The organism is Rhodospirillales bacterium (assembly GCA_016712595.1).
Lineage (GTDB): Bacteria > Pseudomonadota > Alphaproteobacteria > Rhodospirillales > Defluviicoccaceae > Defluviicoccus.
Genome location: JADJQT010000001.1, coordinates 655,172 through 712,842, shown reverse-complemented (window position 1 = coordinate 712,842; position 57,671 = coordinate 655,172). Strand labels below are relative to the sequence as shown.

Annotated in this window: 41 protein-coding genes, 3 tRNA genes, 9 pseudogenes and 1 other annotated feature (2 of these 54 running past the window's edge); of the genes and pseudogenes, 30 read left to right on the top strand and 23 right to left on the bottom strand. The window is 63.0% G+C overall.

The annotated features are described in order from the left end of the window. The 4 genes in view from hisA to IPK66_03150 are tightly spaced (at most 31 nt apart) and all read left to right on the top strand, a layout consistent with a single transcriptional unit that may run on beyond the window. A protein-coding gene (hisA, locus tag IPK66_03165; GenBank protein MBK8174299.1) for a 1-(5-phosphoribosyl)-5-[(5-phosphoribosylamino)methylideneamino]imidazole-4-carboxamide isomerase crosses the window boundary here: on the top strand, window positions 1–251 show its 3' portion. Its footprint begins 505 nt before the window's first position; 251 of the gene's 756 nt are visible here — the last part of the coding sequence; its start codon lies off the left edge, out of view; its stop codon occupies window positions 249–251. Further along, window positions 245–1,027 (top strand): imidazole glycerol phosphate synthase subunit HisF, encoded by a 783-nt coding sequence (gene hisF / locus IPK66_03160; protein ID MBK8174298.1) that lies wholly within the window; start codon window positions 245–247, stop codon window positions 1,025–1,027. The genes hisA and hisF overlap by 7 nt, the downstream gene beginning before the upstream one ends. Then, window positions 1,024–1,365 (top strand): phosphoribosyl-ATP diphosphatase, encoded by a 342-nt coding sequence (locus tag IPK66_03155; protein ID MBK8174297.1) that lies wholly within the window; start codon window positions 1,024–1,026, stop codon window positions 1,363–1,365. The genes hisF and IPK66_03155 overlap by 4 nt, the downstream gene beginning before the upstream one ends. Before the next feature lie 31 nt (window positions 1,366–1,396). Next, window positions 1,397–1,762 (top strand): histidine triad nucleotide-binding protein, encoded by a 366-nt coding sequence (locus IPK66_03150; GenBank protein MBK8174296.1) that lies wholly within the window; start codon window positions 1,397–1,399, stop codon window positions 1,760–1,762. A 97-nt stretch (window positions 1,763–1,859) separates the two neighbouring features. On the opposite strand, the gene IPK66_03145 is transcribed toward IPK66_03150, so the two are convergent. Further along, window positions 1,860–2,270 (bottom strand): hypothetical protein, encoded by a 411-nt coding sequence (locus tag IPK66_03145; GenBank protein MBK8174295.1) that lies wholly within the window; start codon window positions 2,268–2,270, stop codon window positions 1,860–1,862. Window positions 2,271–2,460: 190 nt separating this feature from the next. Here IPK66_03145 and pyrF point away from each other — a divergent pair, with 190 nt between their 5' ends. Continuing rightward, window positions 2,461–3,192 (top strand): orotidine-5'-phosphate decarboxylase, encoded by a 732-nt coding sequence (gene pyrF, locus IPK66_03140; protein MBK8174294.1) that lies wholly within the window; start codon window positions 2,461–2,463, stop codon window positions 3,190–3,192. Here the strand turns inward: pyrF and IPK66_03135 are convergent. The 3 genes and pseudogenes from IPK66_03135 to pgeF all read right to left on the bottom strand — a co-directional run bounded on the left by IPK66_03135 (window position 3,182) and on the right by pgeF (window position 5,363). Beyond that, the gene (locus IPK66_03135) at window positions 3,182–4,117 is read right to left on the bottom strand and encodes a sterol desaturase family protein (protein MBK8174293.1); all 936 of its coding nucleotides are present in this window, start codon (window positions 4,115–4,117) and stop codon (window positions 3,182–3,184) included. The two genes, pyrF and IPK66_03135, sit on opposite strands and share 11 nt — an antisense overlap. A 117-nt stretch (window positions 4,118–4,234) precedes the next feature. Next, window positions 4,235–4,344: pseudogene (locus tag IPK66_03130) on the bottom strand (IS5/IS1182 family transposase). Between the two features lie 242 nt (window positions 4,345–4,586). Next, complete coding sequence (gene pgeF, locus IPK66_03125) at window positions 4,587–5,363, bottom strand: peptidoglycan editing factor PgeF (GenBank protein ID MBK8174292.1); 777 nt, start codon at window positions 5,361–5,363, stop codon at window positions 4,587–4,589. A 174-nt stretch (window positions 5,364–5,537) separates the two neighbouring features. Between pgeF and IPK66_03120 the strand changes: the two genes are divergently transcribed. The 3 genes from IPK66_03120 (at window position 5,538) to IPK66_03110 (ending at window position 7,230) form a co-directional block, all read left to right on the top strand. Further along, window positions 5,538–5,957, top strand: a complete 420-nt coding sequence (locus tag IPK66_03120) for a hemerythrin family protein (GenBank protein MBK8174291.1) — start codon at window positions 5,538–5,540, stop codon at window positions 5,955–5,957. 152 nt (window positions 5,958–6,109) lie between these two features. Continuing rightward, entirely contained in the window at window positions 6,110–6,529 is a 420-nt protein-coding gene (locus tag IPK66_03115; GenBank protein MBK8174290.1) for a hemerythrin family protein, read from the top strand. A 281-nt stretch (window positions 6,530–6,810) separates the two neighbouring features. Then, window positions 6,811–7,230 carry a hemerythrin family protein gene (locus tag IPK66_03110; GenBank protein ID MBK8174289.1) on the top strand — a complete coding sequence of 140 codons (420 nt, stop codon included), beginning with the start codon at window positions 6,811–6,813 and terminating at the stop codon, window positions 7,228–7,230. A 12-nt stretch (window positions 7,231–7,242) separates the two neighbouring features. Here IPK66_03110 and IPK66_03105 read toward each other — a convergent pair whose 3' ends face one another. Beyond that, the gene (locus IPK66_03105; protein MBK8174288.1) at window positions 7,243–7,767 is read right to left on the bottom strand and encodes a gamma carbonic anhydrase family protein; all 525 of its coding nucleotides are present in this window, start codon (window positions 7,765–7,767) and stop codon (window positions 7,243–7,245) included. A gap of 154 nt (window positions 7,768–7,921) precedes the next feature. On the opposite strand from IPK66_03105, the gene IPK66_03100 reads away from it, so the two are divergent. After that, complete coding sequence (locus IPK66_03100) at window positions 7,922–8,323, top strand: Hsp20/alpha crystallin family protein (GenBank protein ID MBK8174287.1); 402 nt, start codon at window positions 7,922–7,924, stop codon at window positions 8,321–8,323. 21 nt (window positions 8,324–8,344) lie between these two features. Continuing rightward, the gene (gene lon / locus IPK66_03095; GenBank protein ID MBK8174286.1) at window positions 8,345–10,834 is read left to right on the top strand and encodes an endopeptidase La; all 2,490 of its coding nucleotides are present in this window, start codon (window positions 8,345–8,347) and stop codon (window positions 10,832–10,834) included. Window positions 10,835–10,875: 41 nt separating this feature from the next. On the opposite strand, the gene IPK66_03090 is transcribed toward lon, so the two are convergent. Further along, entirely contained in the window at window positions 10,876–12,360 is a 1,485-nt protein-coding gene (locus tag IPK66_03090) for an alpha-amylase (GenBank protein MBK8174285.1), read from the bottom strand. Between the two features lie 117 nt (window positions 12,361–12,477). Between IPK66_03090 and IPK66_03085 the strand changes: the two genes are divergently transcribed. Continuing rightward, window positions 12,478–13,179 (top strand): 2-phosphosulfolactate phosphatase, encoded by a 702-nt coding sequence (locus tag IPK66_03085; protein MBK8174284.1) that lies wholly within the window; start codon window positions 12,478–12,480, stop codon window positions 13,177–13,179. 5 nt (window positions 13,180–13,184) lie between these two features. Here the strand turns inward: IPK66_03085 and IPK66_03080 are convergent, their stop codons facing one another. Together IPK66_03080 and IPK66_03075 are read right to left on the bottom strand one after the other, a co-directional pair. Then, complete coding sequence (locus IPK66_03080) at window positions 13,185–14,207, bottom strand: SAM-dependent methyltransferase (GenBank protein MBK8174283.1); 1,023 nt, start codon at window positions 14,205–14,207, stop codon at window positions 13,185–13,187. Between the two features lie 77 nt (window positions 14,208–14,284). After that, entirely contained in the window at window positions 14,285–15,091 is an 807-nt protein-coding gene (locus IPK66_03075) for a prolipoprotein diacylglyceryl transferase (protein MBK8174282.1), read from the bottom strand. Between the two features lie 173 nt (window positions 15,092–15,264). Between IPK66_03075 and IPK66_03070 the strand changes: the two genes are divergently transcribed. The 4 genes from IPK66_03070 to IPK66_03055 all read left to right on the top strand — a co-directional run bounded on the left by IPK66_03070 (window position 15,265) and on the right by IPK66_03055 (window position 20,238). Continuing rightward, window positions 15,265–16,938 carry an MFS transporter gene (locus tag IPK66_03070; GenBank protein MBK8174281.1) on the top strand — a complete coding sequence of 558 codons (1,674 nt, stop codon included), beginning with the start codon at window positions 15,265–15,267 and terminating at the stop codon, window positions 16,936–16,938. 8 nt (window positions 16,939–16,946) lie between these two features. Further along, on the top strand, window positions 16,947–18,161 hold the full coding sequence (locus IPK66_03065; protein ID MBK8174280.1) for a multidrug effflux MFS transporter: 1,215 nt from the start codon (window positions 16,947–16,949) through the stop codon (window positions 18,159–18,161). Window positions 18,162–18,458: 297 nt separating this feature from the next. Further along, window positions 18,459–18,926 (top strand): YjbQ family protein, encoded by a 468-nt coding sequence (locus IPK66_03060; GenBank protein MBK8174279.1) that lies wholly within the window; start codon window positions 18,459–18,461, stop codon window positions 18,924–18,926. Window positions 18,927–19,098: 172 nt separating this feature from the next. Next, window positions 19,099–20,238: an HAD hydrolase family protein gene (locus tag IPK66_03055; GenBank protein MBK8174278.1), complete on the top strand. Its 1,140-nt coding sequence runs from the start codon at window positions 19,099–19,101 to the stop codon at window positions 20,236–20,238. 4 nt (window positions 20,239–20,242) lie between these two features. Here IPK66_03055 and IPK66_03050 read toward each other — a convergent pair whose 3' ends face one another. Both IPK66_03050 and IPK66_03045 read right to left on the bottom strand, forming a co-directional pair. Then, window positions 20,243–20,878, bottom strand: a complete 636-nt coding sequence (locus IPK66_03050) for a hypothetical protein (GenBank protein ID MBK8174277.1) — start codon at window positions 20,876–20,878, stop codon at window positions 20,243–20,245. 156 nt (window positions 20,879–21,034) lie between these two features. After that, window positions 21,035–21,448, bottom strand: coding sequence for a hemerythrin family protein (locus IPK66_03045; GenBank protein ID MBK8174276.1), 414 nt, complete (start codon window positions 21,446–21,448; stop codon window positions 21,035–21,037). A 265-nt stretch (window positions 21,449–21,713) separates the two neighbouring features. On the opposite strand from IPK66_03045, the gene IPK66_03040 reads away from it, so the two are divergent. Then, window positions 21,714–21,788, top strand: a tRNA-Val gene (locus IPK66_03040). A gap of 770 nt (window positions 21,789–22,558) precedes the next feature. Continuing rightward, window positions 22,559–22,634 (top strand) — tRNA-Lys (locus IPK66_03035). Window positions 22,635–22,683: 49 nt separating this feature from the next. Here the strand turns inward: IPK66_03035 and IPK66_03030 are convergent. Beyond that, complete coding sequence (locus tag IPK66_03030) at window positions 22,684–22,998, bottom strand: hypothetical protein (GenBank protein MBK8174275.1); 315 nt, start codon at window positions 22,996–22,998, stop codon at window positions 22,684–22,686. Window positions 22,999–23,482: 484 nt separating this feature from the next. On the opposite strand from IPK66_03030, the gene IPK66_03025 reads away from it, so the two are divergent. Further along, on the top strand, window positions 23,483–24,295 hold the full coding sequence (locus tag IPK66_03025) for a hypothetical protein (GenBank protein ID MBK8174274.1): 813 nt from the start codon (window positions 23,483–23,485) through the stop codon (window positions 24,293–24,295). A 634-nt stretch (window positions 24,296–24,929) separates the two neighbouring features. On the opposite strand, the pseudogene IPK66_03020 reads toward IPK66_03025, so the two are convergent. From IPK66_03020 to IPK66_03010, 3 genes and pseudogenes are all read right to left on the bottom strand, one after another. After that, a pseudogene (locus tag IPK66_03020) lies at window positions 24,930–26,237 on the bottom strand (IS66 family transposase). A 44-nt stretch (window positions 26,238–26,281) separates the two neighbouring features. Beyond that, window positions 26,282–26,628 (bottom strand): annotated as a pseudogene (gene tnpB, locus IPK66_03015) (IS66 family insertion sequence element accessory protein TnpB). After that, the gene (locus tag IPK66_03010) at window positions 26,625–26,783 is read right to left on the bottom strand and encodes a hypothetical protein (protein MBK8174273.1); all 159 of its coding nucleotides are present in this window, start codon (window positions 26,781–26,783) and stop codon (window positions 26,625–26,627) included. Before IPK66_03010 ends, tnpB begins: the two are co-directional and overlap by 4 nt. A 443-nt stretch (window positions 26,784–27,226) precedes the next feature. Between IPK66_03010 and IPK66_03005 the strand changes: the two are divergent. Next, window positions 27,227–27,409: pseudogene (locus IPK66_03005) on the top strand (phage integrase N-terminal SAM-like domain-containing protein). A 326-nt stretch (window positions 27,410–27,735) separates the two neighbouring features. Here IPK66_03005 and IPK66_03000 read toward each other — a convergent pair. Further along, entirely contained in the window at window positions 27,736–29,409 is a 1,674-nt protein-coding gene (locus IPK66_03000; protein MBK8174272.1) for a hypothetical protein, read from the bottom strand. After that, entirely contained in the window at window positions 29,409–33,968 is a 4,560-nt protein-coding gene (locus IPK66_02995; GenBank protein MBK8174271.1) for a hypothetical protein, read from the bottom strand. The genes IPK66_03000 and IPK66_02995 overlap by 1 nt, the downstream gene beginning before the upstream one ends. Before the next feature lie 487 nt (window positions 33,969–34,455). Here IPK66_02995 and IPK66_02990 point away from each other — a divergent pair, with 487 nt between their 5' ends. From IPK66_02990 to IPK66_02970, 5 genes and pseudogenes are all read left to right on the top strand, one after another. Beyond that, window positions 34,456–41,226 carry a tandem-95 repeat protein gene (locus IPK66_02990; protein ID MBK8174270.1) on the top strand — a complete coding sequence of 2,257 codons (6,771 nt, stop codon included), beginning with the start codon at window positions 34,456–34,458 and terminating at the stop codon, window positions 41,224–41,226. Between the two features lie 244 nt (window positions 41,227–41,470). Next, window positions 41,471–41,614, top strand: coding sequence for a hypothetical protein (locus IPK66_02985; GenBank protein MBK8174269.1), 144 nt, complete (start codon window positions 41,471–41,473; stop codon window positions 41,612–41,614). Between the two features lie 274 nt (window positions 41,615–41,888). Then, window positions 41,889–42,419, top strand: coding sequence for an IS630 family transposase (locus IPK66_02980; protein MBK8174268.1), 531 nt, complete (start codon window positions 41,889–41,891; stop codon window positions 42,417–42,419). A 460-nt stretch (window positions 42,420–42,879) separates the two neighbouring features. After that, window positions 42,880–43,869: pseudogene (locus IPK66_02975) on the top strand (IS3 family transposase). A 450-nt stretch (window positions 43,870–44,319) separates the two neighbouring features. Next, a tRNA-Ser gene (locus IPK66_02970) sits at window positions 44,320–44,409 on the top strand. Here the strand turns inward: IPK66_02970 and IPK66_02965 are convergent. From IPK66_02965 to IPK66_02945, 5 genes and pseudogenes are all read right to left on the bottom strand, one after another. Beyond that, a pseudogene (locus IPK66_02965) lies at window positions 44,380–45,534 on the bottom strand (recombinase family protein). The gene IPK66_02970 and the pseudogene IPK66_02965 overlap by 30 nt on opposite strands. Window positions 45,535–45,573: 39 nt before the next feature. Further along, window positions 45,574–46,152, bottom strand: a pseudogene (locus IPK66_02960) (IS3 family transposase). Window positions 46,153–46,418: 266 nt separating this feature from the next. Then, window positions 46,419–47,445: pseudogene (locus IPK66_02955) on the bottom strand (IS110 family transposase). A 56-nt stretch (window positions 47,446–47,501) separates the two neighbouring features. Next, window positions 47,502–47,606 (bottom strand) — a sequence feature (AL1L pseudoknot). Continuing rightward, window positions 47,564–47,890, bottom strand: coding sequence for a transposase (locus tag IPK66_02950; protein ID MBK8174267.1), 327 nt, complete (start codon window positions 47,888–47,890; stop codon window positions 47,564–47,566). It overlaps the preceding feature by 43 nt. Window positions 47,891–47,937: 47 nt before the next feature. Next, a complete protein-coding gene (locus IPK66_02945; GenBank protein MBK8174266.1) occupies window positions 47,938–48,384 on the bottom strand; it encodes a hypothetical protein in 447 nt (148 codons plus the stop codon). Between the two features lie 495 nt (window positions 48,385–48,879). Here IPK66_02945 and IPK66_02940 point away from each other — a divergent pair. The 3 genes and pseudogenes from IPK66_02940 (at window position 48,880) to IPK66_02930 (ending at window position 53,462) form a co-directional block, all read left to right on the top strand. Beyond that, a pseudogene (locus IPK66_02940) lies at window positions 48,880–49,865 on the top strand (IS3 family transposase). 489 nt (window positions 49,866–50,354) lie between these two features. Next, window positions 50,355–52,382, top strand: coding sequence for a multicopper oxidase domain-containing protein (locus IPK66_02935; GenBank protein MBK8174265.1), 2,028 nt, complete (start codon window positions 50,355–50,357; stop codon window positions 52,380–52,382). A gap of 66 nt (window positions 52,383–52,448) precedes the next feature. Then, entirely contained in the window at window positions 52,449–53,462 is a 1,014-nt protein-coding gene (locus IPK66_02930) for an aldo/keto reductase (GenBank protein MBK8174264.1), read from the top strand. A 55-nt stretch (window positions 53,463–53,517) separates the two neighbouring features. On the opposite strand, the gene glk is transcribed toward IPK66_02930, so the two are convergent. Together glk and IPK66_02920 are read right to left on the bottom strand one after the other, a co-directional pair. Then, a complete protein-coding gene (gene glk, locus IPK66_02925; protein ID MBK8174263.1) occupies window positions 53,518–54,471 on the bottom strand; it encodes a glucokinase in 954 nt (317 codons plus the stop codon). A gap of 532 nt (window positions 54,472–55,003) precedes the next feature. After that, window positions 55,004–55,321, bottom strand: a complete 318-nt coding sequence (locus IPK66_02920; protein MBK8174262.1) for a hypothetical protein — start codon at window positions 55,319–55,321, stop codon at window positions 55,004–55,006. 398 nt (window positions 55,322–55,719) lie between these two features. Here IPK66_02920 and IPK66_02915 point away from each other — a divergent pair, with 398 nt between their 5' ends. The 3 genes from IPK66_02915 to IPK66_02905 form a co-directional block, all read left to right on the top strand. Further along, window positions 55,720–56,745 (top strand): gluconolaconase, encoded by a 1,026-nt coding sequence (locus IPK66_02915; protein ID MBK8174261.1) that lies wholly within the window; start codon window positions 55,720–55,722, stop codon window positions 56,743–56,745. 567 nt (window positions 56,746–57,312) lie between these two features. Continuing rightward, window positions 57,313–57,633, top strand: coding sequence for an SPOR domain-containing protein (locus tag IPK66_02910; GenBank protein MBK8174260.1), 321 nt, complete (start codon window positions 57,313–57,315; stop codon window positions 57,631–57,633). Window positions 57,634–57,656: 23 nt separating this feature from the next. Further along, window positions 57,657–57,671 carry the 5' portion of a hypothetical protein gene (locus IPK66_02905; GenBank protein MBK8174259.1) on the top strand. The gene runs 510 nt beyond the window's last position, so 15 of the gene's 525 nt are visible here — the first part of the coding sequence; its start codon is at window positions 57,657–57,659; its stop codon lies off the right edge, out of view.

Below are 57,671 nucleotides of genomic sequence, written 5' to 3'. Positions count from 1 at the left end.
GGCGCGACGGCGTTATGGGAGGGCCCAACATCGAAGCGACGGCTGATCTCGCGCGGGCCATCTCGATTCCGGTTATCCTGTCGGGGGGGATCTCTTCGCTCGATGATCTGCACGCGGTCAAGGCGAACGGGGATGGCATCGTCGCCGGCGTGGTGTGCGGCCGCGCCCTCTACGATGGTCGGATCGATCCCGCCGAAGCCGTTGCCGTGCTTGCGGCAAGCGGGCGCGAAAACCGGGCGAGCCAATGCTGAAAGTGCGCGTCATCCCGTGCCTGGACGTCAACGGCGGACGCGTGGTCAAGGGCGTGCGCTTTGTCGATCTCGTCGACGCCGGTGATCCGGTCGAGCAGGCACGATTTTACGATGCGGCCGGCGCCGACGAATTGTGCTTTCTCGACATCACCGCCAGTCACGAAGACCGCGAGACGATCTACGACGTCGTCGCGCGAACCGCCGAGCAATGCTTCATGCCCCTGACCGTGGGTGGGGGCGTGAGGGCGACGGAGGACATTCGCAAACTCCTTCTTGCCGGAGCCGATAAGGTATCGATCAACACCGCCGCGGTCAGCCGGCCCGAATTTGTACGCGAGGCCGCAGAAAAGTTCGGCAGCCAGTGCGTCGTTGTTGCGATCGATGCTAAATCGGTCGGAGTGGACCAGTTCGAGGTGTTTACCCACGGCGGCCGCCGCCCGACCGGGATCGATGCCGTCGCTTGGGCGCGGCGTATGGCGGAGTACGGCGCGGGAGAGATTCTGCTTACATCGATGGACCGGGATGGAACAAAGAACGGCTTCGATATCCCGCTCACCCGATCGATCGCAGATGCCGTGGGCGTGCCGGTGATCGCCTCAGGCGGTGTTGGCAGCCTTGACCATCTGATCGATGGCGTCATTGTGGGGCACGCGTCGGCGGTGCTCGCAGCCTCAATCTTTCATTTTGGAACCTTTACGATCGCCGAGGCCAAGGAACACATGGCCCGTGCCGGGATACCGGTTCGTGGCGACGCCGATGGGGGAAGCAGCCAATGAGTGCAGAGCGTCTTGATGGCCGATATCTGGATGACCTGTTCGCTGTAATCGAAAGTCGTCGAGGCGCGGACGCCGCTTCGTCCTATACGGCCCGGTTATTTTCCAAAGGGCGGCTGAAGATCGCCAAGAAGACGGGTGAGGAAGCGGTGGAGGTGGTGATCGCCGCCCTTGCCGAAGGTCGCGATGAGGTGGCCGCCGAAAGCGCCGATCTCCTTTACCACCTGCTGGTCCTGTGGGCTTCCGTCGGTATCAAGCCGCGGGACGTGTGGGCGCAGCTCTCGAAGCGCGAAGGCGTGTCGGGCCTCGCCGAAAAGGCTGCCCGACAGGCGAACAACTGATTTCATTCGGAGCGAAACAGGATAATGCGCGATGGTATACGACGACAGCAACGTATTCGCTAGAATCCTGCGCGGAGAAATTCCGTGCAAACCGGTCTACGAAGACGACTACGCGCTGGCGTTCCATGACATCAACCCAGCCGCGCCGATCCATGTCCTGGTCATCCCAAAAGGGCCATACGTATCACTCGACGATATGTCACGAGACGCCCCTGGCGAATTCATCGGCGGCTTTTTCAAAGCGGTCGGTGAGACTGCGCGCCGCCTCGGCGTGGTCGATCAAGGTTACCGCATTCTGGCGAATAACGGCGCTGACGCTCATCAGGAAGTCCTGCACTTCCACGTCCACATCTTTGCCGGGCGGCCGCTGGGCGGCATGCTCAAGCGCGCGGACTGACGTCGCTGGCAGAGCACGGCAGAACCGGGGCAGATGGGCCGAATTGCGTCGAGAAGTGGCATGAGGGTGTGTTGCGATCCCGCTGGGGGCGCAATGTCTATGCTGGCCCTACTGTAAGCAAGGAACCCTCATAGACATCGCAGGATGTCAATGCCACTTGTTCAAGATACGCGCGAGTATCGAAGGCAACTCCAGTTTGGTAGTAAAAAAATAGAGGCCGCTCGTTCAGGAGAATTTCGTAATAAGGCTCAAACTCGCTAATCGGAAGCCACACTGAAACCCGCGTGCAAAAGTGATTATCTGTCTCTAATTGACCGACAATTGCGCGATTATACCAAGGATCAAAGAGTGTCGAAAAATAGAGCAAGGCTTGCGTGAGTCCACCGCTTGGCTCCGGTGTGCTAAAAACGACAAGCGTTCTGGCTGCATAGGTCTCGATGCCCGCGCTCGTGTTTACCCGCCGCAACTCGGTCCGAACCTCGTACCGATCGACCTGAAAGCGCTGCATCGCGCTGCATCATCCCTTTTTGCGGCGATCAAAACCGTTTAAATGCCCCAAGTTACAACATGCCTCCATCCAGCCGAGGGCTCGATGCCATCATCCCGTCAGGACAGCCAAGGATATGTGAACCAGGTCACATTCGGCTCTGGCACCCGGGGCGCACTTGTCAAGTCGACCAGTTAACCAAGGATCACCTATGCTCAATTCGGGACTGCTTTCGACCAAACCCATTCCCGCTGACGAACGTCTGATCCTGGCGCTCGATGTTCCAAGCCCGCAAACCGCCTGGCAACTTGTCGAACGCCTCGGACCCCGCGTCCGTTTCTATAAGCTTGGACTTGAACTGTTCATGGCCGGCGGTTACTTCGAACTGATCACCGCCTTGCGCCAGCGCGGCAACCGCGTGTTTGTCGACCTCAAATTCTTTGACGTCCCGCAGACGGTCAGGTCCGCCGTACGTCAGTTGGCGTGTCGTGGCGCCGATTTCGCGACGGTGCACGGAAACGATGCCATCTTGGAGGCCGCCTGCGCCGTCAAGGAAGATTTACGCATTCTCGCCGTGACGGTACTGACCAGTCTGGATGACGCGGACATGCAGGCGTTGGGGTTCCAGACGGACATCCGATCGCTGGTACTATCCCGCGCGCAGCGGGCCCTCGCCATCGGTTGCGACGGGGTCGTCTCGTCCGGGCTTGAAGCCACCCGCCTGCGTCAGGAACTCGGTGACCGTCTGCTGATCGTCGTTCCCGGCATACGCCCCGCGCTCAATCGTCCAACGGATGATCAGAAACGAACAATGGACGTCGAAGAAGCGTTTCTTGCCGGTGCCGATCATATCGTCGTCGGACGGCCGATCCATGGCGCCGCCGATCCGTGTGCTGCCGCGGAAGACATCCAAGCGCGCATTGCCGCCGTGTTCAGCGCTTAATCATAGGGTCCCCGTTCCCAGCCGCTTGGGGTACGGCCACAGTCTCGGCGGCGACGCTGCTTGGTTTCGCGCCGAGACGCTGCTCGCGGTTGATCGCATATCCTGCGGACGGCCCGCGCAAGGGCTGTATCAGCATTCGGTCCAACCACAGATCGCGCCTGTCGCGGAACTGTGCGATGCCGATGGTCATGGCCTCGTGGCCGTCCGTCGGGTGGTCGCGGTAGGTCCCAAGAACGCGATCCCACCACGGCAGATTGAAACCGAAATTGCTGTTCGTCTCGGCCGGATCGATCGAGTGATGCACGCGATGCATGTCGGGGGTCACGATGAACCAACGCAACACCCGGTCAACCCCAGCGGGGATGCGTACGTTGCCGTGATTGAACATCGACGTCGCGTTGAGCACCACTTCGAAGATAAGCACCGCGATCGCGGGTGGCCCGAGCGCCGCGACGACGACGAGCTTGATGCCCATCGACAAAAGGATTTCAATCGGGTGAAAGCGCAGGCCAGTGGTGACGTCAAAATCCAGGTCAGCGTGATGCATTCGATGCAGTCGCCATAGTGCGGGCACGGCATGGAACATGACGTGCTGCAGATAGATCGCAAGGTCGAGTACGAGAACTGAGACGATCAGGCCGAGCCACGCCGGCATACCCACGACATTCAAAAGCCCCCAGCCGCGCTCCTTCGCCACAAGTGCTAGTCCGACAGCAAGAACCGGAACAACGAGGCGCAATGCAATCGTATCGACAACGACGATGCCAAGATTGTTCGTCCAACGGATCGCGCGAGGAAATTGCCGGCGCCGGCGCGGCATCGCATTTTCCCATATCGCCATCGCCGCCAATACCCCGAGGAAAAAGGTGAGACGGATCATCGGTTCATTGGCCAGCAAAAGATCGGTCAAGGTTGTGGGGTCCATGCCGGCTTTGCAGCATCCCAAACAGTTAAGCGCTCGCACCGATGTTTGGGATCAGCTTCCGAAAAATGTCAATCGGCTCTCGCCGTAAGTCAGACGTTAGTTGCTTAGGCTCAGGGCTCATAACCAGAAGATGACGGATACGGCGATGCAGATGGCACTCATGAAGGTGTGGGCGCAACGATCGTAGCGGGTGGCGATGCGGGCCAGTCCTTGAGCCTGCCGAACATGCGCCCGATGGACTGAAGTGGACCCCGAATTTGGGACCAGTGGCTTGATTGGAGCGAGGTCGGCTCCGTCGTGGTAGACGGAGACGATGATGAAGAAGCCGAGACGGAAGCTCGATGCGGCATTGGCGGCGACTCAGCCTGCGAACATGCACATCGCCACCAGCGCCACCAGCACGAAGGCCATCAGCAGGATGAGGTGTGGCATCGATGTTGCGCTCCGCCTGGATCGCCGCCCGCCCCGGTCACGGCAGCAGCGTGATCGCCGAGAGCATGCGGCCATAGTCATTGCCGCCGGCGAGGGTGACGCGGCGGTAGCTGAAGAAGCGGTCGTCGGCGAAGGTATCGTGGGGCAGGATCTCGAGTGTACGCACGCCGAGCGCTCCGAGCTTGCGGGCAACGAACCGGGCGAGATCGAACCGGTAGCGCTGCGGGTCCTCATGGGGCGGAACGCCCGGGCGGAAGAACGTATCGGCGCCGGGATCATCGGCGAGGAAGGCATCGCGAAACTCGGCGCCGACCTCGTAGGAGTCCTGGCGGATGCACGGGCCGACGACGGCCCGAATCGAGCTCAGGCGCGCTCCGCAGCCGAGCATTGCTTCGATTGTCGCCGCGAGCACCCCGCCCTTGGCCCCCCGCCAGCCGGCGTGGGCGGCACCGATCACCTTGGTGTCGGGATCGGCGAGCAGCACCGGTGCGCAGTCGGCGGTGAGAATGCCCAGCGCCAGCCCCGGGGTGCGTGTCACCAGGGCGTCGAGTTGCGGGCGGGCGTCGGCCGGCCAGGGAGCTTCGACGACCGCGGCATAGGGCGAATGCACCTGGTAGGCGGTGATCAGCGCGTCGTCCGCGGCGCCAAGGCCGCGCATGGCGCGGCGGCGATTCTCTCGGACCCGATCCGGATCGTCGGCCGAGCCGAGGCCGCAGTTCAGCGATGCGTATGGCCCGTCGCTGATACCGCCCTCGCGGGTGAAGAAACCGTGGCGAATTGCCGGACTGCCGGACAGTGAATCGGCGCTCAACATCGACGGCACTGAGGATTGGCGCATCAAGATGACCTCCTGTCCTCGCGCCTCGCGCAACGCTCCGTTGCTGAATTCACACTGTTCATTTGTTTTTGCATGTGCTTACAATAATGGTGCAATTGCAAAAGAGTCAGCAACGGCTGACCGAACGGGATCAAAACGAGGGAACAATCCATGACACTGCTTCGCTGGCGAGACAGCCTATCGCTCGATGTTCCCCGGGTCGATAATGATCATAAGCGGCTGTTCGAGCTTCTCAACCGTGTACGGTTTCTCGACCTTGCCGGCGACGACCCGCAGGCGATCGGCGACGCGCTCAGCGAACTCCTGCTCTATACGCAAACGCACTTCCGTCGCGAGGAGCAGCTCATGGAACTGGGGGGCTATCCAGGCCTCGCCGGACATCGGCGGGCGCACCAGCAGTTCACCGCGAAGGTCGCTGAGATTGTCGCCCTCTTCCATACCGACCCGCAGGCCGTCCGCGTCCATGACTTATATGATCTGATGGCCGACTGGCTGGTCGATCACGTTCTCGGCGCGGACATGCAACTCAAGCCGTGGATTGCCCATCTCGCGGACGCCCAGGCCGCCTGAAGTTTGGCGCTGACGAAAAGGCACCTTGAACCAAACAAATTATATAAGGCCGCACATCGCGATTCCAGATTGGTCATTGCCCTGGCGGCGCACGAAAAAATCGAAAACGCGATCGGCGAATCGGCCGGCGACGCAGGTGAGGAACATCCAGGATGGCACTGTTACATTGGCGTGAGAATCTGAGTGTCGGCGTTCCAGCGATCGACAAGGACCACCGGCAACTCATCGACGCGCTCAACCAGCTGCACGTGAGCGTCGTGCTCGCCGACAACCCGGCGGTAATCGTCGAGGCGATGAGCGCGCTCGTGCACGCGGAAATCGAGCATTTTCGCCGTGAAGAGGCGCTAATGCGGATGGCGAACTATCCCGGCCTTGCCGCGCATAGCGACATTCACCGGCAGATGGCCAAGCGCGCCGGCGACATGGAAGCGAGCTTCCGCAAGCAACTGCACTTGCGGCGGCTGCATACCTTCTGCGGCGGCGTCGCCGACTGGCTACTCCTTCATGTGCTTCAAGAAGACGTCAAGCTCAGGCCGTTCGTCGCCCATCTTCCCGAGGCACAGGCCGCCTGACGAGCGCCGTTCCGGCCCCATCGGTCAGCGGGTCCGCCGCGGCGTCTGCCCTTGTGCGACCCAGGTCTGCCCGCGTGCGATCCGGCGTGCGCGATCCGCATGTTCGCAAGTAGCGTCGTCGAGTGTGCTTTAGGCGCAACGCGCGCATTGCGCAACGCAGCATCAAGGTCTGCGCACTGTATTCCAAAGATTGAATGTGCTCTGATGTCGCTTGCGCAATTGGTGTGCGTGATCGAGCGACGCGGCGCGCTGTCGTGGTAGCGGAAATGAGAGGAACGACGATGGCCTTGCTGCAGTGGCGCGATAGTCTCCGCCTCGGTGTGCCAGCCGTCGACGCCGATCACCAGCGCCTCGTCTACTCCCTCAATCGGCTGCATTTTCTCGACGTCTCCGGAGATGACCGGCCAGTAATCGCCAGCGCGGTCGAGGACGTCCTTGACTACACGCGCGAGCATTTCCGACGCGAGGAAATGCTGATGCGCCTTGCCGCGTATCCCGGCTACAAGGCGCACTGTCGCATTCACCGGGACATGGTGATGCGCGCCGCCGAATTGAAGCGGCGCTTTCGTGACGATCCATCCGGTTTCACCGTGGTTACGTTCTATAATCTGATTGCCGACTGGCTGATCCCGCACGTCCTCGAGGAGGACGTGAAAATGAAGCCTTGGATCGAAAAGCTCGACGAGGCCAACGCCGCCTGAGTTGGTTACGCGTTAATCCTGGACCTGCAGGCCCCGCTTGTAGCGCTGCCAGTTCGAGACGTACTTGGCGGCACCTTCCTGCATGCGGGTGATCTGCTCGGGCGTAAGAGTGCGCACAACCTTGCCGGGTGCGCCCATCACCACCGAGCCGTCGGGAATGTCCTTGCCCTCGCCGATCAGCGTTTTCGCGCCAATCAGGCAGTTGCGGCCGATTCTGGTGCCGTTGAGGATAACGCTGCCGATACCGATCAGGCTGCCGTCACCAATGGTGCAGCCATGCATCATTACCAGATGACCGACCGTGACGTTGCGGCCGATGGTGAGCGGATATCCCGGGTCCGTATGCAGCACGCAGCCGTCCTGCACGTTCGAATTTTCCCCGATGGTAATGAGTTCGTTGTCGCCGCGCACCACCGCGCCCCACCAGACACTGGCGTTTCGTTCCAACTTCACCTTGCCGATGACGACGGCGCTGGGCGCGACCCACCAATCATCACCATCCGTTTCAATGCCCACCCCGTCCAACTTGTAGCGCATGCGTTTTGTTCCTCGTTCCCGTCCGTTGTCGTACCCGCGCCAATATTCTTAGGCGAACTGGTGTTGCAAGACCACCGGCGGCGCGCCCACTGCTGACATCGCTCGTCTGCCGGCCCATCTAAGGCAGGAGGTAACCAAGGGGGAACGAGGACCCATGCCGCGCCAACCCGACCATTGGATGTGGGCGGATGCCTGCAGGATGCTGGAGCAGGCCGAACGCCTGCATCGCCAGTTCTTTCAATTGGGAGGCTCCTCCACGCTGCAGCCGGCGTGGGAACCGCCGATCGATGTTTACGAAACTTCGGACCGGATCTGGATTTTCGCCGCGCTTCCCGGGGTGCCCGCAGATCAGGTAACCGTGATGCTCGACCACAACCGGGTAGTGATCGTCGGCCTGCGTCCGGTACCGACGGCTTGTCGGAACGCCGAAGTCGTCCGCATGGAAATTCCCCATGGCCGTCTCGAGCGGGTTATCGATCTGCCCGCCCGTCGCCTGGAAATCCTGCGGCGCGATCTCGTCGACGGCTGTCTTCATCTTTGCCTGCGCAAGCTATAATCGACGCCCGGGAAACAGCCCATGATCGCTGATAGTCCTTCTGCCGATACTTCCTCCGCCGACCTCGTTTCCACCGATGCCCGCCGGGATAAGAACACCGTTTCCACCGAGACCGACAATCGGTCCTTGACCGAGCCCGCTGCGACCACCGCGGACGACTCATCCCAGCCCGAACTGCCCGACGACGCCCTGCTGATCGTGCCGGTGCACAATGTCGTGCTGTTCCCCGGCATCGTCCTGCCGATTAATCTCGGCCGGCAGAAATCGATCGCCGCCGCGCAGGAGGCCGTGCGCCGTGAGCGACCAATTGGCATCCTCCTGCAGCGCGATCCGGGCGAAGACGCCATGGCAACCGCCTCCCTTCCACGCATCGGCACCGCCGCGGTGATTCTGCGCTACCTGACCGGTCCGAACGGTGCGCACCACCTCGTCTGTCAGGGGCAGAAGCGCTTTCGCATCCTCGAATATCTCGAGGGCTACCCTTTCGTCTGCGTCCGCGCTCAACCGATCGACGAGCCGGAGACGATTGACGAGGAAATCGAGGCTCGCGTTCATCGACTGAAGCAGATGGCCTCCGAAGCCCTGCAACTCCTGCCACAGGCGCCTCCCGATCTCGTTACGGGTGTTCAGAACATCGACCAGCCATCGCTGCTCGCCGACGTCGTCGCCAGCTATCTCGACCTCAAGCCGGAGGAAAAGCAGGACATTCTCGAGACCGTCGCGCTCAAGCCGCGTCTCGACAAGATAATGACGCTGCTCGGCCACCGACTTGCCGTCCTGCGCATCTCGCAGGAAATCAACGAGCAGACTCAGGAGAAGGTCGGCGAGCATCAACGCGAGTACCTGTTGCGCGAGCAGCTCAAGACCATCCAAAAGCAGCTCGGCGAGACTGACGACCGCTCCGAGGAGATCAAGGAACTCGGCGAGGCGATCGCCCGGGCGAAGATGCCCGAGGAAGCGGAGAAGGCGGCGCGCGGCGAGCTCAAGCGCCTGGAGCGAATGCCCGAGGGAGCGGCCGAATATTCGGTTGCGCGCACCTATCTCGACTGGTTGATCGAGGTGCCGTGGTCGGTCGTCGATCCGCAGACGATCGATATCACCGAAGCGCGCCAGATCCTCGATCACGACCACTATGGTCTTGAAAGGATCAAGCGGCGCATCCTCGAGTTCCTCGCGGTGCGTAAGCTCAAGCCCGAGGGCCACGGCCCGATCCTGTGCTTCGTCGGTGCGCCCGGCGTCGGCAAAACTTCGCTCGGCCAAAGCATCGCCCGCGCCACCGGCCGTAAGTTCGTCCGCCTCAGCCTCGGCGGTGTGCACGACGAATCGGAGATCCGCGGCCATCGCCGGACCTACATCGGTGCGCTACCCGGCAACATCATCCAGGCACTGCGCCGTGCCGGCTCCCGCAACCCGGTGATGATGCTCGACGAGATGGACAAACTCGGCACCGGCATCCAGGGCGATCCCTCGGCGGCGCTGCTCGAGGTGCTCGACCCCGAGCAGAATTCGACGTTCCGCGACGCCTACCTCAGCGTGCCGTTCGATCTCTCCGAAGTGCTGTTCATCGGCACCGCCAACATGCTCGATACCATCCCGGGGCCGCTACGCGACCGCATGGAGGTGATCGAGCTGCCGGGCTACACCGAGGAGGAAAAGCTGCAGATCGCCACCCGCTACCTCGTTGACCGCCAGCTCGACACCAACGGCCTCTCCCGCGCGCGCTGTGGGATCACCGAGCCGGCGCTGCGGGCGATCATCCGCGATTACACCCGCGAGGCCGGCTGCCGTAATCTCGAACGCCAGATCGGCACGGTGTTCCGTCACGTGGCAATGGCGGTCGCCGATGGCACCGCCGGCGCCAAGGAGATTATCGATAGCGAGGACCTGGAAGCGATCTTAGGGCCGGTGCGGTTCGAGAGCGAGGTTGCCATGCGTACCAGCGTTCCCGGCGTCGCCACCGGCCTCGCCTGGACGCCTGCCGGCGGCGATATCCTGTTCATCGAAGCGACGCGCATGCCCGGCAGCAACCGGCTGATCCTCACCGGCCAGCTCGGCGAGGTGATGAAGGAAAGCGCCCAGGCGGCACTCAGCCTGGTCAAAACGCGGGCGGGTGCGCTCGGCATCCCTGAGGATCTGTTCGAGAAGAGCGATATTCACATCCACGTTCCCGCCGGCGCCATCCCCAAGGACGGCCCCAGCGCCGGCGTCGCGATGTTCATCGCCCTGTCCTCGCTGCTCACCGGCAGAACCTGCCGCAGCAACCTGGCGATGACCGGCGAGATCAGCCTGCGCGGCCTCGTCCTGCCGGTCGGCGGCATCAAGGAGAAGGTGATCGCCGCTGCCCGCGCCGGCATCACCGAGGTGATGCTGCCGGCTCGCAACCGCCGGGACTTCGAGGAGATTCCCGCCGACGCCCGCGACCGCCTGACCTTCCACTGGATCGAGCGGGCCGAGGAGGCGGTCGAAGTCGCTCTCGAACCTTTGCCCGCCAAGGTCGGCGAAGCAGTCTGAGCGCTCCTGGCACTCACACTCTGCCGGAGGCCGGCGATAAGTCAGCCGGCCTCAACGGCAAAGGCGTGAACACCCCAGGCGGGCAAGTCGAGGTAAAGCCCGGGCGCAATCAGTGTGCTGCCATCGCGCTCGTAAGAAATTCCGCCGAGCCGGTCGCGCAGCACCACCGTCCGTCCGCTGATCCCTTCGATGGTCAGCGGCAGATAACACTGCCCGGCGTGCGGCGCGAAGTTGACGACGACGACCAGCTTCTTGCCGCGATCGTCCTGCCAAGCGTGGCCGATAAAGTCCAGCCAGCTCCCGTTGCCCTCCCAGGCCGCGCGCGGCGCGAGTGCCTGCCAGTTGCCATCTCGCACCAGCGGATCTTTCAGGACGGTGAGCAGGCACACGTAGAAGGCGGCGAGCGGTCCATCCACCGGCTCGTCAGGCCGGCGGACGAGGTGGGGCGAGACATGCACCCGCCGGCCATCGAACTCGCCTTCCTGAAAAAAGCGCAAGCCCGGCGCAAAAAAGGTGACGAGTGCCGCCGCCTCGTGCCGTTCCCGGGGGTTGAACGCCGCTGCGGCGCGGGCCTCGTCGTGGTTTTCGAGAAAGCGTACCATCCGCGCCTGGTAATCGAGCCCAGCGGAAAGGTGCGCCCGCGCTCCGCTGGTATCGCCCCCGCGCAGCCGGTCGTAGAGCCGCTTGTCGTAGGCGTAATCGAAGCCCTGCTCCAAAAGCTCCCATTCGAGGTCCCAATAGACCTCGGCGGCCAGCCGGAAGGCGGGATTCATTGCCCGGGCGGTGGCGATTGCGCCGGGCCAGAACGGCGCGATATCGCGCTGCCAGGTGCGCTGGAACACCTCGGGGAGCACGAGCATCGCCATATCGCAGCGCACGCCGTCGCAGCGTCGGGCGATCCGCGCGAGTTCTTCGGCCATCGCCGCCTGCAGGCCCGCATCAGCGTAGTTGAGCTGCAGCGTGTCCGGCCAGCCGGGAAAATAGGGATCGCGGCCGTGGGCGAAGATCGCCGGCCCCTGAGCGGTTTCGATCCGCACCCAGTTAGCGGGCGCAATGGCGAGTTCGGTTCCGCTGCCGCGGATCAGCCAGTCGGGGTGTTGATCGCGCCACGGATGATCAAGAGCGACGTGATTGGGCACGAAGTCGAGCATCAGCCTGAGGCCGCGCTCGGCGAGGCGGGCGCGCAGCCGCGCCAGCGCCGCATCGCCGCCGAGCGCGGCCGCGACATCGTAGGCGGCGATGGCGAAGCCGGACCCGCCGATATCGTTTTGGGTCAGATCGGGAAGGGTTCGGCGAAAATCGTTCAGCCAGTCCTCTCGCTTGCGGGAGACCTGCCGGCTCGCCGCACCGACCGTCCAGACGCTGAGCATCCAGATCCAATCGAAGCCGCGCTCGGCCCAGCCATCGAGAATCGCATCCGGAATATCATCGAGATTGGCCGGCCGGCCGAGGGCGCGGCCAAGCTCGCCCAGCCACACCCGGGTATTGACCTGATAAAGAGCCGGGTATCTTGGCAACGCTTGCATCACCGCTTCCGTCTCCTGCCCCGCATCACCTCATATCACCACCGACGGTCACATCCGACCTCGTTTGGCGGCGTAGCTTCCGCCATGATTGCAGCCCGCGCACCATGGAGGCAAGGCATGGAAATTCTGAGGCTGTCCCTCGCCGAGGGAGCCGAGGCCGCCCGGGGACTGGCGGTGATCATCGACGTCTTTCGCGCCTTCTCGTGCGAGCCGCTGCTCTATTACCTCGGAGCGAAGCGGATCGTTCTCGAAGGCGATCCGGAGGCCTGCCTCGCGTTCAAGCAACACGATCCCGAAGCAGTGCTGGTCGGCGAGGTCAACGAGGTGCCGATTGACGGCTTCGATCTGACCAACTCGCCGTCGCTGATCCTCGCCGCCGGCCCGGCGCAGTTCGCCGGGCGCACGATCGTACACCGCACTACCTCGGGAGTGACCGGCGCGATCACCGCACTCCCCCGCTGCAATGAGGTGCTGCTCGGCTCGTTTATGACCGCGCGGGCGACCGCTGCGCTCATCCAAAAGCGCCAGCCGCAGGTGGTCTCGCTCGTCGCCATGGGCATCCGCAGCCGCGCCAAGGCGCCGGAGGACGAAGCATGCGGCGATTACCTCGAAAGCCTGCTCGGTGGCCGGCCGTTCGATCCGCTCGGCGCCCTTGAGGCAATCCTCGCCCATGAGACCACCGCCAAGTTTCTGCGCAACGACAAGGCCTACCTGCCGCCGGCCGACCCGTTGCTCTGCCTGCAGCGCGACCTGTTCGATTTCGCGCTGCGTGCCGAACGGCGCGGCGAGCTCATCGAGTCCGTGCGCTGCGATCCTTAAAAGCGCTAGCGACCAGCCTGCATCGCGGCAGCGAACCCCGGAACGTCCGGAGAGGCGGGATGGGCGATGGCCATCGCTTTGAATAGCACGCCCATCCGCCCGGGGTGAACCAGCCGGCGAACGGCGCCGCGCACCGCCTCGCCGACTGCAGGCGTGGCAGCGGCTCCAGCCAGCGCCTCGCCGCGCTCGGCGATACCGAGGCGGCCAAGGAAGAGACCCTGGGCGATCGGGCCGGACACCACGGCGCCAGCCTCTTGGGCGGCGATACGCAGGCGGGTGAAATCGACGTGGTGCGAGAGATCGGCCTCCCCCGGCCTCATGAGCGGATCGGCGCGCCGATGGCCGCTCGCCGCCTGCAAGGTCTCGCCGGTAGCGCTGCGCGTGTGGCCGTAATCGATGATCAGCGCGCAACCGCCGCAGTGGGCGATGCGCCCGGCGATCTCCGCAGCGAGCGCTTCCCCCGCCGGACAGCGCTCGACGATTTCACCTTCGAAGGGCGCGAAATCTTCGCCGAGGTCACCCTCGGAGCCGGTTACAAAGGCAAGCTCCTTGCCATCCGCCGAAAGGCCAACCCGCCGCTCGCGCCAGACGCCGCCCTCGGCGACGAACTGGCGGATCGGCAGCGCGTCAAAAAATTCGTTGGCGACCAGCAGTAGCGGGCCATCCGGAACCTCGCTCAGCGATTCGTGCCAGACGACCGCACCTTGTGGGACGAGTGTGGAGAGGGCATCCTGCTGACAGGCGCGCAGCGGCGCACTGATCTCAACGAGGTGAAGGCGCACCGCGGCGATAAACTCGGGGGCCACTGCCGCAGTGCCGCGCCACAGATCGGCGAGCAGGGTGCCGTGCCCCGGGCCGAGCTCGACGAGGCGGATGGGGTCGGGAGCGCCCAGCGCGCGCCAGACGGCGACGCACCACGCACCGATCAACTCGCCGAACACCTGGCTGATCTCGGGTGCGGTAATAAAATCACCGCCACGGCCGAGCGGATTGCGGGTCGCGTAATAGCCGTGCTCAGCGTCCCCCATCGCCGAGGCGAAGAAGGTGTCAACGCCGATCGGGCCGGTCCGGGCAATCTGCGCGCGCAGCCGCTCGCCGAGCGGGCTCACCCACAGACCCGTGGGCGGCGCAACGCCCAAATGACGAAGCCGGCGCCGATCATCGCCATCGGCAGCGAGAGAACCTGGCCCATGGTCAGTCCTGGTGCGATAAAGCCAAGGAAGGAATCAGGTTCGCGGAACAGCTCGCCGAACGAGCGGAACAAACCGTAGCCGACAAGAAAGGCGCCGGTCAGCACCCCTGGCCGCTCGCGGACCGCGGCAAACCGCGAGAGCACGAAGAGGATGGTGAAGAGTAACAGCCCCTCGAGCCCGGCCTCGTAGAGCTGGCTCGGATGGCGCGGCTCCGGGCCGTAGCCGGGAAAGACCATCGCCCAGGGGACGTCGCCGGGCCGGCCGACCAGCTCGCCATTGATGAAGTTGGCGAGACGTCCAAGGAAAAGCCCGATCGGCGCCGCGCAGAAGATCAGGTCGGCGAAGGCGAGAGTGCGGATATGGCGGATCGCGCAGAAGCTTACGCCGGCGACGATCACGCCGAGCAACCCGCCGTGGAACGACATCCCGCCGTGCCAGACCTGCAAAGCGGCGAGCGGGTGCTCAAAATAGTAGCTCGGCTTGTAGAACAACACGTAGCCAAGCCGTCCGCCCAACACCACGCCAAGCGTCGCCCAGGTCAGAAAATCGTCGACCGCTTCCTTCTCGACCAGGTGCGGTGACTGCCCGGCCCGCCAGCGGGCGAATTGCCAGCCGAGCAGCAGGCCGACGAGATAGGCCAAAGCGTACCAGCGGATGGCGAACGGCCCGATTTGCACCAGGATCGGATCGATGACCGGATAGGCGATGGCAAAGGTCATGCGAAGCCTGTCTTCCGAGTCGACATTGAACACCGCCAGAACAAATCCGTGGGCGGGACGAGGACTTATAGGCTGGCCCAACGGTCGCGGCAAGCAAGCGGGCCGCGTCCGTGGGCCCTCCTGCCCCGCGGCGGCATCTTGTGTGGTGGAGGCGGGAGGACCTAATAGTGCGCATGGCCGATTCCCGCTCGCCTTCGCCTTCCGCGTCCGCCGCTGCTTCCGCCACGGGGTTCACCACGGACGTCACCCCTGGCCTCGCCGATCGGCAGGGGGCCTGGGCGCCGCTCGGGAATCGGGTGTTTCGCGCGCTGTGGATCGCCACCGTCGCCTCGAACGTCGGAACCTGGGTGAACGATACCGCGTCCGCCTGGATGATGACGGAAATGGCATCTTCGCCGCTGCTGGTCTCGCTCGTACAGGTGGCGACAACGCTGCCGATCTGCCTGCTGGCCATCCCCGCAGGCGTTCTCGCCGACATCGTCGACCGGCGTCGTCTATTGATCGCGGCACAGTCGTGGATGGCGCTTTCGGCGCTGGCCCTGGCGGCACTGGCGGCTCTCGAACTACTAAATCCTGTCCATCTGCTGATGCTGACGTTTTGCCTCGGCATCGGCGCGGCACTGACCATGCCGGCGTGGTCGGCGACAGTGCCCGAGCTTGTGGGGCCGGGCGAACTCGCGGCAGCGGTCGCGCTCGGCAGCCTCGGCATGAATATCGCGCGTGCCGTCGGCCCGGCGCTGGGAGGCTTCGTCGTCGCCGGGATCGGTTCCGCCTGGGCGTACGTGCTCAACGCCCTCTCTTTTTGTGGGGTAATCGCAACACTCGTCCTGTGGCGGCAAACCGTCGTGACCTCCGAACTGCCGCCGGAGAATTTCTCTGCCGCCATGCGTGCCGGCTGGCGGTACGTTCGCGAGGCACCGGCGGTCCAGGCCGTGCTCGTCCGTTGCGTTGCCTTTTTCGCTTTCGCCAGTGCCACGTGGGCACTGCTTCCGGTGGTCGCCCGCCACGACCTGCACGGCAACGCCACACTTTACGGCGCGCTGCTGGGTGCCGTTGGTATTGGCGCGATCGCGGGCGCGCTGGTGCTGCCGCGCGCGCGACGCCGGATGTCGGCCAATACCCTGGTGGCGGCAGCGAGCCTGTTGTACGCAGCAATGACTGCGATTATCGGCCTCGCCACCAGTTTGTGGCTGATTATCCCCTGCATGCTGCTCACCGGCGCCGCGTGGCTGGCGATGATGTCCTCGTTCCAGATTGCCGCGCAGACCGCTGTGCCTGCCTGGGTACGGGCCCGCACGCTGGCATTGAACATCGTTGCCTTCTCCGGCAGCATGGCCGCCGGTAGCGCCGTTTGGGGTGCTGTCGCCTCGGCCTTCGGATCGTCTGTCGCACTTGGCCTCGCCGCGCTCGGAGCCGCCGCCAGCCTGCTGCTCGGCCGGCGTTTTCCGCTTCATGAAGGCAACGTCGAGGGCCAGGCAACCTCCGCTCACTGGCCGGAACCCGTCGTCGTCGCCGAGGTCGATCATGACCGCGGACCCGTCCTGGTCACCATCGAATACGAGGTCGACGCAGAGACTGTTACGGCTTTCCTCGCAGCAATAACCCGGCTCGGGCACGTGCGCCGTCGCGATGGTGCCTCTCGTTGGGGCATCTTCGAGGATGCAGCGCGGCCGGGAACCTGGGTCGAGGCCTTCATCGTGCCGTCGTGGCTGGACCACCTGCGCCAACACGCTCGCGTCACCCAGGCCGACCGTGTGGTCGAGCAGGCTGTCCGTCATCACCACCGCGGTCCGGATCTGCCCCGTGTTCGCCACCTGCTCGCTCCCGCCGCACTGTCACAACGGTAAGCCACGGCATGCGCCCCACCGTCGATCCCGAATCGCTCATCGTCGGAGCGCTGCTGACGGCGCTCGTTGCCCTCGGTCAGATCTCCACCTCGATCTATATTCCATCGATGCCAGCGATCGTTGAAGCGCTGGCGACGACCCCCGACCGGGTCAATCTCACGCTCACCGGCTTTTTGCTGGGCTTCGCAGCCTGCCAGATGGTCTTCGGTCCGCTCTCCGATCGCTGCGGGCGCCGGCCGACTCTTTTCGCCGGCCTCGGCCTTTATGCCGCGTCGTCCATGGTCTGCTGGCTGGCGACGGACATACGCTGGCTCATCGTCGGCCGTGTCTTGCAGGGGATGGCAGCATGCGTCGGCCCTGTTCTCGGCCGAGCGATCGTTCGCGACATTTACGGCCCCACCCGCACAGCGTCGGCCATGGCCTACATCGGCGCCGCGCTGGCGGTCTCTCCTGCCGTGGCGCCAATCATCGGCGGCTACCTGCAGATTTGGTTTGGATGGCGTGCCGCCTTCGTTTTCCTTGCCGTCATCGGCGTCATCATCTTCGCGGCAACCTGGTGGCTGCTTGCCGAGACCCGGCCGCGCGGCGCAACCGGGGAGGACGGCGCCGACACCGTCCTCGATATTCTCGTCACCTGCGCGGTGCTAATCCGCGATCGCCACTATCTCGGCTATACGCTGATCGTCGCCTGCATCTTCTCCGGACTCATGGCCTTTGCTGCCGGCGGGCCATTCGTCTTCATCGGCCTGCTGGGCCTGTCACCCGAGCATTACGGCATGCTGGCAATCTTCACCGTCGCCGGATATTTCACCGGATCCCTCATCGCCGGCCGCCTTGCCCGATCCCTCGCACTGCCGCGCCTTGTGCTGCTTGGCACCACCGTCTGCCTCGTCGGTGCCGCTGCGATGAGTGCCCTCGCTGCTTTTGCGCCGCTCTCCGTCGTTGCCGTCGTCGCACCGATGGCGGTGTTTACCGCCGGCCTCGGAGTTGTCCTGCCCTCCGGAATTGCCGCCGCGATGGCACCTTTCCCGCGCATCGCCGGCGCGGCATCGGCGCTGCTGGGCTTCGTCCAGATGCTCATCGCCGCCGCCGCCAGCTTTGCTGTCGGCGCTCTACCTCACGCCTCGGCGCTATCGATGGCGGCGGTGATTACGGCTGGCGCCGTCGGCGCCATGCTCGCGTTTATCGCTCTCGTTCGGCCCACCGGCCCGAAGCCTCGGTGAACAGCGTCAACCGCACCGCGGTGGTGCAAACAGAGCGCACGACCGGCGCCCGTCGCCGGATAGCAACGATAACGGTTCTTCACCCCTCCCTGTTCGCCTGATGTTTCAGATCAACAGAGCATCCGACGAGACGACGCCTGCAACTTTGCGCGCACGCCGACGCAGGCGCACTCGTTCCCGTTGCATATCGCTTGACAGGCGCGCTCGGTAGTGGCGGGATACAAACGAGAATGGTTGCGTGGTTATCCTTACCCCAATGGCGCGGGGATAGGCACGAAGGCGAAAGGTAGTGCGGCGATGGCGGACGACACGCGGATCCGTAACGGCGAAGTGACGGACGTCAGCCTGCGACAGGCATCGGGTGCGTTGAAGATCCATAGCGAAGGGCAAGGCCTTTACGACATCACCCGCGAGACTCTCGCCTGGCTCGCCCATCAGCGGGCGACGAACGGCCTGCTGACGCTCTTCTGCCGCCATACGAGCGCGTCGCTGATCGTCCAGGAAAACGCCGACCCGGACGTCCTTCGTGACCTTCAATCGTTCTTCCGCCGCCTCGTCGGCGAAGATCGGGCACTTTATCGTCATACGATGGAAGGCGATGATGACATGCCCGCACACATTCGCAGCGCGCTGACCGCCGTGCAACTGTCGATCCCCGTCGCTGCCGGCAAGTTGGTGCTCGGCGCGTGGCAGGGAATCTACCTTTTCGAGCACCGCCGAGGCGTCTTGGACCGACAGATTGCCCTGCACTATCTCGGCTGCTGATCGTCGCCGCCGGCTGCAGATTTCAAGCGATCGCCGCATCGCAAGCGCCGTGTGACCGTCCTTACGGCACGTGCGAATTGACGAGGCAGAAACCCGGTCGTAAACGGTGGCGCTCTCGCGTCTGCCGTATCGTCCTCGCCTCCAACCCTCGTCTTGCTTCGCGGAGACCACCATGGACGTCCTCGCCGTATTTCCCGCGGTCCGTTCCGCCGCGCGCCGCGACTTCGCCGGCCGACCGCTCGCGTTACATGCGATCGAACAGGCCATCGCCGCCCGCAAGATCACCCGCGTTGCGATCGTAACATCCGATGCCGAACTCGTCCGTCTTGCCGAAGACGCCGGCGTCGACGTCATCGCGCCCCCATCGCGCGAGACTCCCGCGGACATGCTGCGCGCCGCAATCGACGGGCTGGGAGCGCGCGAACGGTTTGCGCCATTGCTCGCGACGATCCTCGATCCCGCCTTTCCGATGCTCACCGGCGACGTCATCGACGCCGCGATCGACGAACTCTGGCGCTGCGGCGCTGACTCGCTGCTTGCGGTCCGGCCGCTCGCCGCAGCCTTGTGGTCACAAGGTGGAGACGGCATAGCCCGGCCGGACGATCAGAGCGAAAGCGAACGGCACTACGTCGAAACCGGCGCCCTCGTCGCTGTGCGCGTCGGCGTATTCGAACGGACGGGAGAACTGCCGGGCGGTCGCGTCGTCCTTTGGCCAACCTCGGCGCTCGCGGCCCTTCGCCTTGAGGACGACACCGAATGGCCCAGTATAGAGGTGCTGTACCGCGCTTCGACCGCCGCCCGCGCCCGGGCACGCCTGCGCGACGTCCGCCTGCTGGTGCTCGATTTCGACGGCGTGATGACGGACAACCGCGTTCTGGTCTTTGAAGACGGGCGTGAGGCCGTCTTGTGCAACCGCGGCGACGGCATGGGCCTCGAGATGTTAAAGCGGAGCGGCCTGCCGGTCGCGGTAATCTCGAAAGAGGTCAACCCTGTTGTCGGGGCGCGCTGCAAAAAGCTCAAGATTCCCTATTTGCAGGGCATCGACAACAAGCTTGCCGAACTCCGCCGGCTCGTCGATGACCAGGGAATCACGCTCGACGCGGTCGCTTATGTCGGCAATGACGTCAACGACGCGGAATGCATGGCCGCAGCCGGCATCGCCATCGCGCCGTCAGACGCGCATCCCCACGCGTTGCGCCTCGCCGAGATCGTCACCGCGCTGCCCGGCGGCTTTGGCGCTGTGCGCGAGGTTTGCGATGCGCTGCTGGCGACGCGCGCCGAGACCGTCGAGACAGCAAAAGGCCCGCGCTGAGCCGCTAAATTCGCGCCTGCGGCAAAAACGGGTCCGGCTGGAAACCGCCCAAGGGATTGTTTTCCGGGGCAGGATGGTCCGGGAGAACATGCATGTGAACATCTGTCGCGTTGTTGCCGGCGAGGATGGAGGTGGCCTTGGCCTCTTGTTCGGCGTCTCGGGTCCGTACCCAGAGCAGTAGGCCGCCCTTATTGAGCTGCGCCTCGATATCTCCAGCTCGATGGCGGCCGAGCGTTCGGGCAAAAATGCCACCAAGCATGGCGCCGCTTCCACCCGCGGCGATCGCCGCAAGAATCGTCCAGGCGAGCGTGCCTCCTGAGGCAACGACGGCGCCGACCGCGGCAACGGCACCGACATAGCCGAGCGCGCCGATCGTCGACGCCTTGCCCTCGGTCAGTGAATCCCGGCCGACGAAGCAAACGCGAGGCACTGCCGGGTCGTCCTCGAGTTCCTCGACGCGTCGGTAGACGTGCCCCAATTTCTGGTGAACCGTCTCCTCGCTCGCCAGCAGACTGAGCTCGGAGCGATCGAAGCCGCGGTTCAGCAGCGCATCGACGGCGCTCTGTAGATCCTGCCAGCGATGGAACACCCCCACCGCTTCGCGCACGAGTGGCGTGGATTCACCGGTGCTTTCGCTCATCTGACGACTCCCCTCGCCTTGCCGGCGCCCAACCGCGCCTCGCTTATGACGATCATTACCTTGATGATGCAGCAACCCCTTGCCCATTGCCAGGAGAGACTCGATGCAACCGTTGTCGGCCGGCGCTACGCCCCAGGAAATGAGGCGGGGTCGGGTTCAGCCGGGGCCGACGCCAAGCCGGACGAGATACTGTCCGAGCATCAGGTCAGCACTGCAAATGTGCGCGATGATCCATTCCTTAAGATCTGCCGCGACGGCGCGCGCCTGAGTCTCATCGGCGCGCGCCAGTGCCTGGCGCAGGTCTTCCAGGCGCTCGATCGTGCGCTCATGATCAACGACGTGCTCGTCAAAGCGTGGGTACTGGTAAAGGCGCATCAACATCTGCTCCGAGGCGAAATGCACCTTGGTGTACTCGACCAAGCGATCGAAAATCTCGTCGAGGTCGCCACCTTCCTGTGCGCCCGATGCGACGCGGGAAAACGCAGAAAGCAGGTCGATCTGGACATGATGTTCGCCGTCAAGGGTGCGGTAGCCGGTAAGGCCGGCCTCGCCGAGTGAAAAATCCTTCATCCGAATTGCCCTTTCCCTGCCCGCGCGGCTCGTTGGCCCGGCCCGCGTGACATAACGGACCCCGATGGTAGACTTCGCCACCGACGGCAACAAGACGCATTCGCGCGCTGTCCTTAACTGCGGCATCGCCGCTTCGATCGATTTGCTCGCTTGCTCACCGGCATGCCTTCTTGTCCTGCCGTATAATGTTCGATCGAAACACTCGTTGAACTTGTCAATGCGCCCAGTTGCGATTATGACATCCCCCTTCGCGACGATGCCGTGAGGGTGCGTAGCTCAGCGGGAGAGCACTGCGTTGACATCGCAGGGGTCGCTGGTTCAATCCCAGCCGCGCCCACCATCATTTCCTCGTAAAATCAACGCATTGTTGAGAGGCCCCTTTGGGGGCTTTCATGCATTTGGAGCGCGAACGTGCGGTTCGTGCTGGAACAATGGCGGAATAATCGGGCGAGATGATCCGCGCCGGGTGCGTGGATGCCCCTTCCTTTGATGCAAGCAGTTTTTGGCTGACTGAACGCTTGCACGACCGTCGCGCCGATCGCGCCAACCCCGGAAATACTCATGAGCCTCGCGGTCAGCGCAGGGCCCCGGGGCGCGACGATTCGAACTCGCCGAGATGCCCTCGAACGGGCATTGACGCACAAATTGGTCATTGCCGGACGGGGCCGCCTCGGATGGCAGCGGGCGGCCGGCTATGGTTGCCCATCGCTGATCCAAGCAGCGACGGTTTGCTATCAGGCCTCGATTGGAAGGAGCCTGCGCACCCGGAGCCCGCCCGGCCAGAAGGTCGAGATTCGGAGATGCCTGTGCGATCCTCAACCGGATGACCGGTCTCGTCACGCCGGTTCCGCCTGCGTCGCCTGAGAACGTCAGAAAATCAGCACCTTCCCATCCAACGCGCCGCCATCCGCTATTTCTGCACCGACGCCCCGGTCATTTCCCTATTTCGATGGTTCGGCACTGTACACGCAGAAAGCGACTTGCTACGTTGGCGGCGGCGAGGGTTACCCGGGCTCGGAAATGTCGCGGCGGTGGCGGATGAGTACTGCCGACAGCGCAATCGAGAAGCCTCCCGGCATCCTTACGCTAAGTGCCTGATAATAAGGGCGCGGGCGCATAGCTCAGTTGGTAGAGCAGCTGACTCTTAATCAGCGGGTCCAAGGTTCGAGTCCTTGTGCGCCCACCAGTTTCAAGCACTTACAGCAGCCATTCCGGTTTCGGAGTTGGAATTTCGGCTAAAATTCCAACTTTGTTCGCTTCCTGTACAACACAAGTTTGTGGATCGCCGCCTTCGCCATCGGCGCGGTCCGTGGGAGATAGGTCTCGAGAATCCGAGTGGTTCGGTCAAGCTGGTGACCGGTGATCGCGGAAATCTGCGGAATCGTGCAATCGGCTTCCGCCAGATGAACGACCGCCGACCGTCTGAGATCGAGGAACTGCAGCCCGATTCCGGCCGCCTTGGCGATGCGCCGGAACTCGTGGCGGAAGTGATCCGCCTTGTACGCGCGTGAAGTGCTTTCCGAGATCAGGATCACCGGCGACTGCCGCACGGCGCCCTCGAACTGGACCAGATCGCTTCCGTCCGCCGAACCGTGGGTGCGGTCTGGCGTGGTGCCGGCCGAGCCGTCGCCCGCTTCGCCTTCGGCATCGCGACGACGTTGGCCGCACGACCGTCCGCATTCTCCCCATCGTGTTTGCGCAGCTGCGCCAGCGCCTCATCGAGGGCAGCCTTCAGCTGTGAGGCAACCGGAACCGGTAGCAACACCCCGGTCTTGCTCTGGCGCAGCGTGATCGTCGTGCCGTCGTACTGCGCCCCAGGTCAGGCGGAGGATGTCGCCTTCCCGCTGGCCGAGCTAAGCAGGATTCCCTTGGGCGATCCACATATGGCAGGCTCTGGTGGAGGGATCACTGGATTTTGGTGTTGTCATGGCGGGTCGTCCTCGGGTAGTGGCGACGGCGGAGCAGTGCGAGGAGTTGCGTGCGCTGGCCGGTTCGCCGGATCGGGCGTAAGCGGATCGGGCGCGGTCGATTTTGTTGTCGCTGCAGGGTTGGTCGAGCGCTCGGATTGCCGAAGCGTTTTCGGTCGAGCCGAACAGCGTGCGCCATTGGCGCTGGACGTTCGGTCGCGAGGGGGTGGCGGGCCTGCGCGCCCGCAAGGCACCGGGGCCGGAGCCGGTGAAGGCGCGGGCGGCGCTGGCGGTGGTCTCGGCAGTGCTGACGGACGAGGTTGCCGATCGGCGGAACTGGACGCTGCCGCGGTTGCAGAACGAGATCGAGCGGCGCACCGGCGAGCGGATTTCCAAGTCGCGGCTGAGCGTGGTGATGCGCAAAAAGGGGCTTTCGCTGGCGGCGACCCCGGCACACGCTGAAGGGGCGGCAGGACGCCCAGGCCGTCGATCGCTCCGGCCTGCGGCTTCGTCTGCTGAAGCAGCAGGCCCAGGCCGGCGACCTCGTGCTGCTGTTCGAAGACGAGTCCGAGGCGCTCACCCATCCTTATCTCGCGCATGTGTGGGCCGGGCGCGGCGCCGACCTGCGCGTCGCAGCGCCCGGCCAGGCGCGCAAGGTGGCGATGATCGGCGCGCTCGACTTCGCGGCCGGCACGCTGGTCGTCGAGACCAGCCGGAGCAAGCGAAGCAGCGATTTCATCGCTCTGCTGACGCGGCTCGACGAGCTCCATGGCCCGCGCCCCGGCCGACCGACGAAGCCGGTCGTGCTCGTCATCGACAACGGTCCCCATTCATACCAGCAAGGCGTCGCGTGCCGCCCTCGCCGCGCGGCCATGGCTGTGCGTCGAATGGCTGCCGAGGTACGCCCCGAGTTGAACGACATCGAACATGCTTGGCGTGACCTGAAGCGGCGTTTCCTCGCCCAGAAGAGCTTCCGAGACCTCGACAATCTCGACCACGCCATCCATGCTGCCGTCACTGACCTCAACCACGAACGCCAATCCAAAACGTGTGCAAACCTACGGATCGCTGCTTAGGCTCCCAGCAGCACCGCTAGCGCCATCGACGGGCGCTCCGCCTTGCGTGCCGCGGCGACGAACGCCGCGATCTGCGCGTTGCTCCAGATCCCCTGGCGTGGCGGACGCGATCTCATGCCCGGCTTCTTCGCCGGATTTTCGTCGAGGAACCCTTCGTCCACGGCGAGTTCAGGAGAACCCGCAGGACCCGCATGACAGCGTTGGCCTGGGCGGGGGGGTCAGCCATGGAGCGGTAAAAGGCCCGGAACGATTGTCCGGCGACGACTTTTCACCGGAGGATGCCCGGCCCGAGCGGACCAGTTCTCAATGACGCCGAGGCACTGGTCGTAGCCACGGCGGGTCGAGGCCGCCAAACGTTGGTAGCGTTCGTCCGCTCGATAGAGGCGGATCAGCCAGGGATCGTCTCCGGCTTGAACGGGCTTTCCTCAATCCCGTCCGTACCCATCCGGCGAGGGCCGCGGCTGGAGTGGGTTGCCGGACCGGCGCAGTTGTGAGCGGCTATGCGGCGGTGCTGATTGGCTCTGGTGCCTGCCAGTTCCAGGGCAGCAGCTCGTGGATGCGGCTGGTGGGGTGGCCGGGAAGGCGGGCGAGGACGGAGGCCAACCAGGCGCGGGGATCGATGCCGTTCAACTTCGCCGTCTCGATCAGGGTGTACATCGCCGCCGCCGCGCGACGACCGCCCTCGTCCGAGCCGGCGAAGGTCCAGTTGCGTCTTCCTACGGCGATACCGCGTAGCGCGTTCCGCGGCGTTGTTCGAGAGGCAAACCCTGCCGTCGTCGAGGAAGCAGGTGAAGGCGGTCCAGCGCTTCAGCAGGTAGTCGATGGCTTTTGCCGTCTTCGACTTCGCCGACAGCCTCGCGTACTGGTCGCGCAGCCAGGCTTCGAGGTCGAGGATCAGCGGGCGGGATCGCTGGTTGCGGACGGCCAGACGCTGCTCGGCCGAGGCGCCGTTGATCTCGCGCTCGATCGCGAACAGCGCGTCGATCCGCTTGACCGCCTCGATGGCGATCGGCCCCTGCTGCAGCTCCGCCAGCTCAAAGAAGCCGCGGCGGCCATGTGCCCAACAGCCGGCCTCGGTGATCGGGCCAGGCCGGCGATCGCTCTTGTACAGCCGGCCGAAGCCGGAGAAGGCGTCCGCCTGCATGATGCCGATCCAGCCCGCGAGGAAGCGTTCGGCGTGCACGCCGCTGCGGTCGGGCGAATAAAAGAAGACGGCGGCCGGCGGGCCTGTTCCGTCCAGGTGGGGACCGCCGAACGGCCGGTCGTCGCGGACGACGGTCCACAGCCGGCCTTCCTTCGTCTTGCCCTTCGCCAGCACCGGCACCGGCGTCTCGTCGGCGTGGATGCGGGCGGCGGCGCGGACATGCGCCTCGATCGCCGCGGTCAGCGGCTGCAGGGACACGTCGCCGGCGCGGGATACACGACGCGGGTGCGCGGCAAGTGTTCCGGCAACCGCCGGCGTGCCGGCTTGCGTGGCGTCGCGGCGCTGCGCGCCGGGGTCGGGCTGCGCTCCGCCGCCCGCAGTTCGACCGCGGCGTCGGCCTGGGCGACGGTCTCCTGCAGCTCGGTCAGCGCCAGCTCCAGCTGCTCCAGCCGGGCGCTGCGCTCGGACGACGTGCCGAACCGTTGCCGGCGCAGCCGGGCGATCTCCAGCTTCAGCCGCTCGATTTCCAGGTCGAGAACCCGCTTCGTCTGTTTCGCGATCGCCGCTTCGGCCTCGGCAGCACACCGGGCCGCGCGCTCGGCGAGGATCATCGCGTGCGCTTCGGCGAGGTCGGCGGGCAGCGGCTCGGGCGTCGTCATCACGACCCGAACTGAATCAGATTCTCACGCCTTTGTAAGCTGTTATCTCATCCGGCGGCGATCGGACGCCAGGTTCGCCGCGGCATCCTCCAGTCTATGCCCTCGAGCAGATACGCGAGCTGCGCCGGCGTGATCGTCACCGTTCCATCGGCCGCCGACGGCCACAGAAACCGACCGCGTTCGAGACGTTTGGCGAACAGGCACAGGCCCTGGCCGTCGTGCCAAAGGATCTTCAAAGGTCACCGCGTCTTCCACGGAAGACGAACAAATGACCACAGTGCGGGTCCTGCTTCAGCCTTTCCTGCACCTGCAGCGCCAGCCCATCGAAGCCGCGCCGCATGTCGGTGTGTCCGGTCGCCAGCCACACCCGGGCGCCGGTCGGAACGGCAATCATCGCCGATCCAAAACGTCCAGAACCCGCCGCAGCGCCACCGCCGAGATCACCACTCCCGGCGCCGACGCCTCCGCCAGAACCGCAAGCTTCTGCCCGAGCGAGAACCGACGCCGCCGCTCGACCCGTCCCAGTACCTCACCCTGACGATAAGACATCGATCTTGCGCTGCCGCTAGCTCCAAATCCGAGCCAAATGCCGCACAAAATCCCGCCTCACCACAAGGCGGCCATCACCGGATGCGTACTCCCGTTTCGCCAATCATCCAGCCGATGATTCAGTGCCTCCGCCTCGCAGATGGCGGTCTTCAGATCATCGGAAAGGCGGCGGGAATGGAAACCAGCGGCACGCAATGTGCGGCCCGGCTGCCAATAATACAGTAGCCGCCCTGCTCACAGCTTCGAAACCAGATACCGGATCTGGACCTTAGAGCGGTTTCCGTGCGTCGGGAATCGGCGGGGATTGAACGAACCCGGTGTCGTGGGAGTGGGGTGATCGGTTAGCGGGGGCGGCTCCCGTCTGGGAGGATTACGGCGTGTTGAAGCCCGATCCTCAGACAGGAGCACCGCGATGGCCGAGATGAGCCCCTCTGCGCCGCCGCATGGTCGAGGACATGACCGTCCGCAATCTGTCATTGGCGACGCAACGATCCTATCTTCACGCGGTCAGCAAGTTCAGCGGCCACTTTGGTCGCTCGCCGGACCAGCTTGGCCTGGAGGACGTGCGGGCGTTCCAGGTCCATCTGGTGTCGACCGGCATTTCGTGGCCGGCGCTGAACCAGACGTATCTGCTCACCCCCCTGGCTATAAAGCTGCGGGCGTTTTCCGCAAGGTCACCGGCGGCTTTCGCTCCGAATGGGACGCACACATCCACGCCGGATACCGATCCGTCACCAGCACCGCAGGGCTCCACGGCCAAACCGCCCGGCAAGCCATCGCCCAACTCCTCGCCGGCACCTTCCAGACCACGCCCGCAGCTTTATAGCCAGGGGGGTGAGCAGATACAGTTACAATCCCATAGCCTCCCGCAGATCTGATGGAGGTAATGGGAATCAGAAATCGGCGCTCTCGGGAATTCCTCGCGTCGGATCACGTCGATCGCTCTACAATACTATAGAGCAGTAATTTGAGGATTTCGAAAGCTTGCTGTTCCAACTCCATTGTGATCGAGGCAAATTAGAACGTAGCAGGGGTTAGGCAGATGGGTGACAGAGTGCTGGCGTGGTGTGAAAATAACCTCAATAGTCGTCCACGACGCGCTAGTTGATTGTTCTGCTTGTTCTGCTAGCCCATTAAGCTTGTCATAACCACGCGCGCGTAGTTTAGCAATTCCAGTTGTCTGAACCTCAACGCTAATCTTGTGTGGCCCAAGACTAGTAAGATGAACCGGGCGGTACACGAGATTGCGACCGCCTGATGTCATGTCGATCCGGCCGCCGGGGAATGTCACCCGGGCCCAATTGGTTGTTGGCCATGGATTTCCTTCAGTTATTCCGGCTTCCGGCTCAACATTCTGTAATACATGGACACACCATGTGTACGGTTTGTTAAAATCTTCCCACGTTTTTTGCAGGATTTCCGACGTATATCTATCTATGCTGTATTTTCTATAATCAACAATGTCGAGTAATACTGGCCAGTCTGCCTTCGGCACTCCATCCACACCCTCTGTAAAATCATAGGGAGCGACATCCCCTCCAGTCCGACCAAATGAAAAAATCGTCCACAAGCTGATCGCCCACCAATGCATCGCGCAAAACATTACGTGCATGCGTGTATAGCCACGAAGCGCACTATGGTTTATATAATCTTTGACATAAACACCGTTTGGTGGTGTATCGGACACTCCCGATTCTGTAGAAGTTATCGGTAATAACCGCTCCTGTTTTCCAGCGAGCACGCGTAATCTGTTCGCTTCCTGGAGCGACTTCCACCCCTGGAAAAGATTGTACTCCTTAAGCCCAGGCTCTTTGTTATTAAACTCTAGTATTCTCGATACCATATGATTGTGTATATCAATACCATCATAGAAATCGAGAATTTCTCCATTGTTTCTTGTCAGAATATCATAGATAGAGAACTTGTCGTCTCCATTTGCTGCGGTCAGGGCGGCAATTGCCGCCCTTGAGATTGTTGGGCCAAGAATAAACCCTGGGTGCGGCTCAGTCCGATAGGAAAACGGACCCGTCCGCAATTCCTGCCACATCATCTTGGCGAGCAAGATGAGGCGATCCATCGCCACCTGTGCCTCATTCGCAGGCGCATCGCGAACAAAATCGCCGAACGTCATGTCGGCGTTGTCACATTCATTCGGGTGCAACCATCCGACCGCGTCGTCAGCGGTCGGGAAGGGAAGTGCCATCTGGTGAAGGCGCCAGCGTATATTATCCCCCCAGGTTGTTTCACTGTATTGCTGCCCGGCCGGACCTTCGTAAACAGCGGACACCCCTGGATTGATCAGCAGCTTGCGGCCCTGTATCCACGAGTTCAGCGTTGGATCGCGGATGGTACTGAACCACGAAAGCCGCCCGTCCCATGGATAAGTGGGTTTTGGTACCGCAGCCGAACTTGTCGGCACGCCGACCTGAGGAGCTTCCCGCACGCCGCTGAGAAACCCCTTTGGGAGGTTTGTGTTCAGGGATTCGACATAGTTTGGATTATCAAATCCGTATTTAAAGTTTGTGTTTATCCAAATGAAATCTTCGAGTGGACGAGACGATGCTTGACGTGAGGGTGCTGAGTTTTCGTTGGCCGCGACCGATATCAGGCATAGACTCGACGACATCATACGCCTCCGAGCCGGACGTACTGGGAAACCTCCACCGGATCGTCAATGGTTGTGAACGAGGCAGACTTGCCATCGGCGAGAGAGAATGTTGGACCGTCACCGTCAATCGTATAGGCGATCTCCTGACCGGGAACCGCGAGTTGTGGAGCGGTCAGCGTCCCGCCGATCGTGGCAACTTCCGTGGGGTTCGCCTGATTAATCCCAAACGCCGCGCCCTGCCCATTCAGAAACAAAGTCGGCGGAACCCCTGTCGGTCGCGAACCGTTATAGCCGAGATTAACTGCCGCTCCGTTCGCGAAGAACTTATCGACGTTCCCTTGATTGTCGAGGTCCAAGTATACACCTGGAGCGAACCAAAGTTGGGCGCAAGATCCGCTCAGGGCGGGCGTCGTTGCGCTTGAGCGCGCACCGACCCGAACGATCGTGCTGTTAAGATCGATCAGGCCGCCGGCCGTGAGGACGGGGGTGTAATACCCTGCGCTGAGTTGAGCGACGGATTGACCGTTGAGTCGGATTTTAATGACAGGTACGGTTAGATCGCATGCTATGAGAATGTGGTAAAGTGTGCCTGTCGCTAACGCCGTGGTCACGGTACGATAGTCGAGAACGACGGTTCCATTCGCCGATTTTCCCAAAACCTGCAAGGTTGCTGGCGAACCGAACGAAAGCAGGTCAAAAGCCCCCTTCCCTGACTGGAAACACGATAGTAAAAAATTCCATTGATCAAATGTATCGAACGATGCCCAAAGAGAGACTGTAAATTTCTGAAAACTTGCGGGCAACGTAGATAGACCCGTCCGCGGGAATTCCATATAGCTGGCAGCATCGAACTTGGCACCACTCGCGACTTTTCCTTCGTTTGCTAGGACTGTGACGGCTCCCCCGCTCCTGTTTTGCAACAGAGTCGTCCTTATCAGCGACGACGTCCGTGGCAGGACAACGCGCTTGACGCCCGGACGCAGAACCAGAAACCGGTCCGCGACGGCAACTTCAGCGGCAGTAACGGGCCTCGCGGGCGGGTCGCCCGCGCCTTCGGGGATTCGCGCGAGAGGCAGCGGGTCGATCGTCGCATGCGGCGCATCACCATCACGACAAAATCTCAGGACCACGGATTTTACCGTAACCGGTCCGGTGCCGTTTCCTTTCTGGCCAGCGATGCGCACGTAGACCGACGTTTGCAGTACAGCGACAGGAATATTGGCGTAGACTGGATAGAAGGTCTTGTTCGTTCCGCTATCGAGAGTCACGGAGCACAGATCGTACCACGGCCCGGCGGCGGAGAATGCGTATTGCGCCTTCAGTACCGCACCCTCAATAGTTGCCCCCCCGACGGTGACTTCGAGGCGGACTTTTTGCAGCGTAAAATCAAAATCAGAAGAGCGTAGAAAGTGCTCCAGTGGAGTAATCTGTTTCCAAGCTGTCTCAATCGCCGGAACGATCCAATCAACGCCCGAGTCACTCTTATAAGCGACGAACGCGATTTGCCTTGTTTCCGTCTGCCGCATGTCACGCAGCGGATTATTTCGAATGACAACCTCGCTGTTGCCAATCGGTGCCTGCGTTACCACAGAGATGCCGCTAATTCGCTGATGAATAGGCTCTTTACCGGCAGTCTTCACGTCTTCCCAGGCATCGACGAAGCCGCTTTTGCGGAACATCCCGAGCGAGTCGTCGGCGATCGCGACGCCGCGCTTCAGGCTAGAGGGTGAGGCGTAGGTAGAACCTGTCCATAACGGTCCGAACGTTGCCGCGACGCGGTTACCCTCAATTGTCAGTTTGCGCGTTGGCCGCGTGTAGCTATCCACCGAAATTGCACGATTGATAACGTTCGCATCAAAGCATTGGTCATTCGAGATGACGTTGAAAATGTGGTTATCGATAATCGACAACTCTTGCGGTACGACCTCGCCCTCCGCTGCCTCGTCGGTAAACGTGCGAATACCGTAAAGGAACATCGCGTCGAGGCGATTGCGTGCGATGGTCAGCCTAGGGGCCGCAGCTTTAATCCCATTTGTCCACTTTGCGGTATTATCAGTAATTGCAGCCACATGGATGTAATTTTCGTCATCAGGAGTTGATGATGGAACATAAATAGCGAAGCAGTCATCCCGGCTGTAGAATGCAGAGCAGTTCGTAATCGCAATATCACGCCCATTTACATTAATACAATCTCTCGTGTTGCGTTCAACATGGCAGCGATCCACGCGAATTACTCCGCAATCCTGGGCCGTCAACCCCATCTCGACACCATCATATACCTTGATGCCGAACATCCGCAGTTCTCGAACTGTCGTGACATGGACGAATCGCGCACCTGCCACTTCCTGCTTGACGGCCTGACGTGCCCAGATGCCTTCAAGCACGAGGTTTTCAATATGAAGCGACTTTCCGTTCATCGCGCCTTCGAGCATGGTGAACGCGTCGGTATCGCTAGCCGGATCAGCATGTTTGAGGTGGAAACCGCGGCCACTGCCCACGATCGTCAGGTTCTTCGCCGGCAGCAGAAGCCCCCATCCGTTGGTTCCGTCGCGCGAGAGCCTGCCCATGCCCTCAAGCTTGATGGTCCCACCATCGACGGCCGCGGCAACCGCCGCGCGGAGCGCCGCCGAGATGTCGGTGTTGTTGGCGGCGATGGTCAGCAAGCGGTCCTGATACGGATCGGACAGGACGTTGGGAAAGCCGATTGACTTTGGCTTGATCTTCCGGTCGGCCCCAGCCGAGGTATCGCGGAAGAGGAGAAAATCACTATCGTTGTCAAAAACGGTTTCGCTGGTCAGGGTGGCAAGACTAAAGGAACCACCGGCAGTCGGTAGCTGGCTCCAGTCGACGACCTTCGGTTTGCCGTCAGTCTGATCTTTGATCACCAGCTTGTCGCCAGACACCGGGCTCGTTTTTGCCGTGTAGGCAAGGTCGGCCTTGAGCTGAGCGTCATTGCTGACGTTGCCGAGGCCGACGTCGCTATTCGCGAGACTTACTGCGCCCGTCTTGCCGGCAACGCTGGAAACCGGTGCGGCTGGTACGATGGTTGCCGCGATGTCACGAACGTCGACCGGTGCGAAACTTCTTACCGTCGTGCCGGTACCAGCCGCTTTTTCGGTTGCGGTCACCTGGGTGGGATTGGCCTGGGCGCCGAGTTGGATGCCGGTAAGCTTGACCCGTTCATCAATGGTCATCGAAACCTTGGCTGTACCGTCAGCGATCTGATCAGCCGTGTAGTCTCCGGCCTGTGCCGTGATCACGCCGGCGCGTCCGTGGACCGAGGAGACAGTGTTTTTCTGAGCACCCGGCTCGACGGTATTCAATGTCGCACGTTCCGCCGAGGTCATGACCACCTTGGACGAACCATCAGCGATCAAGTCCGCGGTATAATCGCCCGCTTTTGCCGCGATCGCGCCTGTCCGACCATGTACCGACGTAACGGTGTTGACCTCGGCACCCTGCGCAACACTCGCAAGTTTTGCCCGCTCGGCCGCTGTCATCACCACTTTTTCAGCGGTATCGCTGATCTGATCGGCCGCATAGTCTCCCGGCTGCGCCGTCACCTCACCGATACGGCCGTGCACTGATTTTACCGGCGCATCCGCGGCGGGCGCGTGCTGGGCGATCATCTCGCCCATGTCCTTCGGCGAGAACGAACGCGGAGCCGTTTCCTGTGGATCGGCTTTTTCGGCCGCCGTCACCGTCACGGGATTAGCCTGAGCACCGTCCTCAACGCCGGACAGCTTTGCCCGCTCGGCCGCCGTCATCACCACTTTTTCAGCGGTATCGCTGATCTGATCGGCCGCATAGTCTCCCGGCTGCGCCGTCACCTCACCGATACGACCGTGCACTGATTTTACCGGCGCATCCGCGGCGGGCGCGTGCTGGGCGATCATCTCGCCCATGTCCTTCGGCGAGAACGAACGCGGAGCCGTTTCCTGTGGATCGGCTTTTTCGGCCGCCGTCACCGTCACGGGATTAGCCTGAGCACCGTCCTCAACGCCGGACAGCTTTGCCCGCTCGGCCGCTGTGAAGTGCTTGTTAGCAACGCCTTCTGGCACATCATCGAGGCTGGACCACTTTCCATCCCCACTAGAGGCCAGTGCAGCCGTCGTGAGGTCGCCCTTTGCGTCGAAAACGATCGCCTTGCCGGCACGCGAGGCGGCGTCCGGTAGCAGCAGGTTTGCGTCCAAGTCGGTCGGAGACAGATGAATCGAACGTGCCAGATCCGCGTCCAGTTGCTGCAGCGCGCTGGTGATATTGTCGAGTTCAGCATTGATTGCCTTCGCGCGGAACGGCCCGGATTCCTGAAAATCCGTCGTGCGCTGCATAACCATCTGTCGACGCAGGCTCACTGTGAGCCCACTGGCAGGGGCCGTGTCGAAGACCACAGATCCGCCATCGGTCTTGCCAGCGCCGCGAATTTCGAAACCAGTCGTCTGCAGCTCGTCAGCGACATAAACCTCGAGATTTGATTGGTCGATTATCGCAAACGGAAAAAGGAACTCCCGGCGAACGCCATCGGCAACGTACTGAACGCGCGGCTTGACCGCAGTGATCTGAATCTGATCGGGCATGAGCGACCTTCAATTCGGAGAGAGTTGCGGATGGGGAACAGCAGCGGCCGCATCACGAAATTGCTTACGGCCCAAAAAAATTCAGCATCGGAAACGACACGCTTCCGCTGTGGCCACGTTTGGGCAAAGCAATGGCTGCGCTGCGGGGTTAATCCCGGCGTCCGATCTAGCGGGCGGGGAGTAGTGCGGGCGGACTTGTCGCCTTCGTTAAAAAGGTATATATACCTATTTTTGGTGTCGTGTCAAGCGCGTCGGCTTGGTCTCGGCTGACTCAGGCTCGCTGCTCGCAATCGTGTGGGTTGGCTGCGGATACCAAAATGGGGGAAGTTATGGCGACACGCTAAAATGCCTTTTATCGTTCGTATCTGACGGTTATAGAGTCTCAATAGCTCTATTGAGTTAATTTATTCGAAACGGTTTAGTGATATAAGAAGCGACCGCCTTTTGCCTGATTAGCGCTGTGATTTGCCGTGTATGGAGGCCACAAGTGACTGAAACGATCTTAGCGAGATCTGATCAGATTCCTGCCTCAAACGCGCTTTCCGACAGCGCGCCTGCCGGCATCCGCATCCCTGAGGATTTCCCGCTATTCGCGTCGGCGTTTATCCGCTCCGGCGACGACCTCCGCGCCGTTGCGCCCAACGGTTTTGAATTCGTCGTCGGCGGCTACTTCCGCAGCGATCGCCTGCTCGACTTGCAGGACGCAAAAGATGGTCACATGGCGGGAAATCTTGTCGCCAGCCTCGCAACTCAGAACAATCTTCCCAATACTTCGAATATTGCAGCGGATTTAGGCAGAAATTATTCAGGATTCGTCGAATCTGTCGAAGGAAATGCCACGATTATTCGCGCATCTGGCGATGTAGAACAAATAAAAAATCTTGTGCAGCTGCTTAAGGGAGATTTTTTATCTGTGGATGAAGGTTCATCGGTAAACATTGCTCTCACCGATGGCTCTCGCCTCAGCATATCCGATCGTGGTCATATCCTTTTCAAACAGATTACTCCGGAATCCTTTGCTGGCCGAGGACATATTGTAATCGAGGCAGCAGGTGGACGCTTTTATCTGGGGGGCCGTGCCCCGGGCGAGCCACCAGCAGCCTCCATTGTTATCGAGACGCCGGACGCACTCATCCATGCGCATGCTGCACTCACGTTTCAGCACACCGCTGAAGCGGGACTAATCGCTTGGCTGAACGACGACGCTCAGGTCGAGCCGGATGCGCTTGTCGTTGTAAATGACGCTGGGCAAGCAGTTGTCACGCACAGTCATCAGGTCATCACCGTAACCGGCCCCGACGACGCTCCAGTTATCAGCGATTCCGCGTCGGATGGTATCGATGTCCAAGCAATCGTCGGACCGACCGCGGCAGGGGGGGGATCCGACCTATCGGTCGAAGCGCTGTCCGTCTCGCCCGGAGGCGATCTCGACGCGCTTTCGGGTGAGCAGGTCGTCACCACCGGTTCGGTGACGTTCTATGACCTTTCCCCTGAAGCGACCCCCCTTGCCTCGCCGTCCTCGGGAATCTTCCAGGACAGTGCGTCCGCGCCAACCCAGCCATTGCATCATACACAGGAGCTGTTGCTCAACACTCAGACGACACAGGGCACTCCCTCATCTCCAGGGCCAGAGCCAAAGATTCTCCAAGGGTGGGAACCGCTCAAACTTCCTTGGGAGGTGCTTGGTGAGGCGAGCATCTCCTATGGCCTGCCAGAGGCTTCGACGCAGTTTCCGCTACGCGGCATCCGACCGACCGAACGCGATCAAATGGTACGGATCGAGGGCATAACGCCAGGTATCGGCGACATCGATTCCTTCCTGCACCTTGATCCATTGACCATCGACGGCGCTGTCCCCGGTGCCGAGCCTGCCGGTGCCAGTGCAATCCGCGCCTCGCTTCGCCTCGTCGCCGGCGACACGATTTCATTCGACTGGTTTTTCGATGCCGCGAACGAGACCGAACGCCTCGACTATGCCATGTTCACCATCGACGGAGCGAACAGCCTCGGGCGCGCTTTCAAGCTGGCCGATTCTTCCACCACGGGCATCGGCGGCGCGACCGGCTGGAGAAGCTTCGTCTTCACCGTAACCCAGACCGACACCTACACGCTTGGCTTCGCCGCGGTCAATGACCGCACGACCGACGATGCGTCGCGCCTCTTGATCGACAATGTCCTTGTCAACCGCGCGTTCGGCAACGACTACGTCGTCATCGAGGGCGTCGCGGGTCAATGGCAGAGCCTCGCCCAGAAGCCAACGGTCGTTGACGATCACTTCGCCACCCGCGCCGATCAGCCGCTCGAGTTTACCGCACAGACCTTACTCGCCAACGATGTCGATCCCGACCCGTTCGATGCGATGGGCATCGCCAGCATTGATACGTCGGGATTGCGCGGAATTGTCAGCTTCTCCATCACTGGGGCGATCATTTATGATCCCGACGGAGACCCTGACCACGTTGCAGCCAGCCAGTTCGCTTATCTCGCCTTAGGCGAGACCGCCGATACCAGCTTTCGCTATACGGTAAATGCCGGCAATGGAGTTACGGCAGACGGCACCGTTCGCATTACCGTCACCGGCGTCAATGACGCGCCGACGGCCGTGGACGACAAGTATCGCATGGCCGCAGACGCCCCAGCAACGAGCCTTAACGTTCTCGCCAATGACGACGACGTCGACAGTGACGACAGCGCGGCCACCCTGCACATTATCGCAGCGCATGCCGCGACCGGAACGGTGGCCTTCTCCGGCCTGCCTGGAGCCGGGCTCACCTACAGCCCTGGCACAAATTTCCAGACACTGGGCGCGGGCGAGACCGCCGTCGACGTCATCACCTACACCGTCGCCGACCGCCACGACGCAGAGAGTTCGGCAACGGTGAAGGTGACCGTTACCGGCGTAAATGACGCCCCGCACTCCGCCGACGACATCGCCTCGACCGACGAAGATATAGCGATCGCTATCGCTCCCTTGGCCAATGATGTGGACCCCGACGCGCACGACCGCCTCGCCATCGCCGCGATCATCGTCAACGGCCTCGCCCAACCCATTGCCGCCGGCGAGGCGGTCACCCTCGCTTCCGGCGCCGTGGTCACACTGCAAGCCGACGGCCGCCTGAACTACGATCCAGCAGGCCGCTTCAACGCTCTCGCTTCCGGCGCCACGGCCGTCGACACCATCCGCTACCGCGTCACCGACGGGCACGGCGGTGAGTCTGAGGCGGAGGTCCACTTGACGATCACCGGCCGCAACGATGCTCCCCTTGCCGGGGATGATTTCGTTGCGACCAGCGCAACCGCTCGCTTGATCATTCCAGTGGCGGAGCTTCTTGCCAATGACAGCGACCCCGATCGCGGCGATGCCTTGCGGCTGATCGGCGTCGACGGAACTGGCGCCCTCGGGAGTGTTTCCCTGCAGGGCGCATCGATTCTCTATGATCCGCAGACAGATGCCACCGGGCGCTTCGTCGGCCTCAGCGAGGGCGAGACCGCCCAGGACACGTTCCACTATATCCTTGCCGACGGAGTGATCGACAGCAGCGACCGGCTTGCTGCCATCGGTACGGTCACGGTAACGGTGACCGGTGTTAACGATCCCGTTGACGCCATTGATGATACGTTCACCACCAGCGAGGACGCTCCGATCGAAGCGGGCGCTCCCGGCGTCCTGGCCAATGACCGGGACCCCGACCTGCATGATACGCACACTGTAATCGCCGTCGACGGACAAGCGGCGAACGTTAGCAGCCAGATGCAGCTTGCTTCAGGGGCGTTCGTCACGATTAGCGCGTCAGGACGGCTCACCTACAACGCCGGCACGTTATGGAACTCGCTGGGAGCGGGAGAGCAGCGCCAAGAGATCGTGACGTACCAAGTTTCCGACGGGCACGGATCAGCCGACACAGCGCAGGTGACAATTACTATCCTCGGCAGCAACGATACGCCCACCGCTATCGCTGACGTCGCCCCCGCCGATGAGGATAGCCAGCGCCGCATTGCCGTGCTCGCCAACGACAGTGACCCGGACACCACCGACAAGCTTTCCGTGCGTTCGGTGATCCTGAAAGCGCCGGATGGAACGCCGACGCTGGGCACGGTGCGCATCAATCCCGACTTCACCTTGACCTATGATCCGGAAGGAAATTTCGACCACCTGCAGCCGGGAGAAACCGCCACCGACTCCTTCCAGTACGTCATCGACGACGGCCACGGCGGCCGATCCACCAGCAGTGTGACGGTAACAATTCACGGCGTCGACAATCCACAACCGGCGGCTCATCAGGAACTGCTCGACAGCTTCGACGTACCGCTGACCGCGCCAACGCCTGTCGCCGGGCTTACTGCCCAGTTTGGACTGCTCGGCACGGGAGCGCTTTCCTCAACGTTCGTTCCGCACGACGAACTCGGGCATAGCCTTGCCAGCCTGCATTCGACACACCTTGCGCAGATGGCGGTGTTCCAAGGACAAGGCGCGTCGGCGGCGGCGATCGAAGCCTACCTCTCGAACGACGTCATCTTCGGCGGCCAACCTCTTGTCAGGCTGCCGTCTGATAGTGACCTTACTTCAGCGAAAACGGGGTCAGCGACACGCACGCATCTCGCGCTCACCGCAAATGATGTCGTCGACAGCCACATCCTGCTGTCCTTCGACTGGAATTTCGTCGCCAACGCCGCGGAACGACTGGCCGGAACCAGCAACGACTTTGCTGTCCTCACCGTCACCGACGGCACGACCACCCGAGTCTACAAGCTAAGCGACGCGCGGGCCACGAGTTGGGGAGAGTCCGGCTGGCGAACTTCGGTCCTCGACGTTACCCACGACTTCGCGCTGGGTAGCGATGGCGCCCTGCGGCTCACCGTCGGCTTCGCTGTGCTTAACGATGCGACGCCCGACAACCCCTCGACACTGTTACTCGACAACATTCGGCTCAACCGACCGCTATCCGCCGATTTCGAACTGGTGGCAGGCAGCAGTGACGGCGCATTCTTTACCTACCGCCAAGCGCCGACGGCGCTCCCGGATACGGCGGTGACGAGTGAAAATACCGCGATCGACTTGCTGACGACGTCCCTGACGGCCAATGACTTTTCCGCCCGTGGCATCGATCCTGCCACGCTTGCGGTCATCGGCCTCGATTCAACCGGAACGCAGGCAGCGGTCACTTTTTCCGGCGACCACGTCACCTATGATCCCAATGGACGCTTCGATTACCTTGCCGAAGGACAGAGCGGATCGGACACTTTTCGTTATCTGCTCACCGATGGCAACGGCGGTATCGATCAAGGAGAAGTGACCATTACCGTCAACGGCCTGAACGATGCGCCGCTCGCGGTGATGGACACAGGTGCAGCGCGCGAAGACGGTCCTTCGCTGACGATCGACGTACTTGCCAACGACGACGACGTCGACAGCGACGACGACCGCTCGACCCTGCGGGTGGTCGCCGCCAATGCCGCCTCCGGCGCGGCGGTGGCATTCGCCGGCATTGCCGGCGCGGGCATTGTCTATCGTCCGTCGACAACCTCCGCCTTCCAGTCGCTCGGCGAAGGTGAAACCGCAACTGATACGATCACTTATACGATCGAGGATCGCCACGGCGCTCACGGCACCGGTTTGGTGCAGGTGACGATTACGGGTGTCAACGACGCCCCCGTGGCCGCGGCGGACGCAGCTTCGACCGACGAAGATACGGCGATCACGCTCAAGGTTCTCGCCAACGACACCGATCCCGACGCGCATGATACGCTCTCGGTTTCGGCGATCGGCAACACCACGGTCGCGGTGGGCTCGCGCGTGGTGTTGGCTTCCGGCGCCAGCGTCACGCTGAATGCCGACGGCGGCCTGCGCTACGATCCGAACACTGCCTTCGCGTCGCTGGCGCGAGGCCAATCGTCGAGCGATTCGTTTGTTTATGAGGCAAGCGACGGCCACGGTGGCAAGAGCTCAGCCCAAGTCAGCGTCCAGATTACCGGCCTGAACGATGCGCCGATCGCCGGTGCCGATGCAATGTCCTCCGCAGCCGACACCAAGCTTACCGTCGTTGCGAGCGCCCTTCTTGCCAACGACAGAGATCCGGATTCGGGCGATACCATCCACGTCAGCGGGATCGATGGCACGGGCACGCTAGGTATCGTCGGCTTCGATGGCACGAACATCACCTATGATCCAGGCGGCCATTTCCGTAGCCTTGGTGTCGGCGAGACGGCCACGGATACCTTCCATTACCAGATCGCCGACCATGATAATGCCATCGGCATCGGAACGGTTACGGTCACGCTCGTTGGCGTCAACGACGCACCCACCGCCACCGACGACAGCGGGGCCACTGATGAGGACACGCCGACAATCCTCGACGTGCTCGCCAACGATAGCGATCCGGATGTCCACGATACGATAACGATCACCTCGATCGACACCACAGGAACGCACGGGCTCGTCAGCCTGAACGCCGACGGGACGATTACCTTCGATCCGCGTGGCCATTTCGATAGCCTTAATCCCGGAGAGACCGGGCATGATTCCTTTAGCTACCGGGTCTCCGATGGTCACGGTGGGTTTGACGAGGCGACCGTGAGCGTCAGCATAGCGGGACGCCCCGACAACGAGCGCATCGTCGACAGTTTCGAAGCACCCTTCAGCGCGACCGCCCGGAGTTCGTCATTCGTTACGACGGCAACCCAATACCAGGAAACTGACGGAGTCCATGGCATTTACACGCCAACTGACGGAGTATCGATGGCGAAACTTGAAGCCAATGGTACCTCCGTGGCGACGCTCCAGTCTTTTCTCAGCCAGCCGGCCGGGTCGCTTTTTCGCGATCCAGTTGATGGCAGCTCCCCGGCCAACGGTGCGGCCTTTAAGCTCGCGGTCGTCGTACAGGCGGGCGATCGTATTTCGTTTGATTGGATGTTTGACGCGCGCGATTTTGTCAACGCGCCATCGGATGGCAAGGCGGACAACGACTATGCCGTCTTGTCCGTCGCCGGAGATGGCGCACCTACCCTTTTCAAACTTTCCGACGTTCGTGAAACGGGCGATCAAGGTGCAACCGGCTGGCGATCCTCTATCTATGAGGTTTCAAATTCCGGAACGCTCACCATTGGGCTCGCTGTCGTCAACGACCGTGTCGCGGGGCCGTCCGCTGAGAATTCAATTCTCTTAGTCGACAACTTGCGCGTGAACCACCCGTTTGGAACTGGATATCAGGTCGTCGACAGTCAGGCCGATGGCCACTTCGAAACACTCGTCCTCACATAAGCGATGCCAGGCCCATTTGGCCGTTGGATTCTCGCGCCATGCCGCGCTGCGCATTGTGCGCGTCCAAGCAGGATTCCCTTGGGCGATCCACATATGGCAGGCTCTGGTGGAGGGATCACTGGATTTTGGTGTTGTCATGGCGGGTCGTCCTCGGGTAGTGGCGACGGCGGAGCAGTGCGAGGAGTTGCGTGCGCTGGCCGGTTCGCCGGATCGGGCGTAAGCGGATCGGGCGCGGTCGATTTTGTTGTCGCTGCAGGGTTGGTCGAGCGCTCGGATTGCCGAAGCGTTTTCGGTCGAGCCGAACAGCGTGCGCCATTGGCGCTGGACGTTCGGTCGCGAGGGGTGGCGGGCCTGCGCGCCCGCAAGGCACCGGGGCCGGAGCCGGTGAAGGCGCGGGCGGCGCTGGCGGTGGTCTCGGCAGTGCTGACGGACGAGGTTGCCGATCGGCGGAACTGGACGCTGCCGCGGTTGCAGAACGAGATCGAGCGGCGCACCGGCGAGCGGATTTCCAAGTCGCGGCTGAGCGTGGTGATGCGCAAAAGGGGGGCTTTCGCTGGCGGCGACCCCGGCACACGCTGAAGGGGCGGCAGGACGCCCAGGCCGTCGATCGCTCCGGCCTGCGGCTTCGTCTGCTGAAGCAGCAGGCCCAGGCCGGCGACCTCGTGCTGCTGTTCGAAGACGAGTCCGAGGCGCTCACCCATCCTTATCTCGCGCATGTGTGGGCCGGGCGCGGCGCCGACCTGCGCGTCGCAGCGCCCGGCCAGGCGCGCAAGGTGGCGATGATCGGCGCGCTCGACTTCGCGGCCGGCACGCTGGTCGTCGAGACCAGCCGGAGCAAGCGAAGCAGCGATTTCATCGCTCTGCTGACGCGGCTCGACGAGCTCCATGGCCCGCGCCCCGGCCGACCGACGAAGCCGGTCGTGCTCGTCATCGACAACGGTCCCATTCATACCAGCAAGGCGTCGCGTGCCGCCCTCGCCGCGCGGCCATGGCTGTGCGTCGAATGGCTGCCGAGGTACGCCCCCGAGTTGAACGACATCGAACATGCTTGGCGTGACCTGAAGCGGCATTTCCTCGCCCATCAGACCTTCCGAGACCTCGACCATCTCGACCGCGCCATCCATGCTGCCGTCACTGACCTCAACAACGAACGCCAATCCAAAACGTGTGCAAACCTACGAATCGCTGCTTAGAGATGACGATGCCCTGGATTTGGGACCCGCTTAACCGACCCCAGGGGGAATTTGGAGCCCGGCAGAGATCCGGCAGATGATCGCCCACAAGGAGCCGTTCCCGGCCGATGCTTTCGAAATGCCGGTGCCCTCGCCAGCGCCGATCATCGCCTGACCATGTCCAGGCCCCCTTGATCACCGGGCAGGCCGAGCGCGTGAACCGCAGCATCAAGGACGCCACCGTCGAGCGCTTCGACGACGATCCCACGATCAAGTCCGATACCATCTGGATCACTTCACCTCATCCTATAATTTCACCAAGCGTCTCAGGGTCCTCAAAGCCTCACGCCGGACGAATTTATGTGCGGTGGCCGAACGATTCAGCTTCGATCTGATCCATTTGGAGACTGAAGTGGACCCCGAATTTGGGACCAGGGGCTTGATTGGAGCGGGGTCGGCTCCGTCGTGGTAGACGGAGATGATGATGAAGAAGCCGAGACGGAAGCTCGATGCGGCGCTGAAGGCGAAGATCGCCCTGGAGGCGCTGCGGGAGCAGGCGACGGTGGCGGGCCTGGCGGTGCGTTATGAGGTTCATCCGAACCAGAGCTATGCCTGGAAGAAGCAGCTCTTGGACAACGCGGCGCCGGCCTTCGATCCGGGCGTCGGCATCGACGCGGACGAGGCGCGCGAGCGGGAGATCGAGACGCCGCATGCCAAGATCGGGCAGCTGACGGTCGAGCGGGATTTTTTAGCCAGGAGGTCCGGGCGTGTACCGGCCAGCGCCGGCGAACGACGACGCCGATCTGGCGCTGATGCTACGGATCGACGGGCTGTTCACCGCTTGGCCGTTCCTCGGCTCGCGGCGGATGACGGGGATGCTGCGGGCGGAAGGTCTCTCGGTCAACCGCAAGCGGGTGCAGCGGCTGATGCGGCGGATGGGGATCGTAGCCCTGGGGCCGAAGCCGCGGACGACCAAGCCGGCGCCGGGGCACAAGATCGTCCCGTATCTGCTGCGCGACCAGGTGATGTCGGCCGAACCAGGTGTGGGCGGCGGATATCACCTACATCCCGATCGGACGCGGCTTCCTCTACCTGGTGGCGATCATCGACTGGGCGAGCCGGGCGGTACTGGCCTGGCGGCTGTCGAACACGATGGACGGCGCGTTCTGCGGCGACGCCCTCGACGAGGCGATGGCGCGCTTCGGCCGGCCCGAGATCTTCGATACCGACCAGGGCAGCCAGTCCATCAGCGCCGCCTTCACCGGCCGGCTGGCGAGCGCCGACATTGGGATCTCGATGGACGGCCGATGGATGCAACGTCTTCATCGAACGGCTGTGGCGGTCGCTGAAGGACGAGGACGCCTATCTGAAGGGCTACGCCGACGGCCGCGAGGCGCGCGTCGGTATTACCTCGTGGATCGGCTTTTACAATGGCCGACGTCCCTATCAGGCGCTGGCCGGCCGGACCCCGATGGCGGTGTGGCGCGACGGCATCCACGGCACCGTGGCCGGCAACGCCGTGGACATGACACTTCGTTTGGGCGACGCGGCCGCGTCGCCCACATGCCCACCGCGACAACAACAACAAACGCCTTGCGTGGCGTGATCGACAAGGACAGTGCCGGCCAGCCTTCCAATCAAGAACGACGATCCAGTGCTCCCACCAAAGGGGTCCACTTCACCCCGCTCTCGTAGAGTTTGGCGAAGCACGTCTCGCTGAGTTCCTTCCGAAACTGAACGCTGTACCGTGTCATACATCAACCCCACTTGTTCTCTTGCATGCTCCCATTTTGCGCCACGCTCTGGCAGGCTGAGAAAAATGCGCAATCAAGTAAGGCTTTGGTGACACACGCAGGTACGGGTCGATGTTTGCAATTATGCAAAGAACCTTTAGATGTCGGTCGTGCATCGAGCGCGCAGCGGATGGGTGGCCGAGCGGTTGAAGGCACCGGTCTTGAAAACCGGCGTGGGGGCAACTCCACCGTGGGTTCGAATCCCACCCCATCCGCCACTTCAGTCCCTGAGTGGGCACTGAGTTTACGCCACTTCCCGCCACAAGCGCCTGTAGCAGTTGGGACTTTGGTCCCATGATACGAGCCTCGCCCTCGGCGACCTCGACACGCTGCGGAAGCGCGCGCAGGTGGTCGCGGCGATAGCCGCCGCCTTCAAGCCGGATACGCTGACGCGCGGTTGTGGCGAACTTGCGCAGCATCTGCGGTGTGACGGCTTTCTGACCCGAGTTCTGGAGCATCGCCTGTGCCCGGTCGGCGTCGGCCTCGGCCTGATCGCGGATGGCCTTGAGGCCGTCGATGCGGTCTTTCAGTGCCGGGGTCGTCCAGATCGGCGACGCCCGCCTCGATGGCGTCATAGAGTCGCTTGAGCCGCAATTCCGATTCTGCGGCGCGCTTGTTCAACTCAGCGATATGCTCACGACGGCGCTCGGCATGTTCCTCCCTGCGGTCAAGCGCGGCGGCAAGAACGGACTCCAACCGCTCGGGTTGGAGTAACTTTATTCAAGGTGATTGACGACCAAATCGTCCAGCTTCTCCATCGGCACGGCCATGCCCTCGCAAGCGGTCGGCCCCTGCCTCGCCTTCATCGAGCAGGCATAGTATCGATAGCGCGCCCGCCATTGCCGGTGATGACGCGGGCGGGCATGACCTTGGGATTGCGGGCCTTGAGCAGCTTCTGAACCGCCTCGAAGGTCTCCTTGTCGATAATCGGCGGGATGGGAACGGTGACGATCTCGCTGACCGGCTTCAATTCCTTGGTCTTGGAACGCTTGTTGAACTCATGCTCGCCCATGTAGGTGCCGCGGGTGAGGATACGGTGAACCTGCCCGATGCCCCAGCGCCCGCCGTCGCGGGTGAAGATGCGGCGGCTGTTGAGATAGGAGACGATATTCTTGACGCCCATCTGGCCGGTGCTGCCGTCGCCTTCCAAGGCAAGCCGGTAGATCAGCCGCACGGTGTCGGCGTGGAGCGGATCGATTTCCAACTTCTTCTTGACCTTCGCGCCGCGCTGTTCGGCCGCGGACGGTGCGATAGCCGATAGGAGGAAGCGAACCATTCCAGAAGCCTTACCTCGCATTCTCCTTCAAGGCCTGCATGACGTGCTTGGCGTTTGCCTTGGCTTGAACCGCTCCGGGTTTGTCGGAGGCGGGTTTCTTTGAGTCCTACGCCGCCACGACGCGGGACTCCAGCTCGGCGTAATAGCTCGCCTCAGCCGGCGGGATATTGCCGATCGGCTCGAGGAGCCGCCGATTGTTGAACCAGTCGACCCATTCGAGCGGGGCATACTCGACCGTTTCGAACGACCGCCACGGTCCGCGCCGGTGGATCACCTCTGCCTTGTAGAGGCCGTCGATCGTTTCGGCGAGGGCGTTGTCGCAGGAGTCCCCGACGCTTCCGACCGAGGGAACCACGCCGGCGTCGGCGAGACGTTCGGTGTAGCGGATGGACAGGTATTGCCCGCCTCTGTCGCTGTGGTGACCCCGGACAACTCCTCGAAGGCCCATCTGCTTCATCAGTCGAGCCACCGTACAACGAGCGACGCGTTCACCTTCCCGGTTCATCTGTCGCCAGACCTTCCGAACGCCGTAGACGCGGAAGTTCTCGTCGAATATCCGGCGGATCGATCGACGCAGCACCCCGTCGCGACGCGCCCGGAGGGACGCCTGCGAGGGATCGAGCCGGCGAGCGGCGTGGGCGCGGTAGGTGGACGGGGCGATCGGCAACTCCCGGCAGATGGGCTCGTGTGTGGACGCCCTCGTGGTGTCAAGCAATTCTCGGGTCGCGTTCGGAGCGTGTGGTCAGGTGCGGTCGTGTGTCCGGCCTCGTGATGCGGCCTTCGAACGCCGCGGGCCCGTATGGAGATATGCAGGTCGGATCCATTTCGACCCCGCGCGCTCGAGGCGCCTGAGCCGTTTTGCTGGGTTTTCCGACCCGATCTCGTGACCGTTCGCCCTTACGCTTCCCTCGCCCTGCTCACACCTCCGACGTCATCCCGGCCGCCGATCGCTCACGCGACGGTCGCCGGAACTCGGTAGCTCTCGTTCTTGCTCATCATGGCCCACGCCATCCTGGCCATGCGGTTGGCCAGCGCGACGGCGACCAGCATGCGCGGCTTCTTCGCCATCATGCGCGCCAACCACGATCCCTCCGGCGCCCCTTTGCGGGCTGCCCATCGCACGACGGCGACTGCGCCCGTGATCAGAAGCCGGCGGATATCCCTTTGCCCCATGCGCGTGATCCTGCCCAGGCGCTCTCGACCGCCGGTCGAATGCTGCCGCGGGGTGAGCCCCAACCAAGCCGCGAAGTCCCGTCCCTTGGCGAACACTTCCGGAGCGGGGGCAAAGGTGACGAGCGCCGTCGCTGTGATCACGCCGATGCCGGGCATGGTCATCAACCGTGCCACCGCCTCGTCCTGCGCCGCGCGGTTCGCGGATCTCCTTGTCGAGCGTATCTATACGCGTGGAGAGGTCGTCGATTTGAGCGAGTAGTACGCGTGCCAGTTCGACCACGGCATCCGGCAGCACATCCTCCTCGCCCTCGATGAGCGCCGTGAGGAGGCCGACATGGGCGACGCCGGTCGGTGCCACGACGCCGAACTCGGCCAAGTGACCGCGCAAGGCGTTGATCGCCTGGGTACGCTGCCGCACGAAGAGATCCCGCGTCCGGTAGACCATTGCCGACGCCTGCTGTGCCTCGGTCCTGACCGCGACGAACCGTATCGTCGCGCGCGCTGCCGCTTCGGCTATAGCCTCGGCATCGGTCGCATCGCTCTTCTGCCTCTTCACGAACGGCTTCACGTAGGCCGGCGGGATCAGCTTCACGGTGTGCCCGAACTCTCCGATCGCGCGTGCCCAGTAATGGGCGCTGGCGCAGGCCTCCATCGCGACTGTGCAGACCGGCCGCTCCGCGAAGAAGGACAAGACTTGCCCGCGCCGCAGCTTGCGCCGGAAGACGACCGAGCCGTCCGCGGCCGCCCCGTGCAGCTGGAAAACGTTCTTCGCCAGATCCACCCCGATGACGCTAACCTCGACCATGGACGCCCTCCTCTGTAGCGGTCTTCAACACCACTACCTTGGCACATCGATGCCGTCGGGAGGGCGTCCACTCCATCGACCCCGTAGACGTCCCAGTGGTCGTCGATGAACAACACCATCACTTCTGTCGGCGGTCGAGCTCCACCAGGGCGAAATACGCACTCGCCTTGCGCAAGATCTCGTTTGGTTGCCGCAGCTCGCGGACCTCGCGCTCCAGCGCCTTCAGGCGAGCGTCCAAATCCGGCGCACCGCCGTCGATCCGACCGCTGTCTCGCTCCGCCTTCTTCACCCAAAGCCGCAGCGTCTCCGGCGTGTAGCCGATCTTGGCGGCGATCGAGGCAATGGCGGCCCATCGCGAAGCGTGCTCGCCCTCGTGTTTGAGGACCATCCGCACCGCCCGGACGCGCACTTCCGGGGAAAACTTGTTCGTCGTCTTGCTCGTCATGGCTCCATACTCTCAAAAGTTGAAGCCGCCGACAAACCCGGAGCGGTTCAGGAATCGTCGCTCAACGAGGCCACGGATTCGAGTGTCGACAAATTGGACTCTGTTCGGCGGGCACCGTCAAGTTGGGCGGGAGCGAGCCTTGGCAGGAGTTGGGTTGGACGGCAACCGTCTCTGGAGAGAGTGGCTCCCTCCTTTCTCGAGAGGACCAAGCCGGCAAGATCACTGATCTCGGTATCGGAGAGTTTGGCGAGTTCGTTCAGCGCGTCGGCCCAGTCCTTGGCATCGGCGAAGTCGTGCAAGCCGACGGTTTTCAACAGGTGCTCGCGGGTCGGCATCGCCGACTCCGACTCGTCTCGCTCATGGTGAGCTGCGGGCCGCGGCGCGGTGGCATTGGAGGGGTGGATCACGTCGACGACGCGCGCACCATTCGCGTACTCGGGTCTGGCGAGGGGAACATCGCGGCCGCTGAGGAGCGGCAAGCGAACACGAGGCATCGTCCGGTTCCTTCTCCGCGGCGCGGAGAGGATCGCGTCCGCGCCATTCTGCCGAGGATGCGCTCGTGGTGTGAACACCGTAGGACGTCCCTGTTAACGCCGCGTGACGTGCGGTGCGAACAGCGCGCAGAGTTGAAGCGCGGCATTTCGGTCTGACAATGCCAATCGCTTGCTTATGGAACACCGAACCGGCCTTGTCGTGCGTGTGCAACGGCGCCGTCGACCCTGCGACCGTCCTGACCCGGTCTCGGCGACAGGCCGGGGATGGCCGCGCTCAGTCGACGCCGCACCCGAGTCCCAACTCTGTTTCGTCGTCGTCGGCAGCGGCGGCCGCCGGGACCTTGCCGAACGACACCTCCCAGACGGCGGCAACCGTCCGCTCCAGGTCTCGCGGCTCCCGCCACAGCTCCGGGCCGTACTGAAGTGGACCCCGAATTTGGGACCAGGGGCTTGATTGGAGCGGGGTCGGCTCCGTCGTGGTAGACGGAGATGATGATGAAGAAGCCGAGACGGAAGCTCGATGCGGCGCTGAAGGCGAAGATCGCCCTGGAGGCGCTGCGGGAGCAGGCGACGGTGGCGGGCCTGGCGGTGCGTTATGAGGTTCATCCGAACCAGAGCTATGCCTGGAAGAAGCAGCTCTTGGACAACGCGGCGCCGGCCTTCGATCCGGGCGTCGGCATCGACGCGGACGAGGCGCGCGAGCGGGAGATCGAGACGCCGCATGCCAAGATCGGGCAGCTGACGGTCGAGCGGGATTGTTAGCCAGGAGGTCCGGGCGTGTACCGGCCAGCGCCGGCGAACGACGACGCCGATCTGGCGCTGATGCTACGGATCGACGGGCTGTTCACCGCTTGGCCGTTCCTCGGCTCGCGGCGGATGACGGGGGATGCTGCGGGCGGAAGGTCTCTCGGTCAACCGCAAGCGGGTGCAGCGGCTGATGCGGCGGATGGGGATCGTAGCCCTGGGGCCGAAGCCGCGGACGACCAAGCCGGCGCCGGGGCACAAGATCGTCCCGTATCTGCTGCGCGACCAGGTGATGTCGGCCGAACCAGGTGTGGGCGGCGGATATCACCTACATCCCGATCGGACGCGGCTTCCTCTACCTGGTGGCGATCATCGACTGGGCGAGCCGGGCGGTACTGGCCTGGCGGCTGTCGAACACGATGGACGGCGCGTTCTGCGGCGACGCCCTCGACGAGGCGATGGCGCGCTTCGGCCGGCCCGAGATCTTCGATACCGACCAGGGCAGCCAGTCCATCAGCGCCGCCTTCACCGGCCGGCTGGCGAGCGCCGACATTGGGATCTCGATGGACGGCCGATGGATGCAACGTCTTCATCGAACGGCTGTGGCGGTCGCTGAAGGACGAGGACGTCTATCTGAAGGGCTACGCCGACGGCCGCGAGGCGCGCGTCGGTATTACCTCGTGGATCGGCTTTACAATGGCCGACGTCCCTATCAGGCGCTGGCCGGCCGGACCCCGATGGCGGTGTGGCGCGACGGCATCCACGGCACCGTGGCCGGCAACGCCGTGGACATGACACTTCGTTTGGTCGACGCGGCCGCGTCGCCCACATGCCCACCGCGACAACAACAACAAACGCCTTGCGTGGCGTGATCGACAAGGACAGAGCCGGCCAGCCTTCCAATCAAGAACGACGATCCAGTGGTCCCACCAAAGGGGTCCATCTCATTACCTTGGTCAGTCGCAACTCTTCCCGAGTTTATGCGTAATCGTTCGGCGAAGTGTCGACAATGGCGAGTTTGGGGGAGTATCATCAGAGTGTTGCATCTTGCGCAAAAACTATAACCAAGGCGCGGGTGTGCAAGGGCGGTCGAGGCGGGCGGTCGTTTAGGTACACGCCCGATCCGTGTCGCTGAGGAGCGGGGGATGGGCTTGTTCGAAAGCGTGGACCGGTGGGCGTTGCGTGCCCGCATCCGGCGCCGACTCACCACCGGCATCGGCGGACTGATGGTGGCAGCGCTGCAGTCCGCCGCAGGCGCCGTGCCTGCCGCGGAGCCGGTCGCCAAGCCTGCCATGGGGCCGGCCATTGCGCCTGTCGCAGCGCAGGCCGACGATCGCACGCTCATCAATCCGCCGAAGTTCGCCATCGAATCCAAAACCGCACCAAAGACGACGATGATGGCGCTGCCGCCGGCGACGGCGCCGCGGATGAGCGGTGAGAAGCGGTTTGACCTCGACGTCGTTTACACCGACAGCGCCATCTACAACCCCGCCACCCGCCGCAAGGACAAGGTGCATCTGCGCAGCTACAGCGGTACTGGCGTCAATCCCAACCGCCCGTTCGTCGCCCCGACGATCGAGGTCGATCCGGGTGATACGGTGCGGATCACGTTGAATAACCGTCTGCCGGCCGATCCGAGCTGCACCCAGCACGCTGACGGGCCGAACGTCCCCCACTGCTTCAACGGCACCAATCTGCATACCCACGGGCTTTGGGTCAGCCCGACCGGTAACAGCGACAACGTGCTGCTGTCGATCAATCCCGGCGTCAGTTTTCAGTACGAATACAACATCCCCCCCGACCATCCCGCCGGGACGTTCTGGTACCACCCGCACCGCCACGGCGCGGTAGCGCTGCAGGTAGCGAGCGGCATGGCCGGCGCGCTGATCGTTCGCGGCAACCGCTTGCCGACCGCGAGTGCCAACGGCGATGTCGACACCCTGCTCAAGACCCGCGAGGGCGCCGGGTTTCCCGAGCAGGTGCTGGTTCTCCAGCAGATCCAGTACGCCTGCCTCGACGCCGCCAGCAACATCAAGGTGGCGCGCGACGAGGCCGGCGCGGTCGTCGCCTGGGTGTGCGATCCCGGCGATGTCGGCGGCATCGAGTTCTACCGCGATCCTGCCGGCGCCGGTCAGTTCGGACCGGAGACTTGGCCACAGTCCGGCCGCTTCACCAGCATCAACGGCCTCGTTCTGCCGACGTTTCCGAGCGAGGCCGGGCGCATCGAGCGCTGGCGGCTGATCCATGCCGGGGTGCGCGACACCATCAGCCTCGAATTCCGCCGTCTGAAGATCGATGCGCCAGCCATTGATGCGCTGAAGTCCTCCGAGGCCGCAGCGTTCATCGGCGACTACTGCACCGGCGAGCCGCTGCCCTACCACCTGATCGCCGAGGACGGGCTAACTATGGCCGCCGTGCAGCCGACGACGCGCACGACGCTGCAGCCGGGCTATCGCGCCGATGCGCTGATGGTCTTTCCCGACCCGGGCAAATACTGCGTGATCAACGCCTCGGTGCCGGCCGCCGCCAGCGTCACCCGCCAGGCGCCCAGCCCGCGCCTGCTCGGCATCGTCGCCGTGGCACCGGGCAAGACGGTGCGCGATCCCGCCGCCTACCTGACTGGCGAGCTGGTTGCCGCCGCCCGTCGCGAGATGCCGCCACCGCTGCGCGACGCGGTGATCGCCGATCTCAAGGACGGGCTGAAGCTGTCGCATTTCGTGCCTCACGCCGACATCGGCGATGCCGAGGTCACCGGCGCCCAGGAGCTCACCTTTTATATCGATACATCCACCACACCGCCGCGCTTCGAGGTCGACAACGAGCCCTATGATCCCGATCGAATCGATCGGATTTTGAAACTTGGCGGTGTCGACGAATGGACGCTGCGTTCGCGCTTCGTCAGCCATCCGTTCCACATCCACGTCAATCCGTTCCAGATCGTGCGCATTCTTGATCCGCAGGGGCGTGACGTCAGCGCGCCAGGCGCGATTGACGATGCCGGCGGCGCCCCCGATCCCCAGTATCCGGGGTTGAAGGGGGTGTGGAAGGACACACTGTGGGTGAAGAGCCTCATCCCCCAAGAAGCCGAGCCGGCGGGGATCTATACGGTCGTCGTCAGAACCCGATACCAACGCTACATTGGCGAATACGTGCTCCATTGCCATATCCTCGATCACGAGGATCAAGGAATGATGCAGAACGTGCGCATCGATCTGCCCGACGGCCACGGAGGCACGACATTCGGCCACCACTGAGGTGTGCTCGCCTTCACGGCCGGTCATCGTTTCCCTTTCTTTCGCGACCATTGAGGAAAGTCGATCATGCAAACGCGTCGTCTCGGCTCCGAAGGTCTGGAGTTGTCCGCCCTCGGCCTCGGCTGCATGGGCATGTCCGATTTCTACGGGCCAGCTGATCGCGCCCAAAGCATCGCCACCATCCACGCCGCGCAGGATGCCGGTATCACCCTGCTCGATACCGGTGACTTCTATGGCTGCGGCCATAACGAGATGCTGATCGCCGAAGCGATGCGCGGCCGCCGCCGCGAGGATGCGTTCATTGCCGTGAAGTTCGGGGCGATGCGCACGCCCGATGCCGGGTTCATCGGCTTCGACGGCCGGCCGTCGGCGGTCAAGAATTTCCTCGCCTACAGCCTGAAGCGGCTCGGCACCGATTACGTCGACCTCTATCAGCCGGCGCGCATCGACCCCAACGTGCCGATCGAGGAGACCGTCGGCGCGATCAAGGAGATGATCGAGCGCGGCTATGTTCGCTACCTCGGCCTCTCCGAGGCGTCAGCGGCGACGCTGCGCCGGGCCCATGCGGTCCATCCGGTCGCCTGGCTGCAGATCGAATATTCGCTGTTTTCGCGCGGCATCGAGGCGGACATCCTGCCGACCGCCCGGGCGCTCGGCATCAGCATCGCCGCTTACGGTGTGCTGTCGCGGGGCCTTTTGAGCGGGCACTGGCCGGCACAGGCCGCTGGGACGGCGCCCGATTTCCGTTCGCGCCTGCCGCGGTTCACTGGCGATAACCTGGAGAAGAACCTCGCCCTCGTCGAGGCGCTACGGGCGCTAGCCGCTGACAAGGGCATCACCGTCGCCCAGCTCGCCATCGCCTGGGTCCTGGCCCGTGGCGCCGATATCATCCCGCTGATCGGCGCGCGTAGGCCCGAGCGCCTCGAAGAAGCCCTTAACGCGCTCGGCGTCGTCCTGAGCACCGACGACCTTGCCCGCATCGAGCAGGCGGTGCCGGCGGGGGCGACGGCCGGTGATCGCTACGACGCGGCGCAGATGGGCATGCTCGACAGCGAACGGCCGCGCACGATCCCCGTCTGAGAGGGGCCCGCGGCCCGCGCGGCTCCTCCGACGGCGGTTCGTCCGACAGGCAGCCTCAGCGGTCGGAGACCAGCGAGGCGAGACCGATGAACGCCGGCAGCGGATGAATGATCACCGCGGTCGGGATGGTTTCGAGGTAGCCGCGGAAGCGCCCCTTGTCCTCAAATCTGCGGCGGAAATTCTCGGCAGCGAAATGAACTCCGAGCTTGGGGACGATGCCGCCGGCGATATAGATGCCGCCGCGCGCATCGAAGGTGACGGCGAGGTTGGCGGCAACGGTGCCGAGCATGACGCTGAACAGACGCAGCGCCTCGGCGCTGATCGCGCAAGTGCCGGCCATGGCCCGCGCGGTGCACTCCGGCGGGGTCATCTCAGGGTCGATTTCGCGACCGTCGACCTCGCCGATTGCCCGGTAGAGGTTGACGAGGCCGGGACCGGACAGCACGCGTTCGGCGGAGACGTGCCCGAAGGTACGGCGCAGCGCCGCGATCACCGTGGCCTCCCGCTCGTCGAACGCGGGCAGAGTGACGTGGCCGCCCTCGCTCGACACCGGCACCCGGCCGCCGCCGTGGGTGCGGATCAGCCCCGCCATGCCAAGACCGGTACCGGCGCCAAGCACGGCGATGGCCGCGTCGGGATCGGCTTCGCCGCCACCGACGCGACGGACATCGGCGGCCGACAGGCGCGTCAGACCCAGAGCGACGGCGATGAAGTCGTTGACCACATCGAGGCCGGCGAGACCGAGCTGGCGGCGCGTCTCGTCAATCGAGAACACCCACGGATGATTGGTCATGCGCACCTCGTCGCTCTTGATCGGCGAGGCGACGGCCAGCGCCGCGCGCTTTGGCCGTGACCCGGCATCGAGGCCGCCAAGATAGGCCTCACAGGCACCGACAAGGCTCGGGTAGTCGGCGCACTGCAAGACGCTGACCCGCTCGACCGTGTCGTCCTCGCCGACCAGAGCGAAGCGCACGTTGGTACCACCGATATCGGCGATCAATCCCGGCATTGTTGTTCTGTGCTCCCTGTTGGACGTTGTCCCAAGCTCATAGCAGGCGCGGGCATCACACGTTGACAAGCGTTTTCGTCTCACCGCGCCGCGCCCCCAAATGCTGCAATGCGGTTGAGGTTACGGATGAGAAACTCGCCCAGCGCTCCGCTCTATCGATGCGATCGTTGGGTAATCGGTATTCGATTTCCACGTGTCTGACCGATGACGCAAGCGTGTTGCATTTTTATCGTATGTAATTCAATGCATTAAAGAACAACCCGGTGACTGCCTACAAGGTATGCACGATCGAATGGCGTGACCCGAAATTTGTCATTTGAATTTCACCATGCGAACGACTATCTGACTTCTTGTGCGGTGCAGCACACTCCCTCTCGGAGGTTGCTGCCCGTGCTTCTTGGACGTTTCCTCCCAAAACTCGGGCCGTCTCGTACGGCCCTTTTTTTGTTCACATGCCGCGATGGCGAGAAAAACGCGGGCGGCCATGCCGCTTCGCGGTTGCGATAGAGAAAGCACGGTCGAGAAACGACGGTTAACGGCATATACGCTGTTCGACGGTCATAAGTTCGTGGCGCGCCTGTCGGTACGCGCTGATCGGAACGGCTGTCGTCGCGACGAGCGCTTCGAGATTGGCCTCAGCGGTCTTTCGGAGGCGTTCGCGACCTTCAGGGGTCCTTAGGTCCATTTCCCGCTCGATCGCGGCGATATTGGCGCACGCTTGGGCGAAGCGCTCGACCCGCAGACGCATGTGTTCGGCGGTTTGAACCCGATCGCGCCATCGTCGCCAATCGTCGAGGGCCATGCGAAGCTCGTCCATCGTAAGACGGTGAAGATCATTCATAATCTGCATCGACGTTCCATAGGCCTGATTCCTCCAAGGCGAGCCAATATACTCCAAAAACGAGAGTACGCATGAGGCTTGGATGGGGCGGAAAACGCGATTGTCTTTTCGTGCGATCGACTTGAGACAGGCTCTGATGCTGCAAAGGGCTGGGAACAGCGGCTTTTTCGCGTTGTCGCGTCGCGGCGATCGTCAGCCAGCGGTCACCGTAACGCAGCTCAGCGGCGACAAGGCCTCAATTATCCTGCCAACTCTAATGCCGACGGGAGGTTTTCGTGCGCTCATACGCTGTCGTCCTTCTTTCCTGCCTTGCCCTTGCCGAATCTTCCAAGATCGCAGCAGCTGATCCGCTTCCTGTCGAACGGACGATCGGCTCGCTGGAGGCAGTGTTCTTGTTCACTGGCGCGATGCCGACCGGTGTGGCCGTCACGGAAAGTGGAAGAATTTTTGTCAATTTTCCGCGATGGGGCGATGACGTGCCCTTTACCGTCGGGGAGATTCGCAACGGCGAACTCGTGGCGTATCCAACAGTATCGATCAACAACGCCAATGGTTGGACGTCGGAAGAACGGTTGGTCAGCGTGCAGAGTGTTGTCGCTGACGCGAAGAACCGTCTGTGGATTCTTGACACGGGTTCTCCGGAGTTTCGTGAGCCGGTGGCCGGCGGAGCCAAACTCGTGGCCGTTGATCTCGCAACGGACCGCGTTGCCGAGACGATCGTTTTGCCTGAGACGGTGGTGCTTCCGACAACGTACGTTAACGATCTTCGCCTCAATCTGCGTCAGGGTGAGGGTGGAGTGGCTTACATCACCGATTCGTCAGTGAAAGGACCTGGCGGGCTGATCGTCGTCGACCTCGCAACCAAGGAAGCATGGCGCCGGCTCAGTGGCCATCCGTCAGTCCAGGCCGACCGAAGTTTCGTGCCGATCGTCGAAGGGGAAGTGTTGATGATGCGGCCTCCGGACGGCCCGGCGCGTCCATTCCAGGTCGCCGCCGACGGCATCGCCCTCTCCGCGGATGGTCAGACGCTGTATTACAGCCCGCTGTCAAGTCGCCACCTTTTCTCGGTGCCAACAGCCCTTCTCTCTGATCGCAGCGTCGAGGATGCCACGGTCGCGGCAGCCGTGGTCGATCTTGGCGAAAAAGGCGCATCCGACGGACTTGAGGTGGACAACGCCAGCCGGCTCTACGCCACCGACTATGAAAACAACAGCGTCCGCCGACGCCTCGTCGATGGAAGCTGGGAGACCGTCGCGCACGATCCGCGCCTGCTATGGCCGGACTCGCTGTCCATTGGAGCCGATGGTTATCTTTATGTCACCGCGAACCAATTGCATCGGCAGCCGCAGTTCAATGGCGGTCAAGATCTACGCGAAAAACCATACGTATTATTCCGACTTCAGGTTGGAGCAGAACCGGAGGCGCTTAAATGAGTGCTCAGGGTCATAAAGTCGACATCTAACCCCTTGCCGGTAGCCCAGTTGGGGTCGTAAAAGAGCAACTAGGCTGATGGCGGAGCATTCAACGACTCTGCCACGGGCGGAACGGAATTCCCGGACGCGTTACCACGGCGATGATCGTGCGCCGTGCGAGGACGCGAGGCGCGCGCTTCAGGAGCATCAGCGTTGTCGTATGTGGGTTCCTACCGGTTTTTGTTGGGAGGCTTGGCCGCAACGACGGTCGTTTCATTTTCGCTGGGGGCAGCGTGCACCCTTTGGCTGGTTGCATCGCAAATCCCCGAGTTTGGGACCGGATCGGCGCATGACGGCGGGACGACGGCCGCCGAGGGCGCGAGCGGGTTACTGAGGAGCGCTGCCGCGGCGGCGCCAGCGTCAGGGCCTTCGTCCGCCATGCCGACCAGGGATTCTCCCCCGGACGGCAGCTCGTCGGCCGAGGCACAAGCGGTCAATCGAGAAAGCGCAAGCTCGCCGCCGCAAAGCCCTCAAGGAGAACGCGAATCCCCTGGCGCCGTCGTAGAAAACGCGGCGCGGTCAACAGCCGTGGGCAAAACGGCAGTTGCGCCCGAGCCAGTATCGCCGCTTGCGCTGGCCAGCAGCTCGCGCCTGCCATACCAGGTTCAAATCGGGGCGTTTCTCGATCTCGCGACGGCACAGACGTTACGCGATTCGTTGCGCGGCCGTGGCTTTGACGTCGGTATCACTGATTTCCAGGCAGGCAACGGTGAATCATGGCATCTCGCGCAAGCGGGTGACTTCGCCGATCGCGCCGAGGCGTCTCGCGTGGTGGCGCAGCTGCACCGAGATATCGGCATCGATGCGCTGATCGTCCGGGCGCCGCCGCCAATGAACGAACCCCAGTGAAGCCATCCAGGTTTAATCGATTGATGCAGCTCTACAAG

Bases quoted from the DNA above. Each gene is read 5' to 3' on its own strand.
- IPK66_02945 (MBK8174266.1), bottom strand. From the start codon at position 48,384: ATGCCTCGTGTTCGCTTGCCGCTCCTCAGCGGCCGCGATGTTCCCCTC.
- IPK66_03110 (MBK8174289.1), top strand. From the start codon at position 6,811: ATGGCCTTGCTGCAGTGGCGCGATAGTCTCCGCCTCGGTGTGCCAGCC.
- IPK66_02930 (MBK8174264.1), top strand. From the start codon at position 52,449: ATGCAAACGCGTCGTCTCGGCTCCGAAGGTCTGGAGTTGTCCGCCCTC.
- IPK66_03060 (MBK8174279.1), top strand. From the start codon at position 18,459: ATGGCGGACGACACGCGGATCCGTAACGGCGAAGTGACGGACGTCAGC.
- pyrF (MBK8174294.1), top strand. From the start codon at position 2,461: ATGCTCAATTCGGGACTGCTTTCGACCAAACCCATTCCCGCTGACGAA.
- IPK66_03050 (MBK8174277.1), bottom strand. From the start codon at position 20,878: ATGAGCGAAAGCACCGGTGAATCCACGCCACTCGTGCGCGAAGCGGTG.
- IPK66_03065 (MBK8174280.1), top strand. From the start codon at position 16,947: ATGCGCCCCACCGTCGATCCCGAATCGCTCATCGTCGGAGCGCTGCTG.
- IPK66_03135 (MBK8174293.1), bottom strand. From the start codon at position 4,117: ATGGACCCCACAACCTTGACCGATCTTTTGCTGGCCAATGAACCGATG.
- IPK66_03075 (MBK8174282.1), bottom strand. From the start codon at position 15,091: ATGACCTTTGCCATCGCCTATCCGGTCATCGATCCGATCCTGGTGCAA.
- IPK66_03105 (MBK8174288.1), bottom strand. From the start codon at position 7,767: ATGCGCTACAAGTTGGACGGGGTGGGCATTGAAACGGATGGTGATGAT.
- hisF (MBK8174298.1), top strand. From the start codon at position 245: ATGCTGAAAGTGCGCGTCATCCCGTGCCTGGACGTCAACGGCGGACGC.
- IPK66_03045 (MBK8174276.1), bottom strand. From the start codon at position 21,448: ATGAAGGATTTTTCACTCGGCGAGGCCGGCCTTACCGGCTACCGCACC.
- IPK66_03055 (MBK8174278.1), top strand. From the start codon at position 19,099: ATGGACGTCCTCGCCGTATTTCCCGCGGTCCGTTCCGCCGCGCGCCGC.
- IPK66_03100 (MBK8174287.1), top strand. From the start codon at position 7,922: ATGCCGCGCCAACCCGACCATTGGATGTGGGCGGATGCCTGCAGGATG.
- glk (MBK8174263.1), bottom strand. From the start codon at position 54,471: ATGCCGGGATTGATCGCCGATATCGGTGGTACCAACGTGCGCTTCGCT.
- IPK66_03010 (MBK8174273.1), bottom strand. From the start codon at position 26,783: ATGTCTTATCGTCAGGGTGAGGTACTGGGACGGGTCGAGCGGCGGCGT.
- IPK66_03115 (MBK8174290.1), top strand. From the start codon at position 6,110: ATGGCACTGTTACATTGGCGTGAGAATCTGAGTGTCGGCGTTCCAGCG.
- IPK66_03085 (MBK8174284.1), top strand. From the start codon at position 12,478: ATGGAAATTCTGAGGCTGTCCCTCGCCGAGGGAGCCGAGGCCGCCCGG.
- IPK66_03145 (MBK8174295.1), bottom strand. From the start codon at position 2,270: ATGCAGCGCTTTCAGGTCGATCGGTACGAGGTTCGGACCGAGTTGCGG.
- IPK66_02995 (MBK8174271.1), bottom strand. From the start codon at position 33,968: ATGCCCGATCAGATTCAGATCACTGCGGTCAAGCCGCGCGTTCAGTAC.
- IPK66_03080 (MBK8174283.1), bottom strand. From the start codon at position 14,207: ATGGGGGACGCTGAGCACGGCTATTACGCGACCCGCAATCCGCTCGGC.
- IPK66_02920 (MBK8174262.1), bottom strand. From the start codon at position 55,321: ATGCAGATTATGAATGATCTTCACCGTCTTACGATGGACGAGCTTCGC.
- IPK66_03120 (MBK8174291.1), top strand. From the start codon at position 5,538: ATGACACTGCTTCGCTGGCGAGACAGCCTATCGCTCGATGTTCCCCGG.
- IPK66_02915 (MBK8174261.1), top strand. From the start codon at position 55,720: ATGCCGACCGGTGTGGCCGTCACGGAAAGTGGAAGAATTTTTGTCAAT.
- IPK66_03000 (MBK8174272.1), bottom strand. From the start codon at position 29,409: ATGTCGTCGAGTCTATGCCTGATATCGGTCGCGGCCAACGAAAACTCA.
- IPK66_03155 (MBK8174297.1), top strand. From the start codon at position 1,024: ATGAGTGCAGAGCGTCTTGATGGCCGATATCTGGATGACCTGTTCGCT.
- IPK66_03070 (MBK8174281.1), top strand. From the start codon at position 15,265: ATGGCCGATTCCCGCTCGCCTTCGCCTTCCGCGTCCGCCGCTGCTTCC.
- IPK66_02950 (MBK8174267.1), bottom strand. From the start codon at position 47,890: ATGACGAGCAAGACGACGAACAAGTTTTCCCCGGAAGTGCGCGTCCGG.
- IPK66_02935 (MBK8174265.1), top strand. From the start codon at position 50,355: ATGGTGGCAGCGCTGCAGTCCGCCGCAGGCGCCGTGCCTGCCGCGGAG.
- pgeF (MBK8174292.1), bottom strand. From the start codon at position 5,363: ATGTTGAGCGCCGATTCACTGTCCGGCAGTCCGGCAATTCGCCACGGT.
- IPK66_03150 (MBK8174296.1), top strand. From the start codon at position 1,397: ATGGTATACGACGACAGCAACGTATTCGCTAGAATCCTGCGCGGAGAA.
- IPK66_03090 (MBK8174285.1), bottom strand. From the start codon at position 12,360: ATGCAAGCGTTGCCAAGATACCCGGCTCTTTATCAGGTCAATACCCGG.
- lon (MBK8174286.1), top strand. From the start codon at position 8,345: ATGATCGCTGATAGTCCTTCTGCCGATACTTCCTCCGCCGACCTCGTT.